The 56,762-nt window shown below is 68.2% G+C and carries 54 protein-coding genes, 2 tRNA genes and 1 pseudogene (1 of these 57 running past the window's edge); 35 read left to right on the forward strand and 22 right to left on the reverse strand.

The window, feature by feature from the left end:
- The 9 genes from Q664_RS01395 to Q664_RS01435 all read right to left on the reverse strand — a co-directional run.
- Positions 1-1,822 (reverse strand): hypothetical protein (locus Q664_RS01395; RefSeq protein ID WP_152621842.1); only part of this gene is annotated, 1,822 nt, incomplete at its 3' end.
- A gap of 58 nt (positions 1,823-1,880) precedes the next feature.
- Positions 1,881-3,047: a peptidylprolyl isomerase gene (locus Q664_RS01400; protein WP_075207283.1), complete on the reverse strand. Its 1,167-nt coding sequence runs from the start codon at positions 3,045-3,047 to the stop codon at positions 1,881-1,883.
- Between the two features lie 706 nt (positions 3,048-3,753).
- Entirely contained in the window at positions 3,754-4,461 is a 708-nt protein-coding gene (locus Q664_RS01405; RefSeq protein ID WP_043388974.1) for a hypothetical protein, read from the reverse strand.
- Positions 4,458-4,685: a hypothetical protein gene (locus tag Q664_RS01410; protein ID WP_043388976.1), complete on the reverse strand. Its 228-nt coding sequence runs from the start codon at positions 4,683-4,685 to the stop codon at positions 4,458-4,460. Before Q664_RS01410 ends, Q664_RS01405 begins: the two co-directional genes overlap by 4 nt.
- Positions 4,682-5,473, reverse strand: a complete 792-nt coding sequence (locus Q664_RS01415; protein ID WP_052517533.1) for a hypothetical protein — start codon at positions 5,471-5,473, stop codon at positions 4,682-4,684. The genes Q664_RS01410 and Q664_RS01415 overlap by 4 nt, the downstream gene beginning before the upstream one ends.
- Positions 5,470-6,189: a hypothetical protein gene (locus Q664_RS01420; RefSeq protein WP_043388978.1), complete on the reverse strand. Its 720-nt coding sequence runs from the start codon at positions 6,187-6,189 to the stop codon at positions 5,470-5,472. The genes Q664_RS01415 and Q664_RS01420 overlap by 4 nt, the downstream gene beginning before the upstream one ends.
- Positions 6,180-7,328, reverse strand: coding sequence for a TadE/TadG family type IV pilus assembly protein (locus Q664_RS01425; RefSeq protein WP_084609460.1), 1,149 nt, complete (start codon positions 7,326-7,328; stop codon positions 6,180-6,182). Before Q664_RS01425 ends, Q664_RS01420 begins: the two co-directional genes overlap by 10 nt.
- Positions 7,329-7,337: 9 nt before the next feature.
- Entirely contained in the window at positions 7,338-9,308 is a 1,971-nt protein-coding gene (locus Q664_RS01430; RefSeq protein ID WP_043388981.1) for a pilus assembly protein TadG-related protein, read from the reverse strand.
- Positions 9,305-10,087 carry a TadE/TadG family type IV pilus assembly protein gene (locus tag Q664_RS01435; RefSeq protein WP_043388984.1) on the reverse strand — a complete coding sequence of 261 codons (783 nt, stop codon included), beginning with the start codon at positions 10,085-10,087 and terminating at the stop codon, positions 9,305-9,307. The genes Q664_RS01430 and Q664_RS01435 overlap by 4 nt, the downstream gene beginning before the upstream one ends.
- Positions 10,088-10,363: 276 nt before the next feature.
- Here Q664_RS01435 and cpaB point away from each other — a divergent pair, with 276 nt between their 5' ends.
- From cpaB to Q664_RS01495, 12 genes are all read left to right on the forward strand, one after another.
- Positions 10,364-11,188 (forward strand): Flp pilus assembly protein CpaB, encoded by an 825-nt coding sequence (cpaB, locus tag Q664_RS01440; protein ID WP_043388987.1) that lies wholly within the window; start codon positions 10,364-10,366, stop codon positions 11,186-11,188.
- A gap of 59 nt (positions 11,189-11,247) precedes the next feature.
- Positions 11,248-12,093 carry a type II secretion system F family protein gene (locus Q664_RS01445; protein WP_043388990.1) on the forward strand — a complete coding sequence of 282 codons (846 nt, stop codon included), beginning with the start codon at positions 11,248-11,250 and terminating at the stop codon, positions 12,091-12,093.
- 9 nt (positions 12,094-12,102) lie between these two features.
- Entirely contained in the window at positions 12,103-12,993 is an 891-nt protein-coding gene (locus tag Q664_RS01450) for a type II secretion system F family protein (RefSeq protein WP_043388994.1), read from the forward strand.
- Positions 12,983-14,554 carry an FHA domain-containing protein gene (locus Q664_RS01455; RefSeq protein WP_235216511.1) on the forward strand — a complete coding sequence of 524 codons (1,572 nt, stop codon included), beginning with the start codon at positions 12,983-12,985 and terminating at the stop codon, positions 14,552-14,554. The genes Q664_RS01450 and Q664_RS01455 overlap by 11 nt, the downstream gene beginning before the upstream one ends.
- Positions 14,555-14,688: 134 nt before the next feature.
- Entirely contained in the window at positions 14,689-16,422 is a 1,734-nt protein-coding gene (locus Q664_RS01460; RefSeq protein ID WP_326938653.1) for an FHA domain-containing protein, read from the forward strand.
- Positions 16,419-18,158, forward strand: coding sequence for an exodeoxyribonuclease VII large subunit (gene xseA, locus Q664_RS01465; RefSeq protein ID WP_043388999.1), 1,740 nt, complete (start codon positions 16,419-16,421; stop codon positions 18,156-18,158). The genes Q664_RS01460 and xseA overlap by 4 nt, the downstream gene beginning before the upstream one ends.
- A gap of 78 nt (positions 18,159-18,236) precedes the next feature.
- Positions 18,237-18,593, forward strand: a complete 357-nt coding sequence (gene xseB / locus Q664_RS01470) for an exodeoxyribonuclease VII small subunit (RefSeq protein WP_043389001.1) — start codon at positions 18,237-18,239, stop codon at positions 18,591-18,593.
- Between the two features lie 30 nt (positions 18,594-18,623).
- A complete protein-coding gene (locus Q664_RS01475; protein ID WP_043389004.1) occupies positions 18,624-19,013 on the forward strand; it encodes a response regulator in 390 nt (129 codons plus the stop codon).
- A 1-nt stretch (position 19,014) separates the two neighbouring features.
- Positions 19,015-19,905 (forward strand): polyprenyl synthetase family protein, encoded by an 891-nt coding sequence (locus Q664_RS01480; RefSeq protein ID WP_043389006.1) that lies wholly within the window; start codon positions 19,015-19,017, stop codon positions 19,903-19,905.
- Positions 19,905-21,659, forward strand: a complete 1,755-nt coding sequence (locus tag Q664_RS01485; protein ID WP_043389010.1) for a 1-deoxy-D-xylulose-5-phosphate synthase — start codon at positions 19,905-19,907, stop codon at positions 21,657-21,659. The genes Q664_RS01480 and Q664_RS01485 overlap by 1 nt, the downstream gene beginning before the upstream one ends.
- Positions 21,656-22,396: a TlyA family RNA methyltransferase gene (locus Q664_RS01490; RefSeq protein WP_043389012.1), complete on the forward strand. Its 741-nt coding sequence runs from the start codon at positions 21,656-21,658 to the stop codon at positions 22,394-22,396. Before Q664_RS01485 ends, Q664_RS01490 begins: the two co-directional genes overlap by 4 nt.
- Positions 22,397-22,413: 17 nt before the next feature.
- A complete protein-coding gene (locus tag Q664_RS01495) occupies positions 22,414-23,211 on the forward strand; it encodes a hypothetical protein (RefSeq protein WP_043389120.1) in 798 nt (265 codons plus the stop codon).
- Between the two features lie 39 nt (positions 23,212-23,250).
- Here Q664_RS01495 and Q664_RS01500 read toward each other — a convergent pair whose 3' ends face one another.
- The 7 genes from Q664_RS01500 to Q664_RS51405 form a co-directional block, all read right to left on the reverse strand.
- On the reverse strand, positions 23,251-23,604 hold the full coding sequence (locus tag Q664_RS01500; protein ID WP_160174307.1) for a hypothetical protein: 354 nt from the start codon (positions 23,602-23,604) through the stop codon (positions 23,251-23,253).
- Entirely contained in the window at positions 23,601-24,038 is a 438-nt protein-coding gene (locus Q664_RS01505; RefSeq protein ID WP_052517536.1) for a hypothetical protein, read from the reverse strand. The genes Q664_RS01500 and Q664_RS01505 overlap by 4 nt, the downstream gene beginning before the upstream one ends.
- 88 nt (positions 24,039-24,126) lie before the next feature.
- Positions 24,127-24,903 (reverse strand): SDR family NAD(P)-dependent oxidoreductase, encoded by a 777-nt coding sequence (locus Q664_RS01510; RefSeq protein ID WP_043389015.1) that lies wholly within the window; start codon positions 24,901-24,903, stop codon positions 24,127-24,129.
- Positions 24,903-25,574 (reverse strand): SDR family oxidoreductase, encoded by a 672-nt coding sequence (locus Q664_RS01515; RefSeq protein WP_043389018.1) that lies wholly within the window; start codon positions 25,572-25,574, stop codon positions 24,903-24,905. The genes Q664_RS01510 and Q664_RS01515 overlap by 1 nt, the downstream gene beginning before the upstream one ends.
- A gap of 28 nt (positions 25,575-25,602) precedes the next feature.
- Positions 25,603-26,322 (reverse strand): Coq4 family protein, encoded by a 720-nt coding sequence (locus Q664_RS01520; RefSeq protein WP_043389019.1) that lies wholly within the window; start codon positions 26,320-26,322, stop codon positions 25,603-25,605.
- 43 nt (positions 26,323-26,365) lie between these two features.
- Positions 26,366-27,931: a hypothetical protein gene (locus tag Q664_RS01525; RefSeq protein ID WP_043389022.1), complete on the reverse strand. Its 1,566-nt coding sequence runs from the start codon at positions 27,929-27,931 to the stop codon at positions 26,366-26,368.
- A 39-nt stretch (positions 27,932-27,970) separates the two neighbouring features.
- A complete protein-coding gene (locus Q664_RS51405) occupies positions 27,971-29,767 on the reverse strand; it encodes an OmpA family protein (protein ID WP_052517537.1) in 1,797 nt (598 codons plus the stop codon).
- A 422-nt stretch (positions 29,768-30,189) separates the two neighbouring features.
- Between Q664_RS51405 and Q664_RS01535 the strand changes: the two genes are divergently transcribed.
- From Q664_RS01535 to Q664_RS01575, 9 genes are all read left to right on the forward strand, one after another.
- Entirely contained in the window at positions 30,190-32,691 is a 2,502-nt protein-coding gene (locus Q664_RS01535; RefSeq protein WP_043389024.1) for an ATP-binding protein, read from the forward strand.
- Between the two features lie 20 nt (positions 32,692-32,711).
- Positions 32,712-34,586 carry a tetratricopeptide repeat protein gene (locus tag Q664_RS01540; RefSeq protein ID WP_043389027.1) on the forward strand — a complete coding sequence of 625 codons (1,875 nt, stop codon included), beginning with the start codon at positions 32,712-32,714 and terminating at the stop codon, positions 34,584-34,586.
- 14 nt (positions 34,587-34,600) lie between these two features.
- Positions 34,601-35,437, forward strand: a complete 837-nt coding sequence (locus Q664_RS01545; protein WP_043389029.1) for an alpha/beta hydrolase — start codon at positions 34,601-34,603, stop codon at positions 35,435-35,437.
- Positions 35,438-35,503: 66 nt separating this feature from the next.
- On the forward strand, positions 35,504-35,848 hold the full coding sequence (bacN, locus tag Q664_RS01550; RefSeq protein ID WP_043389032.1) for a bactofilin BacN: 345 nt from the start codon (positions 35,504-35,506) through the stop codon (positions 35,846-35,848).
- Positions 35,849-35,896: 48 nt separating this feature from the next.
- On the forward strand, positions 35,897-36,223 hold the full coding sequence (locus Q664_RS01555; protein WP_043389034.1) for a bactofilin family protein: 327 nt from the start codon (positions 35,897-35,899) through the stop codon (positions 36,221-36,223).
- Between the two features lie 3 nt (positions 36,224-36,226).
- Entirely contained in the window at positions 36,227-36,925 is a 699-nt protein-coding gene (locus tag Q664_RS01560) for a bactofilin family protein (RefSeq protein WP_043389037.1), read from the forward strand.
- Positions 36,926-37,006: 81 nt separating this feature from the next.
- A complete protein-coding gene (locus Q664_RS01565) occupies positions 37,007-37,873 on the forward strand; it encodes a ParB/RepB/Spo0J family partition protein (RefSeq protein WP_043389128.1) in 867 nt (288 codons plus the stop codon).
- A complete protein-coding gene (gene pyrE, locus Q664_RS01570; RefSeq protein WP_084609462.1) occupies positions 37,870-38,439 on the forward strand; it encodes an orotate phosphoribosyltransferase in 570 nt (189 codons plus the stop codon). The genes Q664_RS01565 and pyrE overlap by 4 nt, the downstream gene beginning before the upstream one ends.
- A complete protein-coding gene (locus Q664_RS01575; protein ID WP_043389040.1) occupies positions 38,436-39,065 on the forward strand; it encodes a hypothetical protein in 630 nt (209 codons plus the stop codon). Before pyrE ends, Q664_RS01575 begins: the two co-directional genes overlap by 4 nt.
- Positions 39,066-39,080: 15 nt before the next feature.
- Here the strand turns inward: Q664_RS01575 and Q664_RS01580 are convergent, their stop codons facing one another.
- Both Q664_RS01580 and nadB read right to left on the reverse strand, forming a co-directional pair.
- Positions 39,081-39,677 (reverse strand): LOG family protein, encoded by a 597-nt coding sequence (locus Q664_RS01580; RefSeq protein WP_043389042.1) that lies wholly within the window; start codon positions 39,675-39,677, stop codon positions 39,081-39,083.
- 23 nt (positions 39,678-39,700) lie between these two features.
- Complete coding sequence (gene nadB, locus Q664_RS01585) at positions 39,701-41,290, reverse strand: L-aspartate oxidase (protein WP_043389045.1); 1,590 nt, start codon at positions 41,288-41,290, stop codon at positions 39,701-39,703.
- Between the two features lie 87 nt (positions 41,291-41,377).
- Between nadB and Q664_RS01590 the strand changes: the two genes are divergently transcribed.
- The 9 genes from Q664_RS01590 to Q664_RS01630 all read left to right on the forward strand — a co-directional run bounded on the left by Q664_RS01590 (position 41,378) and on the right by Q664_RS01630 (position 49,035).
- Positions 41,378-42,064: a lytic transglycosylase domain-containing protein gene (locus Q664_RS01590; RefSeq protein WP_043389047.1), complete on the forward strand. Its 687-nt coding sequence runs from the start codon at positions 41,378-41,380 to the stop codon at positions 42,062-42,064.
- Positions 42,018-43,523 carry a tetratricopeptide repeat protein gene (locus Q664_RS01595; RefSeq protein WP_043389049.1) on the forward strand — a complete coding sequence of 502 codons (1,506 nt, stop codon included), beginning with the start codon at positions 42,018-42,020 and terminating at the stop codon, positions 43,521-43,523. Before Q664_RS01590 ends, Q664_RS01595 begins: the two co-directional genes overlap by 47 nt.
- Before the next feature lie 11 nt (positions 43,524-43,534).
- The gene (gene pgsA, locus Q664_RS01600) at positions 43,535-44,224 is read left to right on the forward strand and encodes a CDP-diacylglycerol--glycerol-3-phosphate 3-phosphatidyltransferase (RefSeq protein WP_043389051.1); all 690 of its coding nucleotides are present in this window, start codon (positions 43,535-43,537) and stop codon (positions 44,222-44,224) included.
- 82 nt (positions 44,225-44,306) lie between these two features.
- Positions 44,307-44,381 (forward strand) — tRNA-Gly (locus Q664_RS01605).
- 14 nt (positions 44,382-44,395) lie between these two features.
- Positions 44,396-44,470: transfer RNA gene (locus Q664_RS01610), tRNA-Gly, on the forward strand.
- A 171-nt stretch (positions 44,471-44,641) separates the two neighbouring features.
- A complete protein-coding gene (locus tag Q664_RS01615) occupies positions 44,642-45,424 on the forward strand; it encodes an ABC transporter permease (RefSeq protein ID WP_043389054.1) in 783 nt (260 codons plus the stop codon).
- An 8-nt stretch (positions 45,425-45,432) separates the two neighbouring features.
- Entirely contained in the window at positions 45,433-46,761 is a 1,329-nt protein-coding gene (locus Q664_RS01620) for an ABC transporter ATP-binding protein (protein ID WP_043389057.1), read from the forward strand.
- Between the two features lie 19 nt (positions 46,762-46,780).
- Entirely contained in the window at positions 46,781-47,614 is an 834-nt protein-coding gene (locus tag Q664_RS01625; RefSeq protein WP_043389134.1) for a glycosyltransferase family 2 protein, read from the forward strand.
- Positions 47,611-49,035 carry a glycosyltransferase family A protein gene (locus Q664_RS01630; RefSeq protein WP_052517539.1) on the forward strand — a complete coding sequence of 475 codons (1,425 nt, stop codon included), beginning with the start codon at positions 47,611-47,613 and terminating at the stop codon, positions 49,033-49,035. The genes Q664_RS01625 and Q664_RS01630 overlap by 4 nt, the downstream gene beginning before the upstream one ends.
- A gap of 74 nt (positions 49,036-49,109) precedes the next feature.
- On the opposite strand, the gene Q664_RS01635 is transcribed toward Q664_RS01630, so the two are convergent.
- Positions 49,110-50,000, reverse strand: a complete 891-nt coding sequence (locus Q664_RS01635) for a glycosyltransferase (protein WP_043389062.1) — start codon at positions 49,998-50,000, stop codon at positions 49,110-49,112.
- A gap of 23 nt (positions 50,001-50,023) precedes the next feature.
- Positions 50,024-51,283 carry a glycosyltransferase gene (locus Q664_RS01640; RefSeq protein WP_052517540.1) on the reverse strand — a complete coding sequence of 420 codons (1,260 nt, stop codon included), beginning with the start codon at positions 51,281-51,283 and terminating at the stop codon, positions 50,024-50,026.
- 277 nt (positions 51,284-51,560) lie between these two features.
- On the opposite strand from Q664_RS01640, the gene rffA reads away from it, so the two are divergent.
- Positions 51,561-52,682 (forward strand): dTDP-4-amino-4,6-dideoxygalactose transaminase, encoded by a 1,122-nt coding sequence (gene rffA / locus Q664_RS01645; protein WP_043389065.1) that lies wholly within the window; start codon positions 51,561-51,563, stop codon positions 52,680-52,682.
- A complete protein-coding gene (locus tag Q664_RS01650) occupies positions 52,672-53,667 on the forward strand; it encodes a glycosyltransferase (RefSeq protein ID WP_043389067.1) in 996 nt (331 codons plus the stop codon). The genes rffA and Q664_RS01650 overlap by 11 nt, the downstream gene beginning before the upstream one ends.
- A 50-nt stretch (positions 53,668-53,717) precedes the next feature.
- Here Q664_RS01650 and Q664_RS60420 read toward each other — a convergent pair whose 3' ends face one another.
- Positions 53,718-53,858, reverse strand: a complete 141-nt coding sequence (locus tag Q664_RS60420) for a hypothetical protein (protein ID WP_235216512.1) — start codon at positions 53,856-53,858, stop codon at positions 53,718-53,720.
- On the opposite strand from Q664_RS60420, the pseudogene Q664_RS62830 reads away from it, so the two are divergent.
- From Q664_RS62830 to Q664_RS01660, 3 genes and pseudogenes are all read left to right on the forward strand, one after another.
- Positions 53,844-54,218, forward strand: a pseudogene (locus Q664_RS62830) (class I SAM-dependent methyltransferase); the annotation flags it as partial. The gene Q664_RS60420 and the pseudogene Q664_RS62830 sit on opposite strands and share 15 nt — an antisense overlap.
- Before the next feature lie 59 nt (positions 54,219-54,277).
- Positions 54,278-54,610, forward strand: a complete 333-nt coding sequence (locus tag Q664_RS60425) for a hypothetical protein (protein ID WP_052517541.1) — start codon at positions 54,278-54,280, stop codon at positions 54,608-54,610.
- A gap of 15 nt (positions 54,611-54,625) precedes the next feature.
- Complete coding sequence (locus Q664_RS01660) at positions 54,626-55,555, forward strand: GNAT family N-acetyltransferase (RefSeq protein ID WP_152621845.1); 930 nt, start codon at positions 54,626-54,628, stop codon at positions 55,553-55,555.
- A 7-nt stretch (positions 55,556-55,562) separates the two neighbouring features.
- Here the strand turns inward: Q664_RS01660 and Q664_RS01665 are convergent, their stop codons facing one another.
- Positions 55,563-56,762 carry the 3' portion of a glucosyltransferase domain-containing protein gene (locus Q664_RS01665; RefSeq protein ID WP_043389072.1) on the reverse strand. Its footprint extends 273 nt past the window's final position, so only the last 1,200 of its 1,473 coding nucleotides appear in the window; the start codon falls outside the window, past its right edge; its stop codon occupies positions 55,563-55,565.

Genomic DNA, 56,762 nt, shown 5'->3' on the forward strand with positions numbered 1-56,762 from the left:
CCCTATTTTCGGGCAAGCCTGTCGCATGGAAGTAGACATACGGCGGAACCGCCTGTTGGTGGACCTGGATATAGGCCGGGTAGGATGACTCATTGCCTTCCGCATCCCAGACGCGCAACTCCAGCCCCCAGAGCCCCTCCGGAATGTTGATGAACCCGAAGTCGAGGGTGGGACCGTTATCCGTCATACCGTAGAAGTACTGGCTGACGGGGCCCGTATCGTAATACTCCATGTAATCTCTGTCGTTCACGTCATAGGGGATATCGATGATGTTCCATTGATACCTCACGATTCCCTGGGACACGGAGACAGGACGTCCATCCGTACGGTGGCAACGGCTCTCGCGATCCGTACAGGGTGAGTCCGGATCATCAGCTGAGCCATTGAGCCGCAGATACTCGAACTGGTTGACGATCAGCGGGTGCTCAGGCCAGTAGAAGTCGTCTCCGTTGACGTCCGATACGAAGACATTGGGGCCCATGTCGACCAGCACCTTGAACTCCCCTTGTGTGGATTCTCCCTCATCGTCCGTGGCGGTCAGCCGGAAGATCCAGGTTCCATACCTCCAGAGCGATGGTTTGCTCACCGCCGACGTTGTCGAGGTGACATAGGGCAACGGGGTACCTGTGACGCCTGGTTCCTGTACTACCTCCCACTTGAAGGTGAGCTCGCCCCCGTCGTCGTCATTGAGCACGGCGGTCGAGACCAGCAGGTTCTGGCCAGTGTCGATCTCGGTGGGGCCATTGAACACGATGCGCGGCTTGAGATTTACCACCCGGACCGTGACCGTCTTGACCACCACGGCTCCCTCGTTGTCCGTGGCTGTGAGGCGGAACACCCATTCTCCGATGTCGTTCTTGGTCGTCGGAATGGAGATGTTGTGCGAGGTTGAATAGTTGTTCTGGGGTCTCTGCGCAGACTGCGCCGGAGTCTGGAGGATGTCCCACACGAACGTGAGATTGCCTCCATCGTCATCAGTGGTCCTGCTGCTGCCAAGTCCGATGGGATTGTGTACCACGACCTCCAGTGGTCCACTGATCTCGAAGTTTGGCGGGGCGTTGGGAACGGTGAACTGGACGGCGCTATCCTGGATCCGGATTTCTCCTTCGTTGTCATCCACCTCCAACCGGAATCGCCAGGTACCGAGATCCTTTTCGCCACTGAAGGTGATGGTGGGATTGGCTGTATTGGGGTTGGTCAGGTTGGCGAGCGAGCCCGCGGGGCGTGCCGCGATCGACCAACGGTACTTGTTGGTCTCACCCGGGTAGGGGTTGTCCAGGTCCCTGCCATTCGCGTTCAAAGTGACCATCGAGTTCCAGGCTGGGCTCGAGGGCGAGTAGGTGGGACTGATCTCCGGGGGAATATTGATGACGTTGACGAACCACCGGATTGGCAAGGCGATTGTCGCGTAGCTGTAGTCACATATGATGTTGCATGGTGGGTTTGGGCCCGGGGCGCACCTTGATGCGGGAATGGAGTAACCATCGCATACCACCCTGTGCTGGCCGAGATCCTTCAACGAGCGTGCATTGAAGCGGAAGTACTTGGTCCAGCGTCTATCAGGCCCCACCCCGAGGTTGCACTCGTTCGAAGGCCAGTACAAAATGCTGGAATCAGAGGTCGTGACGCGAGGATCATTACTGAGTGGCGAAATAGGTGCTTCGGGTGAACGCGCAGAAAAGACATCACGCCTGCAATTGACCAGGAAAGGAACAAAATCGGGAGTTTCAGATTGCCAGCCGCTGGTCCATTCTTCCTTGACCACCACGACCTGGTTGTAATCAACAGCGAGCGCATCGCCTGCTGCCAACATGACGAGCATCAGTAGAAAGAGATATCTCATTTTTTTCACATCTCAGTTTTTTCACATCTCAGGATGTTCACAGATCGAATGGCTGGGACCCGGGAGTGGGTGCCTCGGCAGCAGTGGAAGAAGGAGCCTTGTCGACGAAAGCATCGAGCTGCTTCCGCTCATCGGCAGGAGCGCTCTTGGAATCCGGCTCAGCGACAGGTGGAGAACCCAACCGCTCCGCCAGCAGGTTGGAGACCTGGGCCCTCGCGCGCAATCGAGGCAGTAGGGCCTCGTTGCGTCGGCGCTGCATCAGTTCGTTGAACTCCGTCCGCACCTGCGGCTCCATCTCCGCGAAGGAGCGGCGGACGGCGGATTTCTTCGCCACCAGATAGAGGATGTGGAATCCGTCGCGGGTCTCTACGACCTCGGAGATGCCACCCGGCTTCAGCCGGATCAGCGCCTCCCACAGCCTGGGCTCAGACGTTTGGGCTGTCATCCGTCCCAGGTCTCCGCCAGTGGCGGCGGTGGGTCCCTCGGAGTGCTGCCTGGCCAGTTGCTCGAAGGGCTTTCCCGAGGATTGAGCCTCCTTGTGTAGTTTCTCCGCGCGCTCCCTCTTCGTGTGGCGTGCGGCAGTCGTATCTCGAGTGTCGGAGCGCACGAGGATTTCCCGTGCCATGCAATGCTCGGGACCATCGAACCGGGCTGGATCACTGTCGTAATAAGCCTTGACGGCCTGCTCGGACAGTGGTTGGGACTCCGCCTCGATCAAACGATTCCTGAGCCACCGGATGCGCAACCGCTGGCGGATTTCCTCCAGTCCTAGAGGGTACTCTGCGACGAATCGCTCGAAGCCACTCTCGGAATGAAAGTCTGCCTTGAACCGAGCGAGAGCGATATCGATGTCCGATTCTTGGGCGAAGAGTCCCAGCTCGGAGGCGGCATCCTCGATCAGCCGCTCATCAATCAGTCGTTCGGCCAGTTTGAGTTTGAGCGCCCGTTGGAGAGGCTCCGGGACACTGCCATCCCCCAGGCGGGACTTTTGCAGCATCGCATCGAGCAGGCTGTTGAACCTCCCAAGCGAAACCTCCTGCCCGTCTACCTTTGCAATTGCCTCGACCTCCCTGCCGAGCGCAAGATGCTCTGTGGTTTCAGATGAGGCGGAGGCGCTGATGAGAAGCGCAGCACCAGATACAAGACAAGTTCCAAGCAGTCCCCGACCAACGGGAACCCAATGATTCATGAGATGTCGCAGCATGATGACCCTTGGCCTGGGCCCCCAAGAAGTTGGAGGCCGACGGCGCTCCAGGCCAGATGTGTTTGTCATCCACGCCTGGATGGCCGACTGTCGTGCTCTACTGTTTTTTTGAGCCTGGTGCTGTGAGTTGGTTCACAGCGCGGGGCAAGGGAATCAACGTTCGAGTGCACGAATTCGCTCGGGACTCTTATCTTTCAGAAATAGGGAACAATGTGATGAGTGTGAAATAGTGTTCGTGCATGTGGGGGTAAGATTGGCTTATGACGTTGGCCGAGCCTCCGCGACAGCCTGGCAGGGACACAGAACCGGGTGGTCTGGCGGATGGGTACGGCATTCACCTTGCTCCGGGGCCTGCCGCCTTGCCGAGAATGATTGGTTCGCCAAAGCGCGCGAGTGGCGACAGGTCCATCCCTCACATCATCTGTTCACCGTTCTTGTATGGGCAGGCCGGCTGGATTGGTGCGCATGGACGGAGATGAAACCTCCAACCGGAATGCTCGATGAGTGAGGTTGGTGCATTTGTCGCGTCGGACGTTGCAACCCTCAAAAAACAACATCGAGTTCTGCCAGTGGTACCTTGAACGATTCGAGTTCCACCGCATGCACCCTGATGCGTGTAGATATTGATGAATGAGTAGAAAATGGTCGGGGCGTGCCTGCGTCCATACTCGAGCCGTGCTGCCGCCCGCGGTCGTGACTCACGGGCTCACGGATTGACGGCCCCGTGGAACACGAGGGCCGCACCGTCGGGAGCGTGCAGAGGCCAGGGCTCGCCCGTGGGAGACACCCCCACGGGGTGGAGCGCATAGGCGAAGCCTCCCGGCATGACGTAGAGCATCAGCGTGCCGGGGGGAGCATCCGGGGGCAGCGCTTCGGGCGATTCGATCTTCCGGATGCGAAAGGGCAGTGGCTCGAACGAGCGCGTGCGCACGGGAGACGGCTCCCCGTGGGACACCTGTTCCAGCGCCGACTGCCAGGTGCCCACGTTCTCGGAAACGGCCCCCTGGGAGCGAAGGGCGTTCACGTTTCCCTCATGGAGCTTCCGAGCCACCTCGAGGATTTTCACATTCGCCGAGTCAGCGGTCCGTCCGGCCACGAGCCCCTCGCGCTGGCCCCAGAGGGTGAGCACGAGGGCTCCGAGGATGAGCAGGGACCAGGCCAGCCGCACCGCGCGCCCTCGCAGGTGCTGGACGAGCACGGCGGCCATCCCCACCAGCGCCGCGAGCATGGGCAGCAGCAGTTCCGGGCGGGGAGGGGGCCCGGGGTGGAAGGGCTGGAGCTGGGTGCGAACGAGGTGCTCCAGCTCGGGCCAGCCCGCCGCGAGGCACATGGCGGTGAAGCCCCCGAAGACGAGTCCATGAAGGACGCGGAGCGGGAGCGGGGAAGGCTGCCGCGCGGCGGAGGACGGCTTCACGGGAACGGCAGGTTCAGCACGAAGTAGAACGAGTCGTAATAAATCTGGTACGCGCGCAGGAAGGCGTCGATGACGTTCATCTTCTGGTCCCCGCTGCCGAAGTTGACGGTCATCCCCGTGATGAGGGCGACCACGAGGACCCAGTTGATGAAGGAGTACTCCACCATGGCCTGTCCGCGGCGGTGACGGCGGCGGAGCTGGGGGCGACGCGTGTGGGTCTTCATGGGCGGTTATCCTCCGTACCCCAAGCGGTACCAGACTGTGACACGGGTTGGAAGTGGGGAGGAAGGTGGCTGGCTGGTTCCAGGGTGATCTTCTTGTCACTGGGCGAGGGGGGGACCAGGCGGGGCCGGGCGTCCAGGCCATGGTCGCGCACCTCCATCGAGTAGCGGATGGGAGGGAACTCGAGCCTGGCCAGGTGGAGGATGGGGATCTCCCGGCTGACCCAGTAGCGCTTGAGGACGAGCTGGCGGTGGCGGACCTCCAGGGGCTCGGCGGTCACCGTGCCCGCGAACGTCATGAGGCGGGCGGGCGGGCCCCGGCGAACGGTCGAGCCCTCTCCCACGGGAAGCCGCGCCGAGGGGGGCGGAAGAGCGGGGCGGGGCGGCTGCTTCCCGGGTGAACCGAGGAAGAAGGGCAGGGCGGCGGTGTCCACCTCCTGGAGCTTCTCGAAGCCCTGGGTGACGAACAGCCGGGAGACGCCGTTGGCGCTCAGTCCCGTGTCGCGGGCCACCAGCAGGAGGAATTGAGCCAGCGGGGCCTTCATCGCCGGGTGCTGGCCGAGCTCCAGCTCCACCCACACGGCATCCCGGCCCTGGGCGTCCTTCTGTTCGGCGACGACGGCCAGCCGCAGGAAGCCCGGCTGGGGGCCTCCATCCATCTGGTACGTCACCCACTCGCCCACGCGCGCGTCCAACCGCTCGGGCGCGGCCTCGAAGAGCATCCCGCGCGATACGTCCATTGGAGCGGCGCCCATCAGGACCAGCGACAGGGCGCAGACGAGCGTGCTCATGGCTTCTCCTCGCGAGCCTGACGCACGGCATCGGTGTTGGGCACCCAGGCCTGCGAGATGGCCACCCGCGAGGGCGCCAGTTCCACCAGGGTGGTGAGCATCTGTTCGGCTCCACGCGCGTACTCGAGGACGAGGGTGCGCTGTCCATCCAACCGGCCCCCGGACTCGCGCACGGGCGTGTAGCCCGCGGCGCTGAACCGGGCGGCGAGCTCCTGGTGCACGGTGTCCAGCCCGCGTTCCACCACCTGCGTGCGGTGCAGCGAGCCTCCCGCCGCGCCACGTGAGCCCACGTCCGCGCTGAAGAGCGCGCCCTCCACCTGGATGAAGGGACTCCCGTGGGTGCTCGTGGGCTTCTCGTACAACCACAGGTCCTTGAGCACGGTGAAGCCCACCGTCTTTCCCAGGTGGGTGCGCAGCACCACGGCCCGCTGGAGCCCCTCGCGCGTGAAGAAGGCCGAGACCACGGCCTCCCGTTGCAGGTCTCCGTTCACGACGACGGGGTAGCCCTGCTTCGTCCAGAAGCCGTGGAAGTACCTCGCCACCTTCTCCAGTGGGTCCGTCGTGGTGAAGTACGCGAGGCGGTGGGGCTGGCCGCCGATGAGCAACTCCTCGCCGATCCGCGTGTGCACGGTGCCAGGGTAGACCGCGAGCTCCTGTTCCGCCCGCGACGGAGCGGCCCACAGCAGCAGGAGAAGGGGGAGGGCGCTCACTCGCATGGGATCTTCCGTTCGTTCGAGTCGGTGGAGGTACTGGGGTCGAGGCCGGGCATGGAGGGCGTGTCCGCCTGGGGGTTCTTGCAGCCCATGAAGTAGGGGCCACGGGCCATGAACATCTTCCGGTAGAGGGACTGGTCGTAGGCCTGGGTGTCGCGGAACGGAGCGGTGTCGAAGCAGCGCTGGGCGGGGTCATCCAGACCGGGGTAGGCGTTCAGGTTGTTGAGCCCCATGGGAGCGCCGTGCTTGCTCTTGTTGCAGCCGCGGCCGCTCTCCCCGGGCACGTAGTTGTGGGACACCACGAAGGGGCCCTGGAAGTCGGGAAGGAGGAAGCGGGCCACTGCTCCGAGCCGGTCCAGCTCCACCTGGTCCAGGTAGCTCCCCACGCCCAGGAACTTCATCCGGTCCACCTGGAGGTGGAGGCCGTGCCGGGAGCCATCGTCATGCACGCCGGCGCGCTGGGGCTTCATCAGGGCATCCCCGCCATCGGGCAGATGCCAGCCGTTGGCGATGAGGGTGTAGCGCTCTTTCACCTGCAGGCGGCTCAGGTCCCGTCCACCCCAGTTGTCCACGTCGAAGAAGCCGTGCTGCTCCTTCTGCAGGTAGAAGCGGGGCAGCAGGTGGCTGGAGAGTGTGCTGGTGGTCTCCACCTCCACCTGCCCCCGGGTGTTGAAGCGGAAGTGCCCGAGCAACTCGCCGAGCGTCCTGCCCATCGCGGCGGCTGCCTCGGGGCCCCTGCCACCCGCGCCGTCGGCGAAGACGCGGCTCAGGTCGATCCCCGAGACACCCTGGTTGCGCATGCCCACCTGCACCGGAGTGGCGCGCAGCATCATGCCGAACCGTCCGTCGGGCTCGATGGAGTCGAGGTCCGCGTAGCGCTCGGCGGCCTCCTTCACCGTGGCCTTCATGGCGAGGCCAAAGGCCTTGTCGTGGTCCGCCGTGGCGTAGTCGCTCAGGGGGTAGCTGGTCATCTCCCAGGCGACATACCGGCTGGCCTCCTGGAGCTTGAGACGGGCCCGGATGACCTCGCTCAGGAAGATGCTGAACATCGCCAGGGAGACGAGCAGCGGCACCACGAGCGCCAGCTCGACGATGGCGGCACCTCGCCGGACGGGCTTCAACCGTGAACAGGTTCGAATCATGGCGGGGCCTCAGTGGGTGATGAACCGGGCGGGCGAGTCCTTCAGGTCGCCGGGCAGTGCATCCGCCAGCTCCTTCACCAGCGGCAGCGAATCCCTGCCCTGCCAGACCGCCGCCAGACGGGGACGCCAGTACGGGTTGAAGAAATTGGGTTGCTCGGTCCAGTTCCCGGGCCGGTGGTAGTACGTCTGTCCTCGGGAGATGACGCTCATCCCCGGCGGGCCTCCGAGCCCCACCGCCTTGCGGCCGTTCCGCAGGTCCAGCGTCTCGGGCGACGTGTCGAAGGAGAAGGTGAGCTTCCCCTGGGAGTTGAGCTGGCCCGGGGTGTGGCGGAACGCATCCGCGCTCTTGGTGAGGAGCACCCAGGTGGAGGGCTGGTTGAAGTCGTCCCGGCGCCCCGCCATGACCGCGACGCTCGGCGTATCGTCGAGGCTCTCCGCGCAGTCCTTCGCGTAGTCACCGGGCTCGAAGTGGGGGAAGGGGACGAGCCCCGGCCACGGGTGGTTGTGGTCCTTCGGGTCGATGCGGACGTTGGCCACGTACACGGACATCTCGAAGAAGCACGCGCCCTGGACGCGCGCGAGGCACGTCCTGGACTCATACAGGCCCACGTTCCGGTCCTCCTGCTTCGAGGCCTCTCCCGGGAACACCACGCGCCAGTGGATGCCGCCCTCGCGCAGGTCCGTGCTGCTCATGGCCCACACACTCGTCTTCAGGGTGTCGTTCTTGTCCTCGCGCGGGTCTCCCCAGCAGTCGCGCCAGTTTCGCGTGTCACCCGGGCCCGGCTGCTTGGGACAGCGGAAGGGGTTGAGAAGCCGGGTACCCCCGAGGTTGACGGAGGCTGGCCCCGGCAACTTGATGAAGTAGGGGTCGTCCGCGCCGAGCACATCGCCCTGCGCGAGCATGCCCATGGGCAGGTGGGGCAGGTCCTTCGACTCGCGGAGCTTGTTGCCGCCCCTGGCACTCCTGCCGCCACCTTCGCCGAGCCGGTAGGTGAGGAAGCGCGTCTGTCCCCACTTGGGAATGCCATCGAGCATGCTCTCCAGCGGCGCGAGCCACCGGGGGATGGGCATGAGGCCGCCCCATTTCCGGTCGGTCACCAGGGTCTCGGGACAGGCGCCGTCCTTCCCGTCGCAAGCGAAGCGCGTGGCGTTGGTGATGCCCGCCATCACCCGTTTGGCCCGGGCGGTCTTGTCGGTCTCGTTGCGCCGCGTCGGATCCAACGGCTCGAAGGGATTGACCGGGCTGAAGGGCGTCCCGTTGGCGGCCTTGTCGTGCGTGCGGCTGTAGAGGCACTGGTTGATGAGGCCCGCGAGCGTCTGGGGAACGAGCGGGTCCACCTTGGGATCGTTCGCCGCGAGGATGGCGTGGGAGGTGCCCATCACGTACGTGGAGGTGGCGAGCATCACCGCCGTGGCCGCGCCCGCCATGACCGCGTTGAGCATCCGGTGCCCGGGAATCACCACCCGGCCAATCACCTGGTCGAGGGGCTCCATCACCGGCTTCATGAGGAGCAACATCCCCCGGAGTGCGGTGAAGACCAGGTCCAGCCCCCGCATGATGGCGTGGATGGAGGGGAGGGTATCGAGCAGGGTGCAGACGCTCACCCAGAAGAGGCCATCCCGGCTGTCCTGGGGGAAGCACGGGCCGATGGTTCGCATGAACCCGTAGACGTCCGTCAGGAAGGCCTGGACGGAGAACACGAACGAGTCCAGCGACTGCCACATCATCGCCGACACGTAGTGGGACACCTGCGTGCGGTTGGTGAACGCATAGAAGTTGAACGCACGGGCTTCCATGGCCGCGGTGGACCAGGCCGCCGCGTCCGCCGTGTTCTGCAGGCGGATCCGCTCGTGCACGCCGTGCCCGAGGTTCACCGTGGTGATGAGCGCGAGGCTCAACACGAGCATCAACAGACACGCGAGGACGAGCGCCTGGCCTTCCTGCCGCTCGAAGCTCCGCCGGAGCGCGCGGGTCATCATGGCGTCTCCGGGTTCGGGTGCATCAGCCACTTGAAGTGGAAGTTCGACTGCATCCGCAGGCTGTAGGTAGCCGTCAGCGGGAGGAAGTAGCGCCTGCTCGCGGCGAGCCCCCGCAGCACGTCCAATTCCTGCCGGTGGAGCGTGGCGTAGCCCCGCTGGTGGCCCAGCCCCACGCCCGCGTTGGCCGCCCTCCACGCGGTGAAGACGAGCTGGTTGGCGAAGGGCACCCGCAGCTCGTACCAGTAGCGCACCCGCACGCTCAGCACGGTGGCCTTGCGGTAGGCCTCCTCGCTCAGTCCCTCCGGCCCGTCGAAGTCCAGCTCCCGCCCCTTCGTGGCCGAGCGCGGCTTCCACACGCTCCGCGGCGGCGAGGACCCGGACGGATTCACCGTATCCACGCGCACCAGGCCGAACAGGGGCGCGCCGTTCACCGAGTCCGGCACGGCCACGTCCCGGGTCGGCCACGGCAGCCGCCGCAGCATCTCGTCCTGGAGATGCGCCCGCGTCCACGTCCTGGCCAGCTCCGGCGGAGTGTCCGTGCGGCCCAGGGTGGGCAGCAGCGCCACCAGGGCCGCGTCGCGCATCCGCTCGGTGTTGCCATTCCACACGATGCCGGACCGTGCCGCGCAGTACGCCGCGTACTCCGTCATCAGCTTCGCCTGCTGCATCAGCGTCAGCTGGAGCAGGCCCAGGGCCAGGAAGACCATCAGCGGCAGCACCAGGGCCGACTCGATCGCGGCCTGACCCGATTGCCTGCCTTGGAGGGGGTGTTCACTCATGGACGCCGCCCTGAAGCGACATCCGTGCCACCGTTTCGTCACTCGGGAGGACGTTCAGCCGGGGGTCTCAGAGGGAAGACCCCCCTCCAGGAGGGGGACGGGGAGCCGCCAGAACGGAACAAACCGGCAGCCGAGGGATCGTGACTTTGACACTTTGCGTGGTGGGTGGATAACATCCCACCCGTTGGTGCCCCGGGCCCCCGCTTTGCAAAGCAGCTGCGCCACCTACGAGTTTCCGCCCCCCCGGGCGCTCCCCGCTTTGGAGGTCTCCGAGACATGCTGAAGGGTAAGACACCGCTCCTCATCGCGCTGGGCCTCGGCCTGCTGGCCGGCATCATCGCGTGGTCCGCCATCAAGAAGAAGGAATCCGATGTGCGCCGTGGTTGGAACCTGGTGCCCGTCGTCGTTGCCTCGTCGGATATCCCCGAGGGCACCGTCATCACCTTCGACATGATCAACCAGCGCTCGGTCCCCGAGCAGTTCGTCACCTCCTCCGTGGTGAAGCCGGACTCGGCCACCTACGTGGTGGGCCAGAAGGTACTCGTGGCGCTGCAGCAGGGTGATCCCCTCCTGTGGAGCCAGTTCGAGACCACCAAGGCCGCCGAGCGCCTGTCCACCAAGGTGCAGAAGAAGGTCCGCGCCATCACCATCGAGTCCAAGCCCACCACGTCCGTGGGTGGCTGGGTGCGCCCCAACGATCACGTGGACGTGATTGGCACCTTCCGCGATCCCCAGACGGACGAGAGCGTGGCCGTGACGCTGCTGCAGAACGTCATCGTGCTCGCCACCGGCAAGGTCACCGGTACCACCAACGTCAACCTCATCCCCGAGCACCAGCGCGAGTACGCCAACATCACGCTCATGGTCATCCCGGAGGAGGCCGAAATCCTCACCCTGGCCAGCGAGCTGGGCAACCTCACGCTCTCCCTCCGCAACGAGGAGGACGTGGACATGATCGAGGAGCGTGGCCGCGCCACCATCAGCACGCTGCTCTCCGGTGAGCGCACCCGCGTGCTCGAGCAGAAGCGCCGCGAGATCATCCAGATCATCAAGGGCGGCTCCTCCGAGAAGAACGCGGTCGGCTCCTCGGGTACTCCGTAGTCTCCCCCCTCCCGTCGGTGCGTTTCCCTTCCCCCCGAAGCTGAAGGAAGTCCCCGCACATGCTGGCCGGAATCGTCCTACTCCTCGTCACCGGGTCGGTCTTCTTCTTCAGCCTGGTGATCTTCACCGTCCTGGCGAAGGCCTACGAGCAGTACCAGGAGCGGTACGTCGTCAAGTCGATGAACGACTTGAGCGACATGTTCCTCTTCATCGATGCCCGTCAGCTGCTGGTGCTCAACATCGCCAGCATGTGCTTGTTGGGCATCCTGACGTACATCATCTTCAACCCCATCCTGTGCGTGGTGGCCACGATCTTCGGCTTCTTCCTGCCGATCATCCTGGTGAAGCACTACCGCAAGCGGCGCATCAAGAAGTTCAACGTGCAGCTGGTGGATGCGCTGCAGGCCATGGCCAACGCCTTCAAGGCGGGTCTCACGTTCCCACAGGCCATCGAGCATGTGGCGCGCGAGGCCCAGCCGCCCCTGGCCCAGGAGTTCGGCCTCTTCGTGAAGGAAGTGAAGCTGGGCGTGCCGCTGGAGGAGGCCCTCATCAACATGGGCCGCCGCGTGGGCAGTGACGACCTGGAGCTCGTCGTGGTCGCCACCAACATCGCCCGTCAGCTCGGCGGCAACATGGCGGAGATGTTCGAGACCATCTCGAGCGTGATCCGCGAGCGCTTCCGGCTCGAGGGCAAGATCGACGCCCTCACCGCCCAGGGCAAGCTGCAGGGCTGGGTGGTGGCGGCCATGCCCGCCATCCTCGGCCTCGTCCTCAACTACATGCGGCCGGACCTGATGGAGCCGATGATGGACCACTGGTTCGGGTACATCCTCGTGACGGTCATCGCCATCATGGAAGTGCTGGGCGTGATCATCATCCGGCGCATCGTCAACATCGATATCTAAGGAGTGGCCGTGAGCGACATCCTCACCAATACGTTGATGGGGGGCGCTGCGCTGATGTTCGCGACGTCGGCGGGCTTCCTCGGTGTCGGCGTCTACCAGAACTACTTCTCGCAGTTCCTCTCCGAGGTCCGGGATGACTCGGCGGGTGGTGTGTCGGGCATCGGCGCGGTCACCATCCGCAAGCTGGGCGCGCTCAACCGGCGGCTGATGTGGCCGGGCTACGAGAACAAGATGCGCAAGAAGCTCACCAAGGGCGGTGAGCCTCATGCGTTCAAGCCCGAGGACATCATGGCGCTGCAGGAGATCTGCGCCGTGGTCGGCCTGCTGTCGGGCCTCATCCTGATCAACGCGCTCGACGAGAACTTGGCCTGGTCCCTCGCCTTCGCGCTGTTCGGCATGTACTACCCGCTCATCTGGGTGAATGATCAGGTGACCAAGCGCCACCTGCAGATCTCCCGGGCGCTGCCCTACAGCCTGGACCTGCTGACGCTGTCGGTGGAAGCGGGTCTCGACTTCACCGGCGCGCTGGCCAAGGTGGTGGAGAAGGGCAAGGCGGGCCCGCTGCGCGAGGAGCTGCAGATCGTCCTCAAGCAGCTGAAGATGGGCAAGACGCGTGAGGAGGCCCTCAAGGCGATGATCGCCCGGGTGGACCTGCCGGCGCTCACCACCTTCGTCACCGCGCTCATCCAGGCGGACAAGATGGGGACCAGCCTCGGCAAGGTGCTGCGCATCCAGTCCACCCAGCTGCGCATCGACCGCACCCAGCGCGCCGAGAAGCTGGCCGGCGAGGCGCCGGTGAAGATGCTCTTCCCGCTCATCGCGTGCATCTTCCCCACGGTGTTCATGGTCCTCTTCGGACCCATCGTGTTCCAGTTCATGTTCGGAGACGTTGGGGGGTAGGGCCCTGGGCTTCCAGCTCACCATCGCCAAGGGCCTGCAAGCGGGGAAGGAGCTTCTCTTCGAGCAGGCCGAGATCAACATCGGCCGCACCACGGAGAACGACGTGGTGCTGCAGGACGCCGGTGTATCGCGCAAGCACGTGCGCATCTCGGACCGGCTCGGGCGCTTCTACGTGCAGGACCTGGGCAGCGCCAACGGCACCCTGGTCAACGACGCGCCCCTCTCCGGTGAGCGGGAGCTGCGCAACGGCGACCGCATCTCCCTGGGGCCGGTGGAGTTCGTCTTCAAGGAGGTCGTCAGCGCGGACGACGCCACCCGGCCCTTCATGCCGGTGGATGAGGACGACGACGCCACCCGGCTCATCCGCCGCAACCAACCCACGTCCGCGCAGCCGCAGCTTCAGCCCGATCCCTTCGCGCCCACCCCGCGCCTCGAGCCGGCTCCCTCCGGGCCGCCCATGCTGGTGCCCGTGTCGGGGCCTTCGGCGGCCCGCTCGGAGACACGGGCGGAATCGCTCGCCGTGGAGCCCCCCACCACGGCTCCGCTGTCCCGCGCGGCTCCAGCCCGGGGCTCTACCCCTACGGCCCCCGAGCGCCCCGCGGCCGGCGCCGACGGCCTGTCCGCCGCCGACAAGGCCCGGCGCCGCCGTGAGCTGAGCGAGACCCTGGGCGGCCAGCTCACCCTGTGGTGGCTCGGGCTGTCCCGCGGGGGCAAGTTCGTCCTGTCCACCGTGGTGCTCCTGCTGGTGGCCGGCGCGGTGGGGGGGCTGGCCATCGTCTTCCGGCCCAACCTGGAAGGGCTGTCCCGGGGCCCGGAGCCCGAGTCCCTCGGCCTCCAGCCCGTGATGGACTCGTTCGGAGTGGGCGAGGGCGTGACGTGGGAGCAGGCGGACCTGAAGCTCTTCGACTTCGAGTTCGTCTCGCCCACGCGCGCGGTCGCCGTCCTGCGCTACCAGGCCAGCGGCATCTCCAAGGACGAGGTCACCCTCACCGTCAACGCCACGCCCGTGGGCTCGGTGCCTCCGGACCTGGCCACCGCCTCCGAGCGGGAGATCCAGCAGATCATCTCGCCCTCGCTGCTCAAGCGGAACGAGCACAACCAGCTGGTCTTCGACAACGTCCGCAACCCTCCGGGCCGTGACAGCTGGCGGGTGTGGAACCTGCGGCTGGAGATCATCCCCGTCCCGAATCTGAGCCCCGAGGAGCTGCTGCAGACGGCGCGCAGCTACGTGGCCCGGGCGCGCGACTTCTACGAGCGCAGGGACGTCGGCGCGGAGAACCTCTCGCTGGCCTGGGAGAACTACCGCTCGGCGTGGATCACCCTGGAAGCCCTGGACGAGAAGCCCGAGCTGTACGAGGACGTCCGGCACATGATGGGCCAGGTGGCGTTGGACCTGGACCAGAAGTGCGGGCAGCTGATGCTGGAATTCCAACGGAACATCCAGTTCAAGGACAAGAAGCGGGCCCGGCGGGTGGTGGATGAAATCACCCGGCGCTTCCCTACACCGGCGCATCGCTGCCACAATCTGGCGCTCGAAAAGGCCAACGAGCACGGGCTGTGAGGCCCGCGTCCGTGCACCCAACGAAGTGGTGACTTTCCATGTCGAACGGTTCCCCTCCCGCACGCCGTCGTTCCACGACGGGATCCTCCTCGGGTGATGCTTCCTCGAGCGGCTCCACCAGGCAGCGTCCCGCGGTGCGCAGGACCGCCACCGGTGTGGCGCCCGCCGTACGCGCCGAGCCCCCGCTGCCGGTGATGGGCACCAAACTGGTGTGCTCGGCGGGCCCGTGCGCCGGTCAGGAGTTCGCGCTGGAGGATGGCGAGTACGTCATCGGCCGCGCCAACGACAACCCCATCTGCATCCCGGACACCTCGGTGTCCCGCAAGCACGTGCTCATCCGCCGCCTGGGCGGGGGCTGGGTGGTGAACGATCTGGGCTCCGGCAACGGCACGCTCCTCAACGGCGAGCCCCTCACCGACGAGATGCCGCTGACCCACAGCGACACCCTCGTCCTGGGCGACACGGAGTTGACGTTCAACGACAACTCCAACGCCACGATGATGATGCCGATGCCGACGGCGCCCCCGCCGCGTCCGGGCCGCGGCAGCACCCGGTCCTCGGCTCCCGCGGCCGCTCCCGCCGAGGAGGCCGGAGGCGAGGTGAGTGGGGCCAGCGGCGCGGTACCGCGCCGTCCAGGCCGGCCCGAGACCCGCGTGCGCAGCGCTCGTGGCCGTGCCGCGGTCACGCCGCAGGATCCCGCCGCGCAGCAGCGCAAGAAGCGCCTGTTGATCCTCACCGCGGCCGTCTTCGTGATGCTGGCGGGCCTGCTGGTCATCATGAAGGTGCAGCAGCAGCGTGAAGCGGAGGTCGAGGCCCAGAACGCGCAGCTCGCCCAGCAACGGCGGGAGGCGATGGACTCGCTCTTCCAGGAGGCCAAGAACTCCATCCGCGATGGCAAGTGGATGGATGCCAAGGCGAAGCTGCTGGAGCTCCAGGAGATGGAGCCCAACTACGTGCAGCTGCCGGACTACCTGGCGCGCGTGGAGAAGGAGATCCCCAACCAGCAGGCGCTCGACGCGGCCAGGTCGTCGCTGGAGAAGAACCAGCTCGGTCCGGCGGCCACGGCCCTGGCCAAGGTGAGCAAGGACACCCAGCTCTTCGAGACGGTGCGCCAGCTGCGCACGTCCCTGAAGGACAAGGCCGACAAGCGCGTGCGTGAGGCGCTGACGCTGCTGGAGCAGAAGCAGCTGGACCAGGCCAAGGCCATCACCGACGACGTGCTCGTGGCCGATCCGGAGCACCGCGACGCCAAGGTCATCAACGAGGAGGCGGCGCGCGCCATCGCCATCCGCGACGCGCCTCCTCCGCCTACCCCGGTCAAGGAGGCGCCCAAGCCGTGGGACCAGGCCGTGGACCGCTTCCGCGATGGTGACCTCAATGGCGCCATGGCCATGGCCAACGCCTGCGCCGGCAAGAGCCCGCAGTGCAAGACGCTGATGGCGCAGCTGGGGGACTTCGGCACCCTCTACAAGAAGCTGGAGGACCTGGACGCCAAGGGCCTGGCGCGCCTGCTGGACCTGGACAAGAAGATCACCCGGGGCCAGGGCAGCAAGCTGTCGCGCAACGCGGGCACGCGCGCGGCCAACATCTTCTTCAAGAGCGCCTCGGCCGCGAAGGCGTCGGGTCAGTACGGCCGCGCCATGGATAACGCCCAGCGCGCCCTCCAGGCGGACCCCAGCCATGCCGGCGCCAACAACATCGTCGCCGAGATGCGCGCCAAGGCGAAGGATCTCTACCTGCAGGCCTACGCCCTCAAGGACACCAATCCCGAGGACGCCGTGCCCAAGTTCCGCGAGGTCATGGCCATGACCCCGTCGGAAGACGAGACGCACCAGAAGGCCAAGAGCTGGGTCGAGAAGCTCAAGTGACCAGGAAACGGCGAGGCACCGGAGAGACCCCGCCCGAGGACACCGCCGGACAGGGAGATCTCTTCGGCGGCTCGCTCGGTGTGGCACCCAGGCGCGTGGTGGCGGCGGCTCCCAAGCCGCCCCCCGAGCCTCCACCCCCACCCCCCGCGCCTCCGCCTCCCTCGGAGCTGGGGGATGTGTCCGCGGCGCTGCCGTCGCTGCCCGGCGCGCCCTCGCGGACGCCCCCGGCGCGCACGGTGCTCACCGTGGGCGAGCTCACCCAGCAGCTCAAGGTGACCATTGAGTCGCGCTTCCCGCGCGTGCTGGTGCGCGGCGAGGTGTCCGGCTTCCGGGGGCCCAATGCCCGCGGCCACCTGTACTTCTCGCTCAAGGACGCGGAGGCCTCGCTCGAGGTGAAGATGTGGGCCTCGCAGGCGGCGAGGCTGCGCTTCGCCCTGCGCGATGGGCTGGCCGTGGTGGCCGAGGGCAGCGTGGACGTGTACGCGCCCGCCGGCCGCTACAGCCTCATCGCCCAGAAGCTGGAGCCGGAAGGAGAGGGCGCCCTGGCGCTCGCCTTCGAGCAGCTCAAGGCGCGGCTCGCGGCCGAGGGCCTCATCGGCGACAACCGCATCCGCCCGCCCCGCGAGCTGCCCTTCCTGCCCCGGCGCATCGGCGTGGTGACGAGCCGCACCGGCGCGGCGTTGCAGGACTTCCTGCGCGTGCTGCACTCGCGCAACCCGCGCCTGTCCGTGCTGCTGTGCGACGCGCGCGTGCAGGGCGAGGGCTCGGCCGAGGAGGTGGCCCGCGGCGTCGAGCGCCTGTCCCGCACGGACGTGGACGTCATCGTCGTCACGCGCGGCGGCGGCTCGAAGGAGGACCTCTGGACGTTCAACGAGGAGCGGGTGGCGCGCGCCATCTTCGCCTCGCCGGTGCCGGTGGTGTCCGCCATCGGCCATGAGATCGACTTCACCATCTCCGACTTCGTGGCGGACTGGCGCGCGCCCACGCCCAGCGCGGCGGCGGAGCGGCTCGCCCCGGTGTTGCAGGATCTGGAGTACGCCCTGGCCACGCAGTCGGTGCGGCTGCGCAAGGCGGCCGAGCGCCGGATATTGGAGCTGCGCGAGCGGATGGGGACCCTGCGCGGGCGGGTGGTGGACCCGAGGCGGCGGCTGTCCACGGAGCGGTTGAGGCTGTCGGACGCCGAGGACGCGATGATGCGGGTGCTGCGCCAGGTGCTGCGCGAGCGGCGCGAGGAGCTCCGGGGGCACTCCGAGCACCTCCAGCGCCAGCGGCCCCAGGCCCGGCTCGCCGAGCAGCGGGCGCGGCTGGTGCAGTTGTCCGCGCGGTTGAAGGACGCGGTGCGGGCGGACGTGGCGGCGCGGCGGGCGAGGGCGGCCCAGGCCCGGCTGGAGCTGGAGCGCGGCTCGCCCCTGGCCCGGGTGGCGGAGCTGCGCGCCCGGCTGGCGGACCGGAAGGCCCGGCTGGTCGCCCTGGAGAAGGACTCCCTGGCGTCGGCACAGCGGCACTTCCAGCGGCTAGAAGGGCGGCTGGATGCCATGAGCCCGCTGAAGGTCATGTCCCGGGGCTACTCGGTGACGTTCCGCAAGCGGGATGGGGGGGTGGTGCGTTCCATCTCGGACGTTCAGCCCGGCGAGACGCTCGGCATCAAATTCGCCAACAACGGGGCGAAGACACTCCAGGGGTGCGAGGAGATTGAAGCCACTGTCACCTCGGTGAAGGGTCCGGTGGATTGCTGACGTCCGGGTGCAGGTCCCGCTGGCACCCGGGCGGGGGCCTCCTCTAGAGTCCGCTGCTCTTTTTCGAGGTGGACGGAAGTGGCGAAGGACAGCAAGGGCAAGGCGGCGGAAGAGGTCCCCGAGCAGTACGGGGACGTGGTGCAACGGCTCGAGGACGTGGTGGCGCGGCTGGAGGGCGGCACGCTCACGCTCGAGGAGTCGCTCAAGTCCTTCGAGGAAGGCATCAAGCTGGTACGCCGGGGCGAGCAACTCCTCAACGCGGCGGAGAAGCGCATCGAGGAGCTGTTGAACGAGGACGGGCGGGACGCGGTGGTTCCCCTGCAGGCGGGCGTGAAGCCCCCGGCACTGCCCTCCACTCCGGCGCCCGCCCCATCGCGGGGCAGCTCGGGGGCCGCCAGGTCGGCGCCGCCTCCCGAGGATGACGTGCCGTTCTAGGTCCCCGGCTGTAGAGCCATCCTGACCGCCATGCCCAAACCGAAGGTCACCATTGTCGACGACGACCGCGACACGCGGGAGTTGCTCTCGTTCGCCCTGGAGTCCGAGGGCTTCGAGGTCAACGCGGCGGCCAATGGGCTGCGGCTGATCTCCTCCCTGCAGCTCAAGCGGCCGGACATCATCCTCATGGACGTGAACATGTCCTGGATCGATGGCTTCGAGCTGTGCAAGGCCGTGAAGAAGAACGAGCAGTTCCGGGACATCCCCATCATCTTCATCAGCGGGCGTGGGGAGCCCGAGGACCGGAAGCGCGGGCGGGAGGCCGGCGCCGCGGACTATTTCGTGAAGCCCCTGGATCTCAACGCGCTCATCAAGCGGTTGCGTGAGCTCATCCCTCCGCCCGCCGCCGAGGTACCCTGATATGTCGTCCTTCGATCTGGATTCCTACCTGCAGACCCAGGTGGAGCGGGTGGAGAACCTGCTGCGCTCGCGCTCGGACGAGCTGGGCGTGAATGTGCCGCCGCGTCTGCATGAGTCCATGCGTTACTCGCTGCTGGCCGGAGGCAAGCGGCTGCGGCCGGTGCTGTGCCTGGCCTTCGCGGAGGCGGTGCTGAAGCAGAGCAACGTGCCGCGAGCGGTGGAGGACTGCGCGTGCGCGCTCGAGTTCATCCACACCTACTCGCTGGTGCACGACGACCTGCCGTCCATGGACAACGACGACATGCGGCGCGGGCGGCCCACCAACCACAAGGTGTACGGCGAGGCCATGGCCATCCTGGCGGGTGACTCGCTGCTCACGGACGCCTTCGCCCTGGTGGCGGGCGGCCCCGAGCCGGTGCGCGGCGTGCTGTGCCGGGAGCTGGCGGTGGCCGCGGGCTCGTCGGGCATGGTGGGCGGGCAGGTGCTGGACATCGCCGAGGATCGGCCGGCCCACATCGACTACCTCACGCGGATGCACCGCCTGAAGACGGGCGCCCTCATCCGCGCCGCGTGCCGCATGGGCGTGCTCGCCGCCGGTGGGGACGCGGACGCGCTGGCCCGCGCGGATACGTATGGGGACTCGGTGGGCCTGGCGTTCCAGATCGCCGATGACGTGCTGGACGTCACGGGGGATGCGTCCTCCATGGGCAAGCCGGTGGGCGCGGACGCCGCCGCCGGACGCTTCACCTTCCCGGCGGTGCTGGGGCTGGAGGAGTCCAAGCAGCTCGCGGCGCGCAAGGTGGCCGAGGCCATCGACGCCGTGAAGACGCTGGAGCCGCACGATGGCCCGCTGGCGGCGCTCGCGCGCTACTCGGTGGAGCGACGCTCGTGATGGAGCGGCTCCTGCCGCGAATCCAATCTCCCGGGGATGTCCGCGCGCTCCCCGAGTCCGAGTTGCCTCGCCTGTGCGAGGAGCTGCGCGAGGACATCATCGCCCTGTGTGGCCGCGTGGGCGGTCACCTGGGCGCCTCGCTCGGCGCGGTGGAGCTGATCGTCTCCCTGCACCGCGTCTTCCACTCGCCCCAGGACGCGCTCGTCTTCGACGTGGGCCACCAGGCCTACGCGCACAAGCTGCTGACGGGCCGGCGTGAGCGCATGGGGACCCTGCGTCAGGCGGGCGGCATCTCCCCCTTCCTGGACCCGCGGGAGAGCCACCACGACGCGCTGGCCGCGGGCCATGCGAGCACCGCCGTGTCCGCGGCGCTGGGGATGCTCCAGGGCAAGAAGCTGCGGGGACAGCCCGGGCACGCGGTGGCGGTGGTGGGGGACGGGGCGCTCACCGGTGGGCTGACCTTCGAGGGCCTCAACAACACCGGGGGCACGCACCTGCCGCTGGTGGTGGTGCTCAACGACAACCAGATGTCCATCTCCGCCAACGTGGGCGCCATTCCCGCGTTGCTGCGCACGCGCGAGGCCCGGGGCTTCTTCGAGGGGCTGGGCTTCACGTACCTGGGGCCGGTGGACGGGCATGACCTCGGGGCGCTCACGCGGGCACTGCGCGAGGCCCGGGCCTCCACGCGCCCGGTGGTGGTGCACGCGATGACGCAGAAGGGCAGGGGTTTTCCTCCGGCCGAGGCGGACACGCAGACGCGCGGCCACGCCATGGGGCCGTACGAGTGGCGGGATGGAAAGCTGGTGCGCTCGCGCGGCGGCCAGCGGACCTTCAGCGAGGCCTTCGCCTCGGCATTGGAAGAGGCCATGGCGCGGGACGAGCGCGTGGTGGCGGTGACGCCGGCCATGTTGGAGGGCTCGGCGCTGGTGGGCCTCAAGCAGCGCTACCCCGAGCGTGTCTTCGACGTGGGCATCGCCGAGCAGCACGCCGTCACCTTCTGCGCGGGCCTGGCCGTCACCGGGCTGAGGCCCGTGTGCGCCATCTACTCGACGTTCCTGCAGCGCGCGTACGATCAGATCATCCACGACGTGTGTTTGCCGGGCCTGCCCGTGGTGTTCGCCGTGGACCGGGCGGGGCTGGTGGGCGCGGATGGCGCCACGCACCAGGGCACCTATGACGTGGCCTCGCTGCGGCCCATTCCCGGCCTGACGATGATGGCTCCGGTGACGGGCGAGGACGTGACGGAGATGCTCGCCACCGCGCTCGCGTTGCCCGGGCCCTCGCTGATGCGCTTCCCCCGGGGCACGCTGCCGGTGCTGCCCGCGGAGCCGCCGCCGGAGACGGTCCCGGTGAGCGGGGCGCGCTGGTTGAAGCGGGCGGCACAGGCGCGGGTGGCCTTCATCACGCTCGGGCCGCTGGGTGTGTCCGCGCTGGAGGCCGCTGCCTCGGAGCCGGGGTGGAGCGTGCTGGATGCGCGCTTCGTCACCCCGCTCGACGAGGCGGCGGTGCTGGAGGCCGCCGCGTGCGGGCGCGTGGTGGTGGTGGAGGAGGGGACGACGCACGGTGGGCTGGGCAGCGCGGTGCTGGAGTTGCTCGCCGCGAGGGGCGTGGGAGCCCGGGTGAAGCTGCTGGGCATGCCGGACACCTTCGTGTCCCACGGAGATGCGCGCGTGCAGCGGGCCGAACTGGGCCTGGATGCCGCGGGCCTGCGGCGAGCCGCCCTGGCGCTGCTCGCCGAGGGAGGTGCGCCGTGAAGCCACGCAAGGAGCGCCTGGACGTGCTGGTGGTGGAGCGGGGGCTGGCCGAGTCGCGGACCAAGGCGCAGGCGTTGATTCTCGCGGGCCAGGTGGTGGTGGCGGATCAGCGGGTGGACAAGCCCGGGGCGCTGGTGCCGGTGGAGGCCGAGTTGCGGCTCAAGGGCGAGGTGCTGCCCTACGTGTCCCGGGGCGGGCTGAAGCTGAAGGCCGCCCTGGAGCGCTTCGGACTGGACGTGCGCGGCAAGGTGGCCGCGGACATTGGCGCCAGCACGGGAGGCTTCACCGACTGCCTGTTGCAGGAGGGAGCCACGCACGTCCATGCCATCGACGTGGGCTACGGACAGTTGCACGAGAAGCTGCGGACGGATCCACGGGTGCGCTCGCGCGAGCGCGTCAACGCCCGTTACCTGACGGCCGAGGACCTGCCCGAGTCGGTGGACGTCATGGTCATCGACGTGAGCTTCATCTCGCTGACGCAGGTGCTGCCGGCGGTGCTGCCATTCCTGAAGCCCAAGGGCCTGCTGGTGGCGCTGGTGAAGCCCCAGTTCGAGGTAGGGCCCGACAAAGTGGGGAAGGGCGGCGTGGTGAAGGACCCGGCCGCGCGCCAGGAGGCCATCGACTCGATGTCCGCGTTCGTCCGGGAGCAGGGGCTCGCGGTGCGTGGGGTGATGGACTCGACCGTGCCTGGTCCCGCCGGCAATGTCGAGGCCCTGCTCATTGCGGACAAACCGTGACGCTTGGCGGTGACTCCATGACGAGTCCCCTCATCCTCTCGGATGCACAGCAGGTGATTGGGAGGCGTTGGCGCAAGGGGCAGCCTCCGGAGCAGGCGCGGATTCTCAGCCTCACACGAGACGCCTTGGACTTCATCTCCGCCACTGGCCAATGGTACCCCTTCGAGGATTTTCGAGCACACGGCGGGTCTCGTGAAGCCCAGGCTATTGGCGAGAATGGCTCCACGGGGCTGCGAGAACTCCTGAGCAAGACAGAGCGCTTCTTCGGGAAGCTTCTCGATGACCCCGAGGCCGCTGGAGAGCAGGTGCCGATCCAGACCATCCTCGACGCGCTTCGCTTCGTCTCTTCAGCCGGGCAGCATGAGGCCTTCAGCGATTTCGTCGAGCATGTCGAATCCCATGCTCCGCCATTTGTAGTGGCCTCGTTTGAAACACAGCAGGAGGCGGAAGCCTGGCTTGAGACCCATCCGTCTCCGCCCGCTTTCGCTGATATCCTGATCGGCGGCCGGTACCATGATGTGGTTTATGAGCGCGAAACGGATTTTCGCTGCCTGCCATGGAATCGCCACCTCGAGCGCTATCTCGCGTGGCTCAAGCGGGTGGAGCCGCCCGTTGCCACAGCTTCATTCACTACTCGTGAGGAGGCGGAAGCCTGGCTGAACGGGCAGCCCACTCCAGCCAGGCGCACATGGGTGATGATCGCGCGTGAGTTCTACCTCGCGGCGTACTATCCAAATATCAATCACCGTGTCCTCTATCCTCTCTCCATGGCCAGCGTTGACGAGGAAGAAGAGCAAGAGACCGAGCGCCCATAAGACGAATCAACGCTGATGGCGGATTCCGTCTTGCGGCGCTCAGAACGGGCGCTCCGGCATTCCTCGCTCCAGCCACTCTTCGTACTCGACCAGGATGTCGAGCCGGTCGAGCAGCACGGCCCCTCCAGCCGTCAGCAGGCCTAGCACCAACAGCACGGTCCCCGCGCGACGGCGATGGGCCGCCAGCCAGAGCCCTCCCGCGAGCATCGCCACCAAGGCCAGAGGAAGCGCCCACAGCACGCTCACCCCGGTGTGGTTCTCCGAGTACATGGCCAGCCGGGCGGCCACGAGGCTCCAGAAGAGGACGAGCGCTAGACCGCTGCTCAGTCCAAGGAGTCCTCGCCAGGAGAGCCAACGCATCGATCCGGCTTGCATCGAGGAGGTCCCGCTCATGGGCTGAACATCAGGCCTTCCATCCTGTTGCCATTCCCTGCCCACCCATTCCGCATTCGCTCGAAGGCCCACAGGTAGATGGTCGTGGAACTCTCGTCGATCTCCACGTACTTGCTCGGGTCGGTGGAGAAGTAGGCGTAGCCGCTCTGTCCCGTGGTCGTCACCTTTTGCGAACGCGCGAAGACCTCCGCCGGTGCCCACTTGCGTGTGCCCTTGAGGCGGGAGTTACACCCGGACAGGATGAGATGGCCCTGCCTCGGATCCCAGTCGAGCGGCGCGAGATTTTCGATCTCGGCCTTCATGACCGTTCCGTCCTCACCGGTGTCCTTGGTGAACTCGAGTCCGTTCTTTTCGCCGCCTTTGCTCTTGGAGGAGTGCGAGAAGATCTGCCCCTGGACCACGGTGGGGAATGTCCTTTCACGGATGCCGGGCATGAATGTGCCTCCCACACAGGGGAGCCAGTATCCAGCGTGTTAGCCCAGTGGCTCAAGCCCCCAAGACGGAGGGAGCAGGGCCGCGGGCTCAGAATGAAGGCACGTCGTTGGCCAGGTGCGACGACAGGCCGCCGTCGATCACCAGCGCGCTGCCGTTGATGTAGCTCCCATGGGGCCCGACGAGGAAGGCCACCATCCTGGCCACGTCCTCGCCGGTTCCGAACCTCCCGGCGGGAATCCTTCGCAACAACGCCTTCCTCACCTCGGGGTCCGCCTTCGCCAGCATCTCCGTGTCGATGTAACCCGGGCAGATGGCGTTGCAGGTGATGCCGTACGCGCCCCATTCCACGGCGAGGGTCTTGGAGTAGCCGATGAGCGCGTGCTTGGTGGCCGCATAGGTGGATGATTGCGCTCCGCCAAACAGGCCCTGGATGGAGGAGATGTTCACGATCCGCCCATACCCTCCGGTCTTCATGCGAGGGAGCGCCCACCGGCAGATGTAATAGACGCCATCCATGTTCACGCCGAACAGGGTCTTCCACTCTTCCGTGGGAACCTCGTCCGCGCGATGGAAGGGGCCGCCATAGCCCGCGTTGTTCACGATGACACCGGGGACACCCAGCTCCGTCTCGATGCGGGCGAGCGTTGCATCCACCGCTGCCTCATCCGCGACATCGCAGATAAAGGTCCGAGCCCGGGCCCCGGAGGCGGTCAGCTTCTGCTCGAGCCTGGACAGGGCCTGTGCGTCACGGGCCAGCAGGGCCACCTGGTAACCATTCTCCGCGAGCACTTCCGCGATCGCCGCGCCAATGCCGCGGCTGGCTCCGGTGACGAGCGCCAGCTTCGCCTCCAATCGCGCTCCCATCAGAGCACCCCCTTCGGAGGAAGGAGCCGGAGCTCATCGACCCGGACGTTCAAGGGCTTCTGGGCGATCTCCCAGATGCTCTGGGCCACGTCCTCCACGGACAGCATGTCGGCCGCGCTGAACTCCGGGCGCGTCTTCCAGAAGGACGTGTAGACGGCGCCCAGGGAGATGAGCGTGGCCCGGATGGAGTAGGGCTTTCCCTCTTCGTTCAGCACTCCCGTCAGGGCCCGGACCCCATGTTTGGACGCGGCATACGAGCCGTTCATGGGCAGCGTGAGGTGATCGCTGATGGAGCCGATGTGGATGAGCCTCCCGCCGCCCCGGGTCTTCATCCGGTTGAACGCCTCGCGCGAACAGATGAAGGCCCCCGTCAGGTTCACCTCGAGCGTCCTGCGCCAATCCTGGACCGAGGTGTCCGCGATGGACGTGAAGACCCCGACGCCCGCGCAGTTGATCAGCACGGAGATGGGTCCCACTTCCTTTTCCGCCCGCTCGAACAGCGACGCCACGGAGGCCTCGTCCGTGATGTCGACCCGCATCTCGTCCGCCGTCTCCTGCTTCACGTCATTCGAGGCGCACACGGCGCGCACGCCCTCGGCCCTCAGTCTGGCGATGACTGCCTTGCCGATCTCACCGGTCCCACCGATGACGATCATGTTCCGAACGCTCATGAGGGCAGTGTAGGCCGGATGGTGTCCCTCAGGTGGCTCCTGTCGCGGTGAAGAACGGCATGGCCGTGAAGCCACCGCAGGAATTCTCTCCGCCACGTCCCAGGTACTCGGGGGCTCGCGCGGCGATGCCGAGCCGCTGCCGCAGCTCCTCCAGCGGCACCTCCCACAGGGTCTCGAGGCGCTCACCCAGCAGGGCCGAGGCGACGGCCCCCCGCTCGAAATCCTCCGCCTGGATCTGCCCCGCGTAGATGTCGCGCAGGTGCTTGTACCGGGCCTGCCGGATGTCCGGGTGCACCGCCGCCTCCGCCAGGAAGGTGGCGAGCGCCACCGGAGCCATGCCGAACACGAACGATTGGATGGCCACCTCGTCCGTGTCCGACGTCTCGTACGCTCCCAGCACGTGGATGAAGTCGTGGCTCTTGTTGAGCCGGTGGACGGCGTACTGCGTGGGGGTCGCGTCCGCGCCGAGCCGTGTCTGGATGGGAAAGAAGTCGGGAGACAGCCGGTAGTGTTCCATGTACCCCGCGTAGGCGTGCCCGAACGAGCCCACCGGCAGCGCCGCGAGTGTCTCCAGCTCCGGAATCGGAGGATCCCAGCGCTCGGCATGGAGGCGCTGGAATCCCGGTACCGCGAGCAGGGCGGCATCGCTGGCGGCCTGGAGCCCGGCGCTGCGAAGCACGGGGACGGCCTCGCCCAGGGTCGCCCGCCGTTCCGTCAGACCACGTGCGATTTCCTGGGGCTTGGACATGGAGGCTCCAACGAAGAGGACAGGGGAGGGTATTGCGGAACGCTCAGCGCATCGAGCGGTACTGCGCCGGTGTGAATGGCTTCACCAGCCTGGTACCCACGCGCAGCCAGAGCGCCTCCGAGTCATCCAGCGCTCCGTAGAGGCTGCCGCCCGGCACCCGGTAGCGGAACAGCTCACCCCTCTCGGCCGCGTCCGTGGCGACGATCTCCACGGGATAGGGAGGGGGGTCGTCCGCATCCCAGCCCGCGCTGGTGAACATGTAGAACGTGTCGCCCGCCCCCGGCTGCGCGAAGCGCGCCACCAGTGACCCGTTCGCGATGAGCGGCTGCTGATCCTTGTTCACGGCCTGCCCCTCGTTGGGCTGGCCGTCTCTCGCCTCCAGGAACCAGAAGCGTTGCGAGCCGATGGCCGCCAGACGGGTGCCGTTGTTGTACGGCACCAGCCCGGCCATGTATCCCGACAGTTCCGAGCTGATCCACAGCCGCTTCTCCGAGGGAATGCACCTGCCCTCCTCGAAGCCGCAGGCCCGGACGGTCGCGAAGATCTTCGGACTGGTGGTCTGGGTGGCCAGGTACAGCACCTTCCCGGTGGGATCGAACGCCACGGGCGGCTCCTGGATGGGCGCGATCGTATCGACGTCGTACATCTTGAGGTCCTGCCCGTCGCTGTACCGCACGGTCCCCACCCGGATGTGGGTCACGTCGACACCTTCGTCGTAGAACGGAATGGCGACCCGGCCATCGGGCCGCACGAAGGGATCGGAGAGGACCAGGCTGGTGATGATGCCCTCCGGATCTCCGATCTCCAGAGCCCAGGCCGTCCCACCGCCCTCGGGCTTGAGGAGCGTGAGGTTGATGACGTCGTAGATGAAGGCCTTGCCGTCCGGGGCCACCGACAGATTCTTCACGGCCAGGGCCGTCCTGGCGGTGACCTCGAAGTCCTTGTTGATGGCGAAGGCTCCCTGGCCCCTCGTCCACACCCAGCGCCAGCCGGTGGTCGCGGGCTTGCGGTCGGTGATGATCGTGCTCGGCTCGCAGGGGAAGTCCATCTCGATGGACTTCCGGTTCGCCGGGTTGCTCTTCTCCACCTTGTAGAGGAACGAGCGCGAGCCTTCCTTCGTGCAGCCGATGAAGCTCGCGTTGGCGCCGCTGCCATCGACGACGAAGTAGTCCGGCACCGCGGGCGTGGTGGAGTTGATGGGCTCGATGACCTCCTCCACCGGGAAGTACGTGGCCGACTGGGCCTGGGAGACGTTGGTGCGCCCGTCGGCGCAGGTGACGCGCGCGGTGAGGGACAGGTTCGTGGCGAGCCCCCTCGTGTAGCGCAGCTCATTCGTCGCCAGCTCCACCGGGGTGGGGGTGGCGTTGTAGGTCACCTGCTTGATCAGCTCGTTGTTGTCGAGCAGCTCCAGCCGTTGGACCTCGTCGCAGCCGGTCGCGGTGATGAAGAGCTTGAGGCTCTTTCCCACGGTGTTCGGCTGGTCCACGACGACGCTGACCTGGGGAGGTTCCGGCGTGGTGGGCGGAGGGGGCGGGTTGCAGGCGAGGGCGAGGAACGGCAGCAGCAGGGCCGGGCGGACGAAGGCCCGGCGAGAGGGGGGGGTATGCATGGTGGCGCCGAGTCTAGCCCGGGCGCCACCCGCCGGACATCAGCGGTCCAGGATGACGAAGTCCACGCGCCGGTTCAGCTCGCGGCCCTTGGGGGTCATGTTGGGAGCAACGGGCCGGCTGTCGCCGAAGCCGTCGGACTCGATGCGCGAGGGATCCAACCCCGCTTTGATCAGGTAGTCCGCTACCGCGCGCGCCCGCTCCTTGGACAGGTTCAGGTTGGCCGTCTTGTCGCCCTGGTTGTCGGTGTGCCCCTCGATGCGGACGCGCTGGATGCCATTGCGCACCATCAGGTCCATCACCTGCGCGAGCAGTGCGTGGCTGTCCGGCAGCAGCACGGCCTTGCCATCCGCGAAGCGCACCGGCTGCAGCAGCTCCAGCTTGTCGTTCTCGCGCTTCACCTGCCGCTGCTTCGGCTCGGGCACCAGGTCGAAGGACAGCTTCAGCGAGGCGCCATCGGCGGCTTCCACCGTGCGCGTCTGGGCCAGGAAGCCGGGGGCGGTGACCTCCACCACGTAGCGGCCGGCTGGCAGCTGAATCTGGTGGGACGCCGCGTCGGCCTTTGAGTACTTCACCTGCCGCGGCGTGGGACCGCCGAAGAAGATCAGCGTGGCCGGCACGGGCTTGCGCTTGGAGGTGACGGCCAGGGCCATGACCATCTGGGGCGCTTGCTGGGGCGCTTCGATCACCTGGATCGACTGAGGCGCCTGGGTAGGCTGGGGCACTTGGGCCACCTGGGTCGGCTGGACCACCTGGGTCGGCTGGGTCGGCTGGGTCGACTGAGGCGCCTGGGTCGGTTGGGGCACTTGGGCCACCTGGGTCGTCTCGGTCCGGACCGGGGTGGGGGTCGTCTGCTCCACCGGCGTGGGCTCGCGCACCACCACGCGTTCAATCACCCGCGTCCCACTGGCCTGCAGCGCCGGATCCACGTTGAAGGAGGCGCCGAGCACCAGGTTGAAGGGCGGCACGGGCTGCACGCCCCGGCCCACCATGCGCGTGAGGCCGAGCTCGGCCGCGGCGGTGAAGGTGAGGTTCTGCACCGCCGTCACCTTGAGACCCAGTCCGAGTGTCTGGGGCGCCACGCTGCCCACGGGCACGAGGCTCCCATCCGGCGCGACGAGCTGTCCGTCCGGCACGCCGAGCGGCGAGGTCAGCCCGTACTCGAGGAAGGGCGTGACGACGGGCAACGGCACCTCCAGCCCGAATCCCACGCCCAGGCGGGCGTAGCGGTTGATGCCCAGCGCGTACTCCTCGGCGGCGTTGAGCCGTCCGGCATCCACCAGCGAGCCCGTGCCATCCAGCAGGAGGCCCAGGTTGGCGTGGAGGCGGAGGGGGAGCATCGGGCTCAGCGAGCGCGCGTCATAGGTGGCCACCGCGCGGGGCGAGAAGCCGAAGGCGATCTGATTGCTGCCCACGCCGGAGAAGGTCATCACGCGCACGTCCGCGCCCGCCCACAGTCCGGGGAGCCACTGTTTCGTGGCGCGCGCGCCCAGCGTCACGTCTCCGAGGGCCTGGATGAGGTTGGGCGAGGAGCGCGTGTTGGTGTTCGTCGAGGCCGTGTAGGACAGCGAGAGATCGAGGAAGTCGAGCGGCACGTAGCCGACGGCGAAGGTGCCGCCGGTGCGCGTGTTGGTCGCGCCCTGGACGGGGAAGTCCGAGGTGGAGAAGAACTCGCCTGTGGCCGAGAAGCGCAGCACGCCCTTGCGTCCGAGGTCCGCTCCGGCCAGGCGCAGCAGTCCCACGCCACCCGTGGCGGTGGAGCCATGGCGCAGGTTGCGCGCATCCATCCAGGAGTTGCCGAGCGTGGCGGGGCTGTGCGCCTGATAGGTCTGATCCAACCCCGGGGAAGGGGTGGAGGGGCCCGGCTGTGTTGAGTACCCAACCATCTGGGTCGTTTCCCGAGCGGACGAGGAAGCGAGTGCTTGCTCGGCCGGGGGAGGGGGGCCGGGGCGTGGGAAGGGGGCGCGGTGGGCGCGGCGGACCCCTGTGCCCCGGCCGCGCCAGCCCCGAGGAGGGCCGTCAGCAGGAGGGAGCGCAGGGGGGGAGGGGGACAGCGGGAGTCGCGGAAGTCGCACGGGAGCCGAGTATACGCGGGGGTACCCGCCTCACAATTCTTGCCGGGACCCCCTGAGTCCGACACGCTGGCCCCCGGGCAGCTTCAGCGGCATGATTCGGAACCGCGCATGAAGGTTGACGCTTTCTTGAAATTTTTCCGGTCTCTCTACACGACCATGCAAGGCCAGGCACAGCGGGGGCGCTCGTGAGAGCGGAACTCGCGGAGTCACGTGGCCGCGTCCTGGTGATCGGCGCGAAGGAGGGCAGCGAGGCGCTGCTCGCGCACCTGTCCGTCAGTGGCTACCAGTGGGCCATCACCGAGGACATGCAGGAGCTGGCGAGCCTGGCCGAGTCGTTGCGGCCGGACGCGGTGCTCATGTCCGCCACCGGCAAGAAGGCCACCGAGGCGCTCAGCGCCGTGCGTCAGGAGTCCCGGCTGCGCGAGGTGCGCGTGCTGGCGGACCTGACGCGCTCGCGCTCGGAGGTGCTGCGCAAGCTGCCCGTGGACGAGTGGGTCCGCAGCCTCGAGGAGCTCAGCTCCCGGCTGGACTCGGCGCTGCGTGAGCGGCGGGTGATGGAGCGCACGCGCAACCGCATGGAGCGGCTGCTGGAGATCACCCAGGCCGCCACCAGCTCGCTGGAGCTGGAGCAGATCCTCCGCCTCGCGGTGGAGAAGGTGGGCGCCGTCATCAACGCCGACCGGTGCTCGGTGGTGCTGGTGGAGGACGTCAACTCGCGCACCGCGAGCGTGGTGGCCACGCTGGAGGATCCGGGCCTGTCGCTGGACGTGGACCTGGCGCGCTACCCCGAGCTGCGCCGCGCGCTGGAGACGCGCCAGCCGGTGCTGGTGGAGGAGGCCCAGCGGGATCCGCTGATGGCCGAGGTGCGCCCCACCATGACGTCGCTCGGGGTGCGCTCCATCCTCGTGCAGCCGCTGGTGTGCTCGGATGAGCTGCTCGGGGCGCTCTTCCTGCGCATGTCCCGGGGCTCCGAGGGCTTCGGCCGGGACGAGCAGGAGTTCGCCCAGGCGGTGGCGGCGGCGCTGGCCAACTGCATCCGCAACGCCCGCTTGCACACCGCTCTCAAGAAGAAGCGCGACGAGCTCGAGCTGGCCTACGTGGAGCGCTACCGCGAGCTGACCGAGGCCAACCGCCGCCTCAAGGATCTCAACCGGCTCAAGGACGAGATCATCGCCGTGTGCAGCCATGACCTGCGCGCGCCGTTGCAGGTGCTGCTGGGCCATGGCCGGCTGCTGCTCGAGGGCGGGTTGGATCCGCAGCAGAAGCAGTCCGCCGAGGCGATGATCCGCCAGGGCCGGAAGATCCTCGGCCTCGTCGAGTCGCTGCTGGAGCGGGGCAAGGGCGACGTGGCGCGCCTGTCCATCGAGCCGCGCGTGCTGGACATCTCGACGCTCTGCAAGGAGAGCGTCACCGAGCTGGAGATCCTCGCCGCCGAGCGGGGCGTGGCCCTGCGGGCCGAGACCAGCGAGATCATGATGCTCATCGGTGATGAGCTGAAGCTGCACGAGGTGTTGCAGAACCTCATCACCAACGCCATCCACCACGCGCAGGACGCGGGCGAGGTGGTGGTGAAGGCCTCGCGGCTGCCGCGCCCGGACGGAGACGTGGCGCGCATCGTGGTGCAGGACGACGGCAAGGGCATTCCGCCCGAGGAGCTGCCGCTCGTCTTCGACCGCTACCGCAGCGGTGCCAAGGGCGGGGGTGGTACGGGCCTGGGGCTCGCCATCTGCAAGGAGTTCGTGGAGCTTCACGGCGGAGAGATCTGGGCCGAGGCCCCGCCCGAGGGTGGCGCCGCGTTCATCTTCACCCTGCCGCTGGCGCAGGAGGTCTCCCGCGCCGTGCAGAACCTCCCGGCCAAGGAGACGGCCGAGCAGCCGCGCGTGCTGGTGGTGGAGGACGAGCCGGAGATCGCCGCGGTGCTGGTGGAGGTGCTGCGCTCGCGCTACCGCGTGGACGTGGCGCGCGACGGCGCCGAGGGCCTGGCGCGGGCGCGCACGTCCAAGCCGGACCTGGTGGTGATGGACGTCTTCCTGCCCAAGCTGGACGGTCTGGACGCCGCGGTGGCGCTCAAGTCCTCCTCGGACACCGCCAACATCCCCGTCATCCTGCTGTCCGCCCACCAGGGCGTGGCCGACAAGGTCCGCGCGCTCAACCTCGGCGCGGTGGACTACATGAGCAAGCCCTTCAACGCCATGGAGCTGCTGGGCCGCACCGAGCGCGCCCTCAAGCTGCGCAAGGCCGAGAACGAGCTGGAGCGCACCTCCTCGCTCATTCGCCGCAGTGGGAACGATCCCCTCACGGGCGTCTACGACCGGCGCGGCCTCATGCTGCGCCTGGACCACGAGGTGAGCCGTGGGCGGCGCTACAGCCGTCCGGTGAGCCTCGCGGTGCTCCGCCCGGATCGCCCCGTGCTCGACGAGGCGCTGCGCGGGATTCCGGACGTGATGCGCGCGCGCCTGCGCACCCAGGACATCCTTGGCCACATGGGCGAGGGGGTGCTCGCCGTCGTCCTGCCCGAGTGCAATGTTGAAGCGGGACGCAACGTCATCGGCCGGTTGCTGCCGGATGTCGAGAAGCACACAGGGATGGAGTACCGCTCGGCGGTGGCGGACGTGAGCCACGACAGCGAGCCGGTGGAGCGCATCCTGGAGCGGCTGGGCGCGCCGCCCCCCGTGCCGAAGCTCTAGGCCCGGGTTAGACTCGGGACGTGCGCCCGAGTCGACTCCTCACCCGAGCCGTACCGCTCCTGGCCCTCGTGGGGCTGGGTGCGGTCGCGGCGCCCGCCTCGCGCCGGCCCAAGGTGGACACCCAGGCCATGCGCGAGGCCATCTCCGCGGGGGCCCAGGACGAGGGCATGTCCTCGCCCGCCAGCTATGCCCACTACCTCCGGGCGAAGCTGTTGAGCCTCCAGGGCCAGCACCGGGGGGCGGTGGACTCCCTGCGGCTGGCGCTCGCCACGGACGAGAACAACCCGCACCTGCTCACGCAGCTGGGCGAGGAGTACGCGCGCCTGGGCGATCTGACGAAGGCCGAGCGCGAGCTGCGGCGCGTGGTGAAGGTCTACCCGGCGCACTACGCCGGCCGGCTGATGCTGGGGCGTGTGCTGATGGAGGCCGGCAAGCCCGCGCGCGCCCGGATGCACCTGCGCCGCGCCATCCAGCTCAAGCCCCGCGAGCCGGAGGCCTACCTCGTCCTCGCGCAGCTCTACCTGGATGGCCGCTCGAACGAGCAGGCCGTGAAGGTGGTGGAGGCGCTGGCGGCGGCGCTGCCCGGCGAGGCCTCCGGTTTCCGGCGCCTCGGGCTGGCACTGGCCGAGCGGGGCGATTCCACGCGGGCCGGGCACCTGTTGGCGCGGGCCATCGAGCGCGACCCCGGTGACGTGGAGTCGCTCACCGTGCTCGCGCAGCTCCACGAGAAGGCGGGGCAGCTCTCCGATGCCGAGGAGGCCCTGGCGCGGACCCTGGAGAGGGATCCCGACAACCAGGCGGTGTTGATGAGCGCTGGCCGGCTCGCACTGAGGCTCGGTTCGCCGGTGCGGGCGCGGGCGTACTTCGATCGGTTGCTGTCGATCTCCTCGGATCCGGAGCTCACCGTGCGGGTGGCGCTGGCCTTCCTGTCCGCGAAGGATCCCACCTCCACCGTGGAGGTATTGGACGCCGCGCGGAAGGGGAGGGGAGCGTCGCCCCGCATCTCCTACTACGCGGGCCTGGTGCACGAGCGGCTGCGCCACTTCGACGCGGCCGCCATCGCCTACGCCGAGGTGCCCCTCACCTCCGAGCTCTTCCCCGAGGCGCGCGCCCGCCGCGCCGTCTGTCTCTCGCAGGCGGGAGAGCATGAGACAGCGCTCGCCCTGCTGCGCGAGGCCCTGGCCGAGCATCCCGACGACGCGGAGCTGTGGGTGCACCAGGCCCGGGCCCAGGAGCGCGCCGGCGAGCCCGAGCGCGCCGTGGCCATGCTGAAGGAGGCCCTCGAGCGCAAGCCGTCCGCGGAGCTGTACGAGGCGCTCGCCTCCACCCTGCAGCGCCAGAAGCGCTCCGCCGAGGCCGTGGGCCTGCTGCGGACGGCCATCTCGCGGGAGCCTCGCGAGCCGGCCCTGCGCTACGTGCTCGCCAACGTGCTGCTCGCGCGGGGGGACGAGGAGGGGGCCATCACCAGCATGCGCGGTGTGCTCGAGTTGGACCCGGAGCATGCCGCGGCCATGAACTTCATCGGCTACGTGCTGGCCCAGCGCGGCCGGGACTTCGCCGAGGCGGAGCGGTTGGTGCGGCGCGCGCTCCAGCTGCGCCCGGACACCGGCTCCTTCCTCGACTCGCTGGGGTGGATCCACTTCCAGCGGGGCGACTACCCGCGCGCGCTGCAGTCGCTGGAGCGGGCGGCGGAGCTGGAACCCGAGGAGCCCGTCATCCTCGAACACCTGGGAGATGCCTACCAGCGCGTGTCCCGGCCCGGTGACGCGGCGGGGGCCTGGCGGCGTGCGCTCGAGGTGCTGGCCCTCAATCCGGAGGCCGCCGACCCGCCGGATCAACGGGTGCTCCTCGAGCGCAAGCTGAAGTTGCTATCCACGGGTGCCGCGGATCGCTAATGTCCCCGCATCCTATGGCGCGCTTCGACGAGGGTTTCTTCACCGGGAAGGACGGGCTGCGGCTGTACTGGATGTCCGAGCAGCCGGATGAACCCCGCGCGCACGTGGCGGTGGTGCACGGCTACGGAGATCACATCGGCCGCTACCGCACGACGTTCGACGCCCTCACGGCCCAGGGCTTCGCCGTGCACGGCTTCGACTACCGGGGCCATGGCCGCGCCGATGGGCGCCGCGGCTTCTGCGCCAGCTGGCCTGATTACCTGGATGACCTGGCGGCCTTCTGGGAGCGGGTGCGGAGCGCGGCCGGTGGGCGCAAGGTCTTCGTGCTCGCGCACAGCCATGGCGGCCTGATGTCGGTGCACCTGTTGGGGCGCGGCGGCCTCCAGGGCGTGAGCGGCATGGTGCTGTCAGCACCTTATTTCAAGCTCGCCATCACGCCGCCGGCGCTGAAGCTCGTGGCCGCCCGGGCGGTGGGCCGGGTCCTTCCGTGGATGCCCATCAAGACGGAGCTCACGCCCAAGGATCTGAGCCGGGACGAGGCGGTGCAGGAGGCGGTACGTCAGGACCCCCTCTACAATCACATCGTGACCCCGCGCTGGTTCATCCAGTCCACCGAGGCCCAGGCCCGGGTGATGACGCTCGCCCCGGAGGTGAAGGTGCCGCTCTTCCTGCTCAGCGGAGCGGAGGACGGCGTGGCGAGTGTGGAGACCGGACGTGCCTTCTTCGAGGCCGTTGGCTCCAAGGACAAGGTGTACAAGGTGTATCCGGGGATGCGCCACGAGCCGCTCAACGAGCTCGGCAAAGAGGTGGTCCAGGGCGATATCTCCAACTGGATCTCCGCGCATCTCTGACGTAGGTTCAAATTCCTTACAGAGCAAACTTCGTTATCGCGAGGGCGCTTTTCCGAGGGTCACCGCATGGCACAGGGCGAGCAGACGGGCATCATCGGCAAGGGCATCATCATCCGGGGCAATCTGACGGGTGGTGGGGACCTCATCATCGAGGGACGGGTGGAGGGGCAGATCGCCCTGAAGAACCACCTGACCATCGAGGGCACGGGCAAGGTTCAGGCGGACATCCGCGCGGAGGAGCTGACCATCAACGGCGAGGCGAGCGGCAACATCGACGCCTCGGGCCGGGTGGCCATCAACGCCTCGGCGAAGGTCGCGGGGGACATCAAGGCCCCGCGCGTGGTCATCGAAGATGGAGCGGTGTTCAACGGCTCCATCGAGATGGACGTGAAGCTGCCGGACGACATCTAAACGGGCCCCCGGGCCCGCAGCACCCTTCGGGAGGGGTGGACAACACTCATGGCGAATACGGTCATTGGTTCGAGCATTGTCATCGATGGTGAGATCTCCGGCGACGAGGACCTGGTCATCCAGGGCACGGTGAAGGGGAAGATCTCCTTGAAGGAGAGCCTCTTCGTCGAGGGGAGCGGCGTGGTCGAGGCCGACATCGAGACGCAGAACGTGGAGATCGCCGGCCGGGTCACGGGCAACATCGCGGCCTCGGACAAGGTGGAGCTGAAGACGGATTGCCGCGTGGTGGGCGACATCAAGGCCCCGCGCATCCTCATCGCCGATGGTGCCTCCTTCAAGGGCAACGTCGACATGGACATTCCGAAGGAGCGCTGATCCTTGGCCACTGCGAAGGAACTGGCCCCTGGGGCCGTCAACAACACCGTGGTCGGTCAGTCCATCCTCATCAGCGGCAAGCTGACGGGTGATGAGGATCTGACCGTGCGCGGCCGCGTGGAGGGCGAGCTCACGCTGAGCCGCACCCTCATCGTGGAGCCCACGGGCGTGGTGAAGGCGAACGTGGCGGTGAAGAACGCCATCGTGAGCGGCGTGGTGGTGGGCAACATCAACGCCACCGAGAGCGTGGAGCTCACCCGCGAGGGCCGCATGGTGGGCGACATCCACGCCCCCCGCGTGATCATCGTGGATGGTGCGAGCTTCCGCGGCCGCGTGGACATGGGTGAGGTGGAACCGGGCCGCATGCCGTCTGATCGCTCGGCCCTGCCGCGTCCGACTGGCGCCACCGTGCGTCCCGCGGTGCGTCCGGGCGCCGCTCCGGCCCGTCCGGCGCTGCCGGGTGCGCGTCCCACGCCGCCGGCCGCTCCCGCTGCCCAGGCCCGTCCGGCCGCGGCTCCGGCTCGTCCGGCGCCTCCGCCCGCTCCGGCGGCGACCCGCCCGGCACCCCCTGCGCCGCCCGCGGCCAGGACCGCCGAGCCTACCCGCCCCGAGCCTCCCCGGCCGCCGGTCGCCGCACCGGTCCCGCCGACCGTGGCCGAGGCCGCCAGGAAGAAGGTCGTGGTGAAGAAGAAGGGTCGTTAAAGCGTTGTGGTGGCGCTCGTACGCCACCGCACCGCCGTCCCGGCGCTACGACGGGCCGATCCAAGGGTGCCGATGAACGCCATGAACGCCGAGAACAGAATCGACGAGGTGGACGCGAAGCCGAGCACCCCGGCCGAGGAGTCGTCGCCCGGGGAGTCCGCTCCCGAGTCGTCCGCCGTTTCCTCCAGGGAGGAGGGGACGGCGGAGGCCTCCGCGTCCGAGACCGCCCAGGCCGCCACCTCCGAGCAGCAGGAGGGTGGGGCGCGGGGCAATGAGCAGTCAGAGAGCGCGCAGTCCGCGATTCCTCCCGAGGGGATGGAAGCCGTGGCGCCGCGCCGCCGGGGGCATGTGGCTCCCGCGCATATTCCCCTGGAACGGATCGACGAGGACACCACCTTCCAGATCCGCCCGCCGGGAGATCTGTCCGCACTGGCCACCGATCTGGCGCGGCTGGGACAGCTCTTCCCGGTGGACGTGCGCTTCAAGCCGCCGGACCGCTTCCAGATCATCTCCGGCTTCCGCCGGGTGGCGGCGATGCGGTTCCTCAAGCGGGACCGGGTGCTGGCCCGCCTGCACACGGACCTGTCGGACGAGGACGCGCTGCTGATGGCGTTGGCCTCGGCCATCCACGCCTCGCCGGTGGACCCGGAGGATCTGGAGTCCCTGAAGGCGCGGCTCGAGGCCGAGGGGCGGCTGACGCCCATCGCCCGGGACATGCTGGACAAGGCGCTGGTGTCCCCCGACGAGTCGCTGGCCTCCGAGACGGTGGACGAGGAGGTCGACGCGGACGAGCTGGCCGCCGAGGCCACCCAGCGGCTGGTGGATATCAACCAGGATCTCGCGCTGCTGGCGGACGTGTTCGCGGACCTGGATGAGACGCGGAAGCAGGAGCTGCTCACCCAGCTGCGCTACTCCTCGGATCTCGTGGCCTGGCTGGAGCGCCTGTGACGGTGGACGCCCTCGCGCGGGACAGGGCCCGTTTGTTGGAGGTGCTCACCGAGCGCTCCTTCGAGCGGCGCAAGGTGGTGCTGTCGTCCGGCAAGGAGTCGGACTTCTACATCGACTGCAAGCGCACCGCGCTGCTGGCCGAGGGGCACTTCCTCATCGGCCGGCTGTTGCTGCAGGCCGTGCGGCGCGAGGCCTCCGAGGCCGTGGCGGTGGGCGGGCTGACGCTGGGCGCGGATCCGCTCGCGTCGGCCGTCAGCCTGACGAGCTACCTGTCGGGCACGCCCCTGCATGCCTTCATCGTCCGCAAGGAGCCCAAGGGCCATGGCACCGGCCAGTGGCTCGAGGGCATGAAGGCGCTCGCTCCCGGAGCACCGGTGGCCATCCTGGAGGACGTGGTGACCACGGGCGCCTCCACGCTCAAGGCAATCGAGCGGGCTCAACTGGAAGGACTCCGGGTGCTTGGGGCGTTCGCGTTGGTGGATAGACTGGAGGGCGGACGCGAGGCGGTCGAGGCCGCCGGACACCGGCTCTTCACCCTGTACACCCGCAAGGACTTCATTCCATGAAGATGCAGTTGCGGCTCGGCGCGCTGATGATGGCGCTCGCGGGCTGTGTCTCGACGCCTCCCACGCTGGGAGATCCGCCGCCCGGTTTCAAGGACGAGAAACGGGAGCTCAGCTACCAGTCGGTGCTGGAGAAGTACACGGATCGCGCCGAGCTCTACGCGGGCTTCGACACGGTGATGTTCGCCGCGGCCACGCTGCAGACGCAGTCCTTCCGCGAGGCCCGCGTGCGCCGCGAGGGCTCCTTCAAGGCCCTGACGCAGGAGCGCGTGCAGGAGATCCTCACCCAGGAGTTCGCGGAGGCGGCCAGGACGAACGAGTTCTTCCTCGGCGTGCACGTCTTCAACTACCGCTACGAGGACTTCGACCGTCCGTCGTCCATCTGGAACCTGGTGATGGTGACGCCCGCGGGCGAGCTGAAGCCCGTGAGCGTGGAGCGGGTGGGGCGCGCGGACCTGGAGATGCGCTCCTTCTACCCGTACATGGGCACCTTCTGGGTGGGCTACCGCGTGCGCTTCCCCGCCGCCTACCCGGATGGCAGGCCCGTCATCTCCGAGGCCATGGGGCACGTGGTGCTGCGCATGGCCTCGTCGCTCGGCAAGGTGGAGATGCGGGTGCACGCGCGCTGACGTGCCCCCGGTGTCTCAGGTCTGATCGGGCCGCAGCACCGGCTTGTCCGGCGCGAGCGGCTGCCCGGCCCGCTGGAGCTGCTCCAACAGCGCGGTCGGCGAGGTCTCGCAGGCGAAGGGTTGAGCGCGTGCCTCGGGGATGAAGCCCTCGTCCACCGCGCGCCGCATCATCGCCAGCAGCGGCCCGTAGAAGTCCGCCACGTTGAGCAGGCCGATGGGCTTGTGGTGGAGGCCGAGCTGGGCCCAGGTGGTGATCTCGAAGAGCTCCTCGAAGGTGCCCACGCCGCCGGGCATGGCGATGAAGGCGTCCGAGAGCTGGGCCATCTTCGCCTTGCGCGTGTGCATGGAGTCCACCAGGTGCAGCTCGGTGAGCCCCTTGTGGGCGCGCTCCCGCTCGCTCAGGAAGAACTGGGGCAGCACGCCCACCACCTTGCCCCCCTGCGCGAGGGCCGCGTCCGCCATCGCGCCCATCAACCCCACGCTGGTGCCGCCGTAGACGAGGGTGAGCCCCCGCCGGGCGATTTCCGTGCCCAGGGCCCTGGCCCCCTCGAGGTACTCCGGCCGGGCTCCCATCCGCGAGCCACAGAAGACACAGACCGATTTCAGTTCCATTTCGGGACGTTCCTCCAGGGCGCTCACAGCTCACGGCGGACGACGGTGTCCTGCTTCCAGTGGTGCTCGTCCGTGTTGGGGTAGTCCAGCGTGAAGTGCAGGCCGCGGCTCTCCTTGCGCCGGCTGGCGCAGTCGACGATCAGGCTGGCCACCTCGCAGATGTTGCGCAGCTCGATCACATCGCGCGTCACCTTGAAGCGCCAGTAGTAGTCGCGGATCTCCTCGCGCAGCAGCTCCAGCCGGCGGCGTGCCCGCATCAGCCGCTTGTCCGTGCGGACGATGCCCACGTAGTTCCACATGAGGCGGCGGATCTCATCCCAGTTGTGGGTGACCACGACGCTCTCGTCCGAGGCCACCGCGCTGCCCTCGTCCCACTCGGGAGGATCCTCCTTGAGCGGGGAGAGGGCGCGGAGCTCCTCGGCGCAGATGGCGGCGGCGCGGTGGCCGAAGACGAGCCCCTCCAGCAGCGAGTTGGAGGCGAGCCGGTTGGCGCCGTGCAGGCCGGTGTGGGCCACCTCGCCGATGGCGTAGAGGCCCGGCACGTTGGTGCGGCCGTACAGGTCCGTCACCACGCCGCCGCACATGTAGTGGGCCGCGGGCACCACGGGGATGGGCTGCACGGCCATGTCGATGTTGAAGGCCTTGCACGTGGTGTAGATGTTGGGGAAGCGCTCCATGATGAAGGCGCGCCCCAGGTGCGTCATGTCCAGGAAGACGCTGTCGTCACCGGTGCGCTTGAGCTCCGCGTCGATGGCTCGCGCCACCACGTCGCGCGGGGCCAGCTCGCCCATCCGGTGGTAGCGGTCCATGAACTGCTGACCGTTGCGCAGCCGCAGCTTGCCGCCCTCGCCGCGCAGCGCCTCGCTGATGAGGAAGCTCTTGGCCTCCGGGTGGTACAGGCAGGTGGGGTGGAACTGGTAGAACTCCATGTTGGCCACCTCGGCCCCCGCCCGGTACGCCATGGCCACGCCGTCACCCGTGGCCACGTCCGGGTTGGAGGTGTAGAGGTACACCTTGCCCGCCCCTCCCGTGGCCAGCACCGTCACCTTTCCCAGGAAACGCTCGATGTGGCCCTCGGCCGTGAGCGCGTACACCCCCAGGCACCGGCCCGGAGTGCCCGGGCCCGCCTTTCGATCCAGGATCAGATCGATGGCCGAGGTGTTCTGGAAGAAGGTGATGTTGGGCTGCTCGTCACAGGCGTCCATCAGCGCCCGCTGCACCTCGCGCCCGGTGATGTCGCCCGAGTGGATGATGCGGCGCTGGGAGTGCCCGCCCTCGCGCGTCAGGTCGAACTCGCCCGTGGCCCGCCGGTTGAAATCCGCCCCCAGCTGCACCAACTCCCGGATGCGCTCGGGGCCCTCGCGCACCGTCACCTCCACCGCGTCCAGGTGGTTGATGCCGGCACCGGCCTCCAGGGTGTCCTTGATGTGCGCCTCGAAGGAGTCCGTGGGCGACAGCACGCTGGCGATGCCTCCCTGGGCATAGGCCGTGTTGCCCTCGTGCCTGTCCCTCTTGGTGAGGACCGCGACGGTGCCGTGCCGGGCCGCCTGGAGGGCCAGCGAGAGACCGGCCACACCACCGCCCAAAACCAGGAAGTCGAACCGATGGGGCATGTGTCAGCCCCTTAATGGCTGTAAGTGCCGGAAACAAGGCGATTTCTTGAGGACTTTTGGCGGGGGATCTAAGGTTGGGGGGCCGATATGCGAGCCATTTCCTTCCTGCTGCTGCCCGCGTTGTTGCTTGCCCCCCTGGGAGCCCAGGCGGAGGGCATCTACCGGTACGTGGAGAAGGACGGGACCATCGTCTACACGAACGTCCCGCCCGGCGGCGCCAAGAAGGCGAGCAAGCTCAAGGGCACCTTCAGCGAGGCGCCCGCGCCCACCGCTCCCGTGAGGGGCCGGTCGCGCACGCCGGCGGAGCTCGAGCCGCACATCGTCAAGGCCGCCGAGCGCTACCGCATCCCCACCGCGCTGGTGCGGGCCATCATGCACACGGAGAGCAACTTCAACTCCAACGCGCTGTCCCCCAAGGGCGCCAGCGGGCTGATGCAGCTCATGCCGGCGACGGCCTCGGAGATGTACGTGAAGGACATCTTCGACACCCGGGACAACATCGAGGGTGGGGTGCGCTACCTGCGCGTGCTGGCCAACCTCTTCAACGGGGACATGGTGAAGATGGTGGCCGCGTACAACGCGGGCCCGGAGGCCGTGCGCAAGTATGGGGGCCAGGTACCGCCGTACGCGGAGACGCAGGCGTACGTTCGCAAGGTGCTCCAGCTCTACTACCATTATAAAGAGCGCGAACGGCTCACGAAGGACGAGCCCCGCGGGACGGATTCCGATGGCGACGACGCGCGTGACGGGGCGGGGGCAGAAGAGCCCCGTTGACGAGGAGTTCCTCAAGCAGCTCTATCAGGGGGGGGAGTTGCTGGCTCAGGGCCGCGTGCCCGAGGCGCGTCAACTGCTCGAGCGGGCCCACCAGCTCCAACCCAGGAACGAGAAGGGCCGCAACCTGCTCGGGCTGGCCTACTTCAAGCTGGGCCTCTTCGATCGGGCGGCGGAGATCTACGAAGCACTGGTGCGCGACAACCCGGTGGACGCCACGCTGCGCGTCAACCTGGGCCTCGTGTACCTGAAGACGAACGCCCTGCAGCGCGCGATGCGTGAGTTCGAGGCCGCGACGGACCTGCAGCCCGATCACCAGAAGGCGCACAACTACCTGGGGCTGGCCCTGGCGCAGGCCGGGGAGTACGGCCGCGCCCGCGAGCACTTCGTCAAGGCGGGCAGCGAGGCGATGGCGGAGAAGATGGCCAAGGCCATCGCGGGGGAGAGGGTCCTCCGGCCCTCCAGGTCCATGCCCGTCGTTCCCCGGGCTCCCACGCCCCCCCCGCGTCCGCTGGCTCCCGTGGAAGGGGAGTGGGGCACGCAGTTCGGCCTGGACGAGACGCCTTCCGCCGCGCCGAAGCCCGCGCCGGCGGAGGATCCGGACGACCTGCGGTTCGCCGAGGACGAGGGGCCCGGTGCCCTCACCGAGAGCTCGCCAGGCGCGGCCGGCGCTCAGGCGCGGACCCGGGCGGACTCCGTCGAGGCGGAGTCGGAAGCGGGCTTCGCGGAGACATCCCAGGCGGTGACGCCGAGCGAGCCGCTGCCGCAGTCATTGGATGAGGCCGTTCCCGAGCTGCCGTCGCGGGTCGGTGCCTTCCGGCCGGGAGCGGACGTGCCCATGCTGGCGGAGCTGGTGCCCGCGCTGGCGCTGGCGAGCCAGGCTCAGCCCTTCCGGGTGGGCAATGGCGGCTTCTCCGCGCGCGTGGAGGGCGAGCTGCTCACGCGGTTGGAGGGGCTGGTGGCCTATACCGGGCAGATCCAGTTCCACCCGGAGGTGAAGCGCTTCCGGGGCCGGCCCACGGATGAGCCCTTCGGCGACGGCCCGGGCCGCTTCGTGCGCGCCAGTGGCCAGGGGATGCTCTTCCTCGAGCCGCCCGCGTCACGCTCCTTCCTGGCGGTGGACCTGGGGGACGTGAGCGCCTACGTGCGCGAGGAGTGCCTCTTCGCCTTCGAGGAGGCGGTGGCCTTCGAGAATGGCAGGGTGCCCTCGGAGATGGCGTCGGACCTGAACCTGGTGCACCTGCGAGGGCAGGGCAGGGTGGTGCTGAGCCTGGGCGGGACGTTGCGCTCGGTGTTCGTGGCGCAGGAGACGCCGGTGACGGTCCCCCTGTCCCACCTGGTGGGCTGGCAGGGCAAGGTGTCGCCCCGAGTGGTGTCGCTGCTGGGAGCGGAGGACGCTCCCCGTGTCGCCGTGGAACTGAGCGGTGAAGGATTTGCCCTCATCGCCCTGCCAGTCCGGTAGAAGGCCCCGCCATGGATCGAGCTGAGCGTGCGTTGCGGAGGAAGCAGAAGAAAGAGGAGCGGGCGCGGCGTCGGGCGGCGCGCCAGCCGAGCGTGCTCGTCCAGGAGTTCTGGAACCTCCCCAACATCCTGACGTTGGGCCGCATCTTCCTCATCCCCGTCTTCGTCTGGCTCACCTACGACGCGGATCCGCTCTCCTCGCTGCTGGCGGCCGCGGTGTTCGCCGTGGCCTCCATCACCGACGTGGTGGACGGCTACCTGGCGCGCCGCTGGAACCTCATCACCGTGGTGGGCAAGTTCATGGATCCGCTGGCCGACAAGCTCATCGCCATGGCCGCCCTGGTGATGATGGTGCGGCTGGGGCGCATCTCCGCCTGGGTCGTCATCGTGCTGCTGGCGCGCGAGTTCATCGTCAGCGGCCTGCGCACCATCGCGGCGAGCGAGGGCATGGTCATCGCCGCCGGACAGGAGGGCAAGTGGAAGACCTCCCTCCAGCTGGTGGGCATCATCTCACTGTGCGTGCACTACGAGCACGTCATCGACGTGGGCTTCTACGGGGCGCCCGTGGACTTCAACAAGGTGGGCCAGTTGTTGGTCTACTTGTCGGGGGCGTTCTCGGTGTGGAGCGCCGTCGTGTACTTCCGCGCCTTCCTCTCCATGCTGGCCAGACGGGGGAGCGGAACCGACGCACAGAACGCTTGACGCACCTGGGAGCGGATTGTATATCCCCCCTCGCTTTCGACGTCGCCGCGAGGCAACGCCGGGAGCAATCAGGACGAGTGACGCGGGAATAGCTCAGCGGTAGAGCATCGCCTTGCCAAGGCGAGGGTCGAGGGTTCAAATCCCTTTTCCCGCTCCACACACTCCTCTGATGCGGGAATAGCTCAGCGGTAGAGCATCGCCTTGCCAAGGCGAGGGTCGAGGGTTCAAATCCCTTTTCCCGCTCCAGAAAAAAGCTCCCTGGGAAGCCAGGGAGCTTTTTTGTTTTCCGGGATGGGACGGGCCTGGTCTACATCCCCTTCATCGGCTGAAGGTGTCAGCGCAGGAGGAGATGGACGAGCGCCCGTGTGTCCGCCTGCCTCGCTTCCTCATTCTGGCCTGCTATATGAAGGCCGCCCCATGATTCGCCATTTTCGTGAGCTGTACCAATACCGGGGGTTGCTCATCAGCCTCGTTCAGCGCGAGCTGAAGGCCCGCTACCGCGGTTCTATCCTCGGGTTCTTCTGGACGTTCCTGAACCCGACCCTTCACATGCTGGTGTACGCGCTGCTCTTCACCGTGGTGATGCGGCAGAACATCCCGAACTACGCCTTCTTCATGTTCGTGGGCCTGCTGCCGTGGATCTGGTTCTCCAGTTCCGTGGGCGCTGGGGCGAGCACTATCAGTGATCGGCGGGATTTGATGACCAAGGTGCGCTTCCCGGCGCAGGTGCTGCCCACCACGGTGGTGGCCACCAACCTGGTCAACTACGTCCTGTCGCTGCCGCTCATGCTGGTGTTGGGGGCGTTCTATGGCGTGTGGCCCACCTGGCACATCGTGGCCTTCCCACTGGTGGTCGCCATCCAGCTCGTCTTCACCCTGGGGCTCGTCTACATCGTCTCCGCCGTCAACGTGACGTTCCGCGACCTGCAGCACATCGTGCAGAACCTGCTCACGCTCGGGTTCTTCGCCACGCCGGTGCTCTATCAGGCCAGCACCATCGCCAACGCGGAGGCTCGGACCCTGCTCACCCTGGCCAACCCCCTGGCCATCCTCATCACCTCGTACCAGGCCATCTTCTACGAGCACCGGTTGCCGGATGGGCTGCCGCTGCTGTCGTTGGCGGTGGCTTCGGTGGGGCTGCTCTGGACCGCCTCGTGGATCTTCGAGTCGCGGCGTGAGGATTTCGCGGAGTCCATCTAGTCCCCCCCATGCAAGAATCCATGGACGCCATCGTCATCCGTGATGTCGTGAAGCGCTTCCGGAAGCGGACCATCCGGGGCGAGTACACGACGTTCAAGTCCGAGCTGTTGCGTTGGCTGCGCGGTCAGCGCCAGCCCGAAGAGGCCCGCCTCATCACCGCGCTGCGCGGCATCAACCTCACCATCCCCAGGGGCAAGACCATGGGGATCCTCGGGCGCAACGGCTCGGGGAAGAGCACGCTGCTCAAGCTCATCACCGGCATCTACGCGCCCACTTCCGGCACCATGGAGATCAACGGCCGCATCTCCGCGCTGCTGGATCTGGGAGCGGGCTTTCATCCGGACTTCTCCGGGCGGGAGAACATCCTCATCAACGGCATCATCCTGGGCATGAGCCGCGCCGAGGTGCGCGAGCGCATGGATGCCATCATCGCCTTCAGCGAACTGGGCGACTTCATCGACGAGCCGGTGCGTACCTACTCCAGCGGCATGTACATGCGGCTGGCCTTCGCAGTGGCCACTCACGTGGACCCGGACATCCTCATCATCGACGAGATCCTCGCCGTGGGCGACGAGCACTTCAGCAAGAAGAGCCTCGCGAAGATGACGGAGTTCAAGAAGCAGGGAAAGACGATCGTCCTGGTGACGCACGACCTGCAAACGGTGTCCAACTGGTGCGACAGCGCGGCGTGGCTGGATGGCGGGCGCATCCGCGAGGTGGGAGAGCCGGCCAAGGTCATTCGCCACTACCAGCAGGCGCTGCGGCTGGCCGAGGCCCAGGGCACGCCACTCACGGCCCCCGCCCTCAGTCCCGGCGGCGGGGCACTCCCGGCGCTCCAGGGCTCCGAGACCTCCATCGCCACGGTGTCCGGCACCCAGGAGGCCAATGCCCCGCTCCCGGTGGAGCTCGTGTCGGTGGACCTCGTGGCCCCCACGGGGGAGACGGGTGTCGTGGTGGATACCGAGCAGGGCCTGGAAGTGCGCGTGGGTTTCACCACCCGACGGCCGCTGTCGGATGCGGGCTTCGCGGTGGACATCCGGCGCGAGGATGGCACGCAGGTGTACGCGACGAACACCTTCCTCGAGTCGGTTCCGCTGCCGGAGCCACTGCCGGAGCACGGCACGGTGCGCTTCGTCATCGAGCGCGTGGGCCTGTCCCCGGGCCGCTATACCCTGGACGTGTCGGCCCGCTCCTCGCAGGGCACCGCGTACTCCAACGGCCTCCAGCCGAGCACCTTCGAGGTGCGCTCACCCATTGGAGGCGAGGGTCTGGTTCGTCCGCCCCACCGGTGGATCATCGAGCCGGGAGCGGTACCCCAGCGCAGCGCGGCCTCGTGAGATGGGGCAGGAGGTGCGGGTGAATCGCCAGGCCAGGGACGTCCGCTTGGGGGTCGTGCTGTACCGCAACTCCCGCCGTGAGCTGGGCCGGTTGGTGGCCTCGCTCGGGCTCAACCGGCGCTCGCCGGGCGTGGCTCCGTTCGAGGTGATGTGGCTCGACAACTCGCCGGACGAGTCGCTGCGCGCGGTGCTGGCGGAATTGGAGCCCGGGGCCGACTACCGGCCCTCTGGTGGCAACCTGGGCTTCGGCCTAGCTCACAACCAGTTGATGGCGCGGGCCTTCTCCGAGCCCGGAGTGGCCCACTACGTGTGCGTCAACCCCGACGCGGTGCTGCACCCGGACTGCATCCGCGAGCTGGCGGTCGAGGCCGAGCGCCACGCGCGTACGGGCCTGGTGGAGGCCCGCATGTTCCCGGACGAGCACCCCAAGTCCTACCACCCCGTCACGCACGAGACGCCGTGGTGCTCGGGCTGTGTGCTGCTCATCACCCGCGAGTTGTACGAGGCCGAGGGCGGCTTCGATGAGCGCTTCTTCATGTACTGCGAGGACGTGGACCTCTCCTGGCGCGCCCGGGCGGCGGGGTTCTCCACGCACGTGGCGCCCGCGGCGCTCGCCCACCACTACACGGTGACGCGCGAGGTGAGCAGCCGGCGCGAGCAGAGCGTGCGCCGCAGCGGTGCGCTGCTCGGTGCGAAGTATGGCAATGCCGCCTTCGCCAACTCCTGCCTGATGAAGTACGAGGAGCTGGGTGGGCCGCCGTTCTCCGCGCCCGCCCTGGAGCGTCCCGCCCGCGCGCTCGCCCGGGTGGCGGATTTCTCCCACGGCTTCGACTTCGCGAGGGGACGCTGGTGAGACTGCCCGCCGCCGTGGATCCGGTGCCGCCGCACGCGTGGGTGCTCGAGCAGGTGGGGGCGGGGGCTCGTGTGCTGCTGCTCGCACGCGACGAGGTGCTGGTGGAGCGGCTGATGGCCGCCGGGTGTACCGTGCTCGAGCTGGAGGGGGCCTCGGCACCGGACCGCTCGCTGGCGGAACGGCTGGGCCGATTGGCGCCCACCCACGTGGTGTTGTCCGCGGAGGGTTCTCCGCCGGTCTTCGAGGAGACGCTGCGGACCGTGGCCGAGTCCGTGCCTTCCGCGACGCTCCTGGTGGGCGCGCGCAACGCGGCCTCCTCGACGGCGCTCCTGGAGGTGCTCTCCGGCCACGCGCCCGAGGTACCCGCAACCACCGAGGCGTCCTTGACGCGTTGCTTCTCCGCGCTCGGACTGAAGGTGCTGGAGCGGCGCGCGGTGTCCTGTCAGTCCCGGACGACACCACTCGCCGCCGGAACGGAGGCCGCGCTGAGGGGTCTCCTCTCGCAACTCTCCCCGGTGACCGGGGCCGATGTGTTGCTCTACGCGCTCGCTCCCTCCGGGGCTTCCGAGGAATCCGCCTCGCGCACCCACGTCCCGGGGCTGCTCAGTGTGGTGCTGTGGGCCGGGGAGTCCCAGGCTCGCCCGCTGCTCGACGAGGCGCTTTTCTCGCTCGCGTGCCAGGAGCAGCAGCCGTTGGAGATCGTCCTCGTCGCTCCCTTCCGGGATGAAGCCGCGCGTGAGTTGCTGGAGCGCTACCAGGCCATCGGTGGCTACACGTTCGAGCTCGTCGAGGCGGAGGCCCGGGTCGCCTTCGCCGAGGGAATCCGTCGTGCCCGGGGTCAGTATCTGGCCTTCCTCGAATCGGCGTGCATCGTCTACCCGGACCATTACGTGAAGCTCGTTCAGGCGCTACGGGACGGAGAGGCCGCCTGGGCGGTGTCGCGCGCGCGCCGGACGCCCCTCGAGGGACTGGAGCGGTTCGTGCCCCACAAGCGGCCACTGCCGCTCGGCGAGCATCTTGAGCCGGCGCACCTTCACCGCGAGCCGTCGCTGCTGTTCGCCCTGGTGGTGGAACGCTCGAGGCTGGGACCGTTTTCGCTGGAGCAGGCCGTGGAGCGTGCCTCCGAGCTGCCCCTGCGCCTCGCGGCGCTCTTCGAGCCCCTCTTCCTGGGCGGCATCGCCTCCTGCGAGCAACGCTTCACCGGCTCCGAAAAAGAAGGGCCGGCGGGACCTCTGCCGGAACTTCAGATGCTCACCTCGCTGAACATCTTGGAGGAGAGGGTGGAGAGGGCACGGGCTGATGGCGCGAGCGCGAAGGGTATGCGCCACCGCGTCATCGACGAGCTGAACAACCGCTTCCGCGAGCGCGTGCCGCGTTTGCATGGTGCGCTGAAGTCCCTGGCGGGGCGGCTGGTGCGGTGAGCCGCGCACGTCCAGCGAGGGCAGGCTGGACGCCATGGCCACCAAGGCCCCGTGCAAGGCCCCGTGTCATGCGCTCAGCCCGTTGAGGGCCCGGCGCTGGCGGGTCCGCGTTCCTCCGCGCCGCTCAGCAGCGAGGCGTCGTGGAGGAGCCGCTGGAAGAGCGCCGAGGCCTCGAAGGACTCGCGCACCTTCTGCCAGGCGCGCACGCGCACCGCGTGGAAGGAGCCGGGCCTCCGCACCAGCTCGTCCATCGCGCGCACCATGGCCTCTCCGCCGCGGACGAGGAATTCATCCTCGGGCTCCACGCACCAGTCGGAGGGGAAGGGCGTGTCGGTGATGAGCAGCAGGCCCCGCGAGAGCGCCAGCATCGGCAGCGGATCGTTCCGGCCGAGGGGCTCGTGGGTGCTGTAGAGCAGCACACCCGCGCCCTCCAGCCGCTCCAGGAGCGCGGAGGACTCCAGTCCCCGGGGGAGCGGCTCGATGTCCGCCCGTTCGCGAATCCGGTCCAGCACGGAGGTGGCGGGCGAGGCCCATTCGGGGACGAGGATGCGGGTCCGATGCAGCCGGGGGCCTTCGGTGAAGCGATGCGTGTCCACCGGCAGCGGGAGGGTCTGCAGCCAGGGGAGCGCGGCGAGCCCGGATGGCACGGGGGATTCCGGCCAGGTGAGCCAGCGGAACCCCGAGCCCCCCGGCCGCACGAGCGCCGACAGCTTCTCGAAGGTCTCGCCTCCGTCGAGAGGGACCGGGATGATGCCGATCTTCATCCCGGGGAGCCGCGCCACGACGCCCTGCGCGAGCCGCTGCGGCTCGAGGACGAGGCATGCCTCCGCGCCCCAGGTGCGCGCCTCGTCCGCCGCCGAGGCTCCATCCTCCTCGCCCAGGGCGAGGAACCGGAGCTCGGCCCAGTCGGCGGTGCGCGGAACGTGCGGCTCGAACATGGGCCGTCCGAGGATGGCCACCCTCATCCCTGCCGATGGCGGGAGGACCTTCATTCCAGCCTCCGAGTGAAGAACGCACGCACGGACTGCTTGACGCCGTCCGGCACCAACCGCTTCAAGCCCTGGAGACCGGTGCTCCGCTTAAGCCTCCGGTAGCGATCGAGCAGCAGCCGTTCCCCGGGGCCGGCATCCAGCGCGACCTCCGTCACGTGCCGGACCTCGTCGAGCCAGTGCTCTTTGAGCGTCGCCACCGCCTCCAGCGCGGGGCGCAGGTGATCGTTGCGCAGGCCCTCGTGATGGAGCCGCCGCAGCTCGCCCTCTAGCAGCCCGATGCTGGCCTCCCAATCCGGGAAGGCGCGGGCGGTGCGCAGGGCCCCGGCCCTCAGGCGCTCGAGGTACGCGGGCGAGGCCGAGAGCACCCGTAGGTAGTTCGTGAGCCTCCGGCGGTCATGCGGTGGGAACAGGAGCGAGTTCTCTCCGTGCACCATGTACTCGTCGGAGCCCGTCACGGTGTACGTGATGGCGGTGCCTCCCTGTGAGAACATCTCCAGCGGCGGGCCGAACATGCCCTCGACGCGCGACAGTTTGAGGATCACGTCGTGGCGCTGGTACACGTGGCGGACGCGATCGATGGGGAGGCGCTCGTACACCTGGACGGGTCTGCCGCCCACCACCGGCGTCTGGCCGCCGCCGCTCGAGGTGAGCCAGCCCACCTCGAAGTCCACGCGGCCGCGTGCCTCCTCGAGCAGCGCGAAGGTCTCGGCCACCCCCTTGAACTCGATGCCCCAGGGCCCCTCCACGAGCACCCGGAGCGGGCCCGTGCGCGGGGCGGGCGCCTCGACGCAGGGGAAGTGCTCGCGGCTCAGCCCGTTGCGCACGTAGAGCACCTGCCCCCCTGGTTGGACGGTGCGGATGAAGTCGGCCAGCCACCGCGCCTCGGTGACGAAGAGCAGCGGCAGCGAGTAGGTGATGCGGTTGAGGTGCTTGAGGTGGGCCTCCGCGTGGAAGCGCGACTCGAGGCTCTGGTTCAGGTAGCCGTAGACGGCGCTGTCCAGGCGCCACAGGTCGAACCAGGTGAGCCACCACGTGGCGAAGGCGAAGTCGAAGCGCTCCCGCGCCGCCTCCGTGAAGGACTGGAAGCGCAGCTCTGGCAGCCGCGGGTGCCACGGCGTCGGGGACAGGCGCACCGGTTGGTGGGTGACGAGCACCACCTCGTGGCCGAGCGCCTGCAACCGCCACGCGTACTCGATGATGACGTTGGCTCCGCCCGAGATGTTGCCGATGTCACCCGCCAGGAAGGCAATCTTCATGGCTTCCTCCCAGCGGTCTGGAGACGCACTTGCTCCCCCGGGTGCTCGAAGGGGGAGCGCCGGGGCGGAGCGTGGCTCGGGTCTCTGCTCGGGTAGCTCAAGGCGCCTGCTCCCTTACAACCCGGGTGCCACGCCGCACAAGTCCACCAGTGCGGCTGCCTCGCCCCGGCGGTGTGGGCGGAGTCGTGAACCCACGTTGGGAGGATTTCGGGTTTTTGACGCCTTCCCCTCGGCTCTGCTACCTAGCGGCGTCTTCACGCGCCATCGCGGGGGTTGCATGATTCCGTTCAACAAACCAGTCCATCTTGGCACCGAACTCACCGCCATGGCCGAGGCCATCCTGAAGAATGGCCATGTCGCGGGCGGGGGACCCTTCGGCAAGCGTTGTGAGGAGATGCTGGAGCGGATGCTCGGGCTGCGCACCCTGCTGGTGACGTCCTGCACGCATGCCCTCGAGATGGCCGCGCTGCTGTTGGAGGTGGGGCCCGGCGACGAGTTCATCGTGCCGTCGTACACCTTCGTCTCCACGGCCAATGCCTTCGTGCTGCGCGGGGCCAGGCCCGTCTTCGCGGACGTGGACGCCCAGGGCAATCTCGACCTGGCGCATGTGGAGCGGCTGCTGGGGCCGCGCACCAAGGCCGTAGTGGTGGTCCACTACGCTGGCAACTCGTGTGACATGGAGGCCCTGCTGAAGCTGTGCGGCAAGGTTCCGGTGGTGGAGGACGCGGCGCAGGCCCTGGCGGCCAGCTTCGATGGCCGTCCGCTGGGCACCTTCGGCGTGTGCTCGGCTTTCAGCTTCCATGAGACGAAGAACATCGGTTGTGGCGAGGGCGGTGCGCTCACCTTGCGTGACCCGAACCTGATCGACCGCGCCGAGTACATGCGCGACAAGGGCACCAACCGCCGCAAGTTCCAGCATGGCCTCGTGGACAAGTACACGTGGGTGGATGTCGGCTCCAGCTACGTGCTGTCGGACCTCAACGCGGCCTACCTCAGCACGCAGTTGGAGGCGCTGTCGCGCATCCAGGAACGCCGCCGGCAGATCTACTCGGCCTACGAGGAGGCGCTCACCGGGCCGGTGGAGCGTGTGGGCGGCTACGTCATCAAGGGCTCGCCCCGGAACACCGGCAACCAGCACCTGTTCGCCGTGGTCTTCCGCTCGCCCGAGCACCGCACGGGCTTCATCGCCCACATGCGCAAGCACGACATCATCGCGCCCTTCCATTACGTGGCCCTGCACCAGTCTCCCATGGGCCAGCGCTTCCATGACGGCTCCCAGCTGCCCGCCTCCGAGCGGTTGACCGGGTGCCTGGTGCGGCTGCCGCTGTTCTTCAACATGACCGATGCGGAGCTCTCCACGGTCATCGGGCGGGCGCAGGAGTTCCTCCGTGCCCTCTGAACGGCTGCTGTCCGTCGTCATTCCGTGCTACCGCTCCCAGGGCTACCTGGAGAAGACCGTGTCGGAGTTGGTGGCGGCGCTCGAGCCCGAGGAAGCCTTCGAGATCATCCTCGTCAACGACGGCTCTCCGGATGACGTCCAGGAGGTCATTGAGCGCCTGCATGCGAAGGATGCGCGCATCCGTTTCCTCGAGCTGGGCAGCAACCGTGGACAGCACGCGGCGACGCTCAAGGGCTTCGCCATCGCGCGGGGCGATGTCGTCATCACACTCGACGATGACGGGCAGAACCCTCCAGAGGCGGGGCTGGCCGTGGCCCGGGCGTTGCGCGGCAGCCGCCACGACGTGGTGTATGGCCGCTTCCAGACCACGGAGCAGAATCTGCCGCGCCGACTCGTCTCGCGGCTCAACCTGTGGCTCTTCAAGCACACCATGGGCAACCGTACGGGCATCCGGGTGACCAACGTGCGTGCGATCCGCGGAGACCTGGCCCGCATGCTGGGGCGGTCCGAGCAGATCTTCCCGTACATCGACTCGATGATCTTCCGCAGCACCCGCCGGGTGGGTGAGGTCACCGTGCCCCACAGGCGTCGCGACGCGGGGGAGTCCACGTATCGCCTCCGCGATCTGTTCCGGTTGTGGTTGTCGCACATGAGCACCCTGACGGTGCTTCCGTTGCAGCTCGCGACGTGGGGTTCTTTCTGCGCATCGCTGTTCGGCCTGTTGCTGGGAGTGGTTCAGGTCGTCCGCGCGCTGATGTTGAATCAGGCTCCTCCGGGCTGGCTCTCGCTCTTCTGTGTTCTGACGTTCCTCTTCAGCCTGCTCTTCGCCTTCCTGGGCATCATCAGCACCTACCTGGGGCGGATGTATGTCTCGCTCAATGCGCGCGGGCAGGACTGGCTCCGCTCCTCGGGTGGGCTAGGCCCGTCCTCGGATATCGGCGGAGGCGAACGGGCCTCGCGAGGTGGAGCGAGCCAGGCTGCTTGAGCGGTTGGGCGTAGAATCCGAGGTGGAGGCTCATGTCCGGAGTTGACTCGTCAGAGGGGCGGGGCGATGTGCCGGAGGCGGAGTACGTCCTCGCGGATGGCGTCTTCCGGCCGCGCGAGCGGGTGCGACACCAGGAGGACACGTACGATTCGCGTGGGGTCGTGCTCCTCCGCCAGATGCAGTCGAGGCACTTCTGGTATCTCGGCCGGCGCCGTTTCCTGTGGCACGCCCTGCAACGGCACCTCGGGCGGGTGCCAGCGCGAAGCCCGGGGCCGCGGGCCATCGATCTGGGAGGCGGAGTGGGGGGCTGGGTGTCCTTCCTCGCGGAGCGGGACCGCCCGGCATTCGGGGAGCTGGCCCTCGCGGATTCGTCACTGCATGCGCTCGAGACCGCCTCCACGCTGCTTCCGGCCTCGGTCTCGCGCTATCAGGTGGACCTCCAGCGGCTCGGTTGGCGGGACCGCTGGGAGCTGGTCTTCTTGCTGGATGTGCTGGAGCACATCCCCGATGACAGGGCCGCGTTGCGGCAAGTCCTTCAGGCCATGGCACCGGGGGGCTCGTTTTCATCACCACCCCCGCGCTCCAGCGATTCTGGTCCTGGAACGATGCCGTGGTGGGTCACCAGCGCCGCTACACCCGCGAGGACCTGGAGCGGCTCGGGCACGAGCTGGGCTTCCGGGTGCTGGACACGCGTTATTTCATGTTCCTGCTCAGCCCACTGCTCGTCCTCGGCCGGTGGATGGGACAGCCAGACCTGTCCAAGTTGTCGCGGGACGAGCTCTGGGCCCTGGTGGAACGATCCCACCGCGTTCCGTCCCCCCCGGTGAACGCGCTGCTGCGGGCTGTCTTCAGCCTCGAGACGCCGCTGGGCCATCACGTTTTATTTCCCTGGGGGACTTCGGTCCTGGCCGTGCTGCAGAGGCCAGAGGGGTCCTCTCCATGAATCAGGTGCCGCACCGTGCCAACTGACAACCGTGAAGTGGGATGGATGGAGTGGCTGGAGGGCTGGGCATGTCTTCCAGTGCAGCCGGGGGGCTCCCGGCGTGAAGCCGCGGAGCGGCTCGTGCGCGACCTGGAACGGCGGCGCGAGGCGGGCCAGCTCGTCGAGGGGGAGGGGGGCGTCGTGGCCGTGCGCCGCGAGGCGTGGGACTGCGAGCGGCTGGGACTCGAGGCGGGAAAGCTGGAGTTGCTCCTCGCGCGCTCCGAGCAGGGCGGCCGTGAACTGCTCCTGCGAGCGGTGGAGAAGGCCAGGGAGCAGGGACTCGTCCACCTGACATGCCGTCTGGACAGCCGGGACTACACGGGCGCGGCGGCGCTCCAGGGGGCCGGCTTCTGTTTGAGGGACTTGCTGGTGACGCTGGCCGTGACGCGCCCGCGCGAGCCCTGGGCGTTCCCCGCTGGAGTGCGCCGCGCCACGGAGCAGGATGCGGAGCGGCTCGCGGAGCTCTCCGCCCGTTGCTTCAGCACCCCCGGCGACTCCTACAACCGCTATCTGAACGATCCCCACCTGCCTCGCGCCGGTGTCCGCGAGGTGTATGCCCACTGGGCACGCACGTCCATCGGCGGCCCGGCCGCGGACGTGACCTTCGTGGTGGAGGAGGAGGGCGAGCTGGCCGGCTTCCTGACGCTGAACCTTCCCCGTGACGGCGTGGCGAAGGTGCCGCTCAACGCGGTGGATGCCCGCTGGCGCGGCCGTGGGTTGTACCTGGAGCTCGTCCGCGCCGCATTGGCCGAGTCCTGGCGGCATGGCGCGGAGCGCGTCGAGGTGGTCACCCAGCTGCAGCAACTCGCCGTCCAGCGGACGTGGTGGCGGTTGGGGGGCATCGCCCAGTCCTCCTCGATGACCTGGAGCCGGGCGCTCGGTCCGCGCGGAGGAGCGGGCGCGTAGGCGGTGACTAGAAACAGACGAAGAGGAGCTCGCCCATCTTTCGGAAGGCGCGCTCATCCGGCCACTTTGGACCGTTGGCGCACTCCTGGACACCCAGGGCGTATTCCTCCCCCACGAGGGGCACGTAGACCTGCCCCGTCACCATCCGCATCAGCCCGGCGTGACTCCAGGTCGTGGCCATTGCCGACACGTTCGTGTCGCTGTCCACCCGGGTGCCCGGGTACGAGAACGGATGGCCCACGAAGGCCACCTTCCGCAGATCCCTCAGCTGGGGGTCCTGCTCCTGGAGGAAGGCCACCTTCTGCGCGGTCACCCGGTCGAGTTGATTGACGACGAACTGGTCGGCCGAGAACTGCTGGTCGATGCCGGCGAATCCCCACAGCAGCAGGCCCGCCACCGTCGCGAGCAGGGGGCGCAAGCGGGAAGGGGCGAGCATGTATGCCAGTGCCAGGTGTCCACTCATGGCGAAGGCGAAGGCGATCCTCGTCCGGGGCGTGGGCCACCACTCCTCGAGGAGCATCAGCACGCCCACCGTGGCCAGCAGGCTGATACCGGAGAGGAGCACCATCCATGCGCTCTTGGCCGGGTTCCTCTGCTTCCAGAGTTGGAGCGCGATGAGCGCCAGCGCCGACAGGACGAGTGCCGCCTGCAGCCCGGTCACCAGCCGCGTACTGAAGGCCTCGTCGCGCAGCATGATCTTGAACAGCTGCTTCAGTTGCCCCAGGCGCTCCGGTATGCCCTCCAGGCTCAGGAACTGCGTGCGCGCGAGCGCGGGCGGCCGGAAGATGAGCTGCACCCCCTTGTTCACCAGCAGGTAGCAAAGGCTGCCCAGGGGGAGCACGCATGCGGCCGGCCACCACCTCGCGAGGATGAGGCGCGTCTCGCCCCAGTTTCCCTCCGAGCGCCCCAACTCCAACAGTGCCCCCACCGCGATGAGCGCCACCAGCACGTTGAAACTCGTCTGGTAGATGCTGAGGGAGAAGGTGAGCAGCAGCAGTGCTCCCGGCATTCCCCTCCACCCGTGGAGGCGGGTCTGTTCCACGGCCAGCATCGCGGGCAGCAGCGACAGGCATGCCAGCGCTGGCACGCCCCGGAAGGCCCAGAGCTCGGCGAAGTAGGGGTGGATGAACACCAGGGGGCAGACGACGAAGGGCAGCCAGCGCTCGTTCGTCATCCGCCACATCCGGGCCAGCAGGACGCCTCCCAG

It is taken from the genome of Archangium violaceum Cb vi76, assembly GCF_000733295.1.
Taxonomy (GTDB): domain Bacteria; phylum Myxococcota; class Myxococcia; order Myxococcales; family Myxococcaceae; genus Archangium; species Archangium violaceum.

Excerpts from the sequence above, each read along its gene's own strand:
- Q664_RS01400 (WP_075207283.1), bottom strand. The coding sequence starts at position 3,047 with ATGCTGCGACATCTCATGAATCATTGGGTTCCCGTTGGTCGGGGACTG.
- Q664_RS01410 (WP_043388976.1), bottom strand. The coding sequence starts at position 4,685 with ATGAAGACCCACACGCGTCGCCCCCAGCTCCGCCGCCGTCACCGCCGC.
- Q664_RS01415 (WP_052517533.1), bottom strand. The coding sequence starts at position 5,473 with ATGAGCACGCTCGTCTGCGCCCTGTCGCTGGTCCTGATGGGCGCCGCT.
- Q664_RS01420 (WP_043388978.1), bottom strand. The coding sequence starts at position 6,189 with ATGCGAGTGAGCGCCCTCCCCCTTCTCCTGCTGCTGTGGGCCGCTCCG.
- Q664_RS01425 (WP_084609460.1), bottom strand. The coding sequence starts at position 7,328 with ATGATTCGAACCTGTTCACGGTTGAAGCCCGTCCGGCGAGGTGCCGCC.
- Q664_RS01430 (WP_043388981.1), bottom strand. The coding sequence starts at position 9,308 with ATGATGACCCGCGCGCTCCGGCGGAGCTTCGAGCGGCAGGAAGGCCAG.
- Q664_RS01435 (WP_043388984.1), bottom strand. The coding sequence starts at position 10,087 with ATGAGTGAACACCCCCTCCAAGGCAGGCAATCGGGTCAGGCCGCGATC.
- cpaB (WP_043388987.1), top strand. The coding sequence starts at position 10,364 with ATGCTGAAGGGTAAGACACCGCTCCTCATCGCGCTGGGCCTCGGCCTG.
- Q664_RS01445 (WP_043388990.1), top strand. The coding sequence starts at position 11,248 with ATGCTGGCCGGAATCGTCCTACTCCTCGTCACCGGGTCGGTCTTCTTC.
- Q664_RS01475 (WP_043389004.1), top strand. The coding sequence starts at position 18,624 with ATGCCCAAACCGAAGGTCACCATTGTCGACGACGACCGCGACACGCGG.
- Q664_RS01480 (WP_043389006.1), top strand. The coding sequence starts at position 19,015 with ATGTCGTCCTTCGATCTGGATTCCTACCTGCAGACCCAGGTGGAGCGG.
- Q664_RS01485 (WP_043389010.1), top strand. The coding sequence starts at position 19,905 with ATGGAGCGGCTCCTGCCGCGAATCCAATCTCCCGGGGATGTCCGCGCG.
- Q664_RS01495 (WP_043389120.1), top strand. The coding sequence starts at position 22,414 with ATGACGAGTCCCCTCATCCTCTCGGATGCACAGCAGGTGATTGGGAGG.
- Q664_RS01500 (WP_160174307.1), bottom strand. The coding sequence starts at position 23,604 with ATGAGCGGGACCTCCTCGATGCAAGCCGGATCGATGCGTTGGCTCTCC.
- Q664_RS01505 (WP_052517536.1), bottom strand. The coding sequence starts at position 24,038 with ATGCCCGGCATCCGTGAAAGGACATTCCCCACCGTGGTCCAGGGGCAG.
- Q664_RS01510 (WP_043389015.1), bottom strand. The coding sequence starts at position 24,903 with ATGGGAGCGCGATTGGAGGCGAAGCTGGCGCTCGTCACCGGAGCCAGC.
- Q664_RS01515 (WP_043389018.1), bottom strand. The coding sequence starts at position 25,574 with ATGAGCGTTCGGAACATGATCGTCATCGGTGGGACCGGTGAGATCGGC.
- Q664_RS01520 (WP_043389019.1), bottom strand. The coding sequence starts at position 26,322 with ATGTCCAAGCCCCAGGAAATCGCACGTGGTCTGACGGAACGGCGGGCG.
- Q664_RS01525 (WP_043389022.1), bottom strand. The coding sequence starts at position 27,931 with ATGCATACCCCCCCCTCTCGCCGGGCCTTCGTCCGCCCGGCCCTGCTG.
- Q664_RS01545 (WP_043389029.1), top strand. The coding sequence starts at position 34,601 with ATGGCGCGCTTCGACGAGGGTTTCTTCACCGGGAAGGACGGGCTGCGG.
- bacN (WP_043389032.1), top strand. The coding sequence starts at position 35,504 with ATGGCACAGGGCGAGCAGACGGGCATCATCGGCAAGGGCATCATCATC.
- Q664_RS01555 (WP_043389034.1), top strand. The coding sequence starts at position 35,897 with ATGGCGAATACGGTCATTGGTTCGAGCATTGTCATCGATGGTGAGATC.
- Q664_RS01565 (WP_043389128.1), top strand. The coding sequence starts at position 37,007 with ATGAACGCCGAGAACAGAATCGACGAGGTGGACGCGAAGCCGAGCACC.
- Q664_RS01575 (WP_043389040.1), top strand. The coding sequence starts at position 38,436 with ATGAAGATGCAGTTGCGGCTCGGCGCGCTGATGATGGCGCTCGCGGGC.
- Q664_RS01580 (WP_043389042.1), bottom strand. The coding sequence starts at position 39,677 with ATGGAACTGAAATCGGTCTGTGTCTTCTGTGGCTCGCGGATGGGAGCC.
- nadB (WP_043389045.1), bottom strand. The coding sequence starts at position 41,290 with ATGCCCCATCGGTTCGACTTCCTGGTTTTGGGCGGTGGTGTGGCCGGT.
- Q664_RS01590 (WP_043389047.1), top strand. The coding sequence starts at position 41,378 with ATGCGAGCCATTTCCTTCCTGCTGCTGCCCGCGTTGTTGCTTGCCCCC.
- Q664_RS01595 (WP_043389049.1), top strand. The coding sequence starts at position 42,018 with ATGGCGACGACGCGCGTGACGGGGCGGGGGCAGAAGAGCCCCGTTGAC.
- pgsA (WP_043389051.1), top strand. The coding sequence starts at position 43,535 with ATGGATCGAGCTGAGCGTGCGTTGCGGAGGAAGCAGAAGAAAGAGGAG.
- Q664_RS01615 (WP_043389054.1), top strand. The coding sequence starts at position 44,642 with ATGATTCGCCATTTTCGTGAGCTGTACCAATACCGGGGGTTGCTCATC.
- Q664_RS01620 (WP_043389057.1), top strand. The coding sequence starts at position 45,433 with ATGCAAGAATCCATGGACGCCATCGTCATCCGTGATGTCGTGAAGCGC.
- Q664_RS01635 (WP_043389062.1), bottom strand. The coding sequence starts at position 50,000 with ATGAGGGTGGCCATCCTCGGACGGCCCATGTTCGAGCCGCACGTTCCG.
- Q664_RS01640 (WP_052517540.1), bottom strand. The coding sequence starts at position 51,283 with ATGAAGATTGCCTTCCTGGCGGGTGACATCGGCAACATCTCGGGCGGA.
- rffA (WP_043389065.1), top strand. The coding sequence starts at position 51,561 with ATGATTCCGTTCAACAAACCAGTCCATCTTGGCACCGAACTCACCGCC.